The sequence below is a fragment of the Paracoccus fistulariae genome, assembly GCF_028553785.1.
GTDB classification, from domain to species: Bacteria; Pseudomonadota; Alphaproteobacteria; order Rhodobacterales; family Rhodobacteraceae; genus Paracoccus; species Paracoccus fistulariae.
Map to the genome: position 1 here is coordinate 1,135,714 of NZ_CP067136.1, position 57,415 is coordinate 1,193,128.

Genomic DNA, 57,415 nt, shown 5'->3' on the forward strand with positions numbered 1-57,415 from the left:
AGGATCATGCCGAGGATCTGCGCGCCTCTCTGGCGATGATCTGCGACACGGGCATGTATGCGGATGGGCGACCCGCGATCACGACGCAATTGCGCGGTCTGGTCGGGGAAGAGGTCGTCATTCACGGCGCCGACCGCGATCTGCATTCGGGCAGCTTTGGCGGGCTGGCGGCCAATCCCATCATGATCCTGTCGCGGGCGCTGGCGGCGCTGAAGGATGACAATGGCCGCGTGACGCTGGAGGGCTTTTATGACGGGGTCGAGGAATTGCCCGACGCCCTGCGCAAGGATTGGGAGGCGCTGAATTTCGATGCGGCGGATTTTCTGGGCCGGGTCGGGCTGAAAACGCCCATCGGGGAAAAGGGGCGCACGCCGCTGGAAATGGTGTGGAACCAGCCAACGGCCGAGATCAACGGCATCGCAGGCGGCTATGCGGGCGACGGGTTCAAGACCGTGCTGCCCGCACAGGCCCGCGCCAAGGTCAGTTTCCGCCTGACCGGCAAACAGGATCCCGAGCGGATCCGGCAGGCCTTCCGCGCCCATGTCGAAAGCTTCGTTCCGCAGGATTGCCGGGCAGAGTTCCACCCTCATGGCGGCAGCCGGGCCAGCGTAATGGACACCTCGGATCAGGCCTTCGGCGCGGCCAAAGAGGCGCTGACCAGCGAATGGGGCCGCGACGCCGCCTATATCGGCGCGGGCGGGTCGATCCCGATTGCCGGTGATTTCAAGGAAATTCTGGGCATGGATTCGATGCTGATCGGCTTTGGCCGCGACGACGACCGCATTCATTCCCCGAATGAGAAATATAACGTCGAAAGCTTTGCCAAGGGCGCGCGCTCCTGGGCGCGCATCCTGACGGCGCTGCGCTGAACGAAAGAAGGCGGGGTGCTTTGCCCCGCCTTTCCGCCCCTCGTTGACCTGTGGCTCAGCCCTCTTTCGGCTGGCAATAGCTTTGGCTGCTGGTCCATGCCGCGATATCGGCACGCTTTTTGGGGTTGCGCATGGGCGCCCAGTCGCGGGCGACGCCGCGCCAGTGCCCGTCGCTGCGGGCCACGGCATTGTCGCGCCCGACCTGCCGCGACATGATCTTGACCGCGCAGGCCATATTGTCGCCGCCGTTCTTGATATTCCCGTCACAGCCATAGTTGCGCCAGGTCGCCGGCGCGATCTGCATCAGGCCCAGCCAGCGCCCACCGCCGCCGCTGGCCTTGGGATTATAGGTGCTTTCATGCTTGGCCAAAGCCGACAAAAGGCCCGCCCAGAACGCCCGGCGTCCGGTCTGTGTCAGCTGCGGATAATTGGGGCAATAGGCGTCGATATCGGATGGCACGCGCGACATGATCGCCACCCCTTCCCGGTCCAGTGCCGTCAGGGTCGCCTTCGTCCATGCATCCGCGCCATTGCGCTGTGACCATCTCATCGGCGGGTTCTGGGCCAGGGCCATCTGCCGTGCCTGCGCCTCGGGTTGGGGGGCAGGCGCTTGGGTGGATGTCGTCTCGCAAGCGGCCAGCATCGCCAGAGCGGCCAGGGGCATCAGCGCAGCGCGCATCGTCGCCTCATCATGTTGTTGCACTTGGCCATTGGCTGTAGCCGGGTTGAAAAATCTTGCAAGCGTGGCGATTTCAATCGGCAATTTCACGCCAAGCCCCAAGGTCAGGGCAACGGAAACCCGCCGATGATGCGCGACATGCAGGCGCGACACCGGCCGGCGCACAAAATCTTGTGTTGATTTGTGGCGAAACCGGCGATCGGGCGGCGGCGCGGACAGGATTTGCCACGACATCGCGGCAAGGCGTGACATCGCCCGCGCGCTGGCCTAAAAGACCCGCCAACGCCGATTTGCATGCCGAGGACGCAGATGCTTGACCACCTTTCCTTTACCGCCCCGCAACCCAAGACCATTGCTGGTGCAAAAGGTGACTGGGAACTGGTCATCGGGCTGGAGGTCCATGCGCAGGTCTCCTCGAACGCCAAGCTGTTTTCGGGCGCCTCGACCACCTTCGGGGCGGAACCGAACAGCAATGTGGCCTTCGTGGATGCAGCCATGCCCGGCATGCTGCCGGTGATCAATGAATTCTGCGTCGCACAGGCGGTCAAGACCGGTCTGGGCATCAGCGCCGCGATCAACCTGCGCAGCGCCTTCGACCGCAAGAACTATTTCTATCCCGATCTGCCGCAGGGCTATCAGATCAGCCAGCTTTATCATCCCATCGTCGGCGAAGGCGAAGTGCTGGTCGATATGGGTCCGGGCGTGGCCCGCAAGGTCCGGATCGAACGAATCCACCTGGAACAGGATGCCGGCAAGTCGATCCACGACATGGATCCGAACATGTCCTTCGTGGACCTGAACCGCACCGGCGTCGCGCTGATGGAGATCGTCAGCCGCCCCGATATCCGTGGCCCCGAGGAGGCCGCCGCCTATGTCAGCAAGCTGCGCCAGATCATGCGCTATCTGGGCACCTGCGACGGCAATATGCAAAACGGCAATCTGCGCGCCGATGTGAATGTCAGCGTCTGCCCGCCCGGCGCCTATGAGAAATATCAGGAAACCGGCGATTTCGGCCATCTGGGTACGCGTTGCGAGATCAAGAACATGAACTCTCTGCGTTTCATCCAGCAGGCCATCGATTACGAGGCGCGCCGCCAGATCGCGATTATCGAAGATGGCGGCAGCGTGACGCAGGAAACCCGGCTTTACGATCCGGACAAAGGCGAAACCCGGTCCATGCGCAGCAAGGAAGAGGCGCATGATTACCGCTATTTCCCCGATCCCGACCTGATGCCGCTGGAAATCGAGCAGGCCTGGGTGGATGGGATTGCGGCCACGATGCCCGAACTGCCCGACGCCAAGAAAGCCCGCTTCGTCAAGGATCTGGGCCTGTCGGAATATGATGCAGGCGTGCTGACCGCCGAGGTCGAGAATGCCGATTACTTCGAAGCCGTGGCGGCAGGCCGCGACGGCAAGATGGCCGCGAACTGGGTCATCAACGAATTGTTCGGTCGTCTGAACAAAGAGGATCTGACGGTCGAGACCTCGCCCATCAGCGCCGCGCAGCTGGGCGGCATCATCGACCTGATCGCCAAGGGCGACATTTCCGGCAAGATCGCCAAGGACCTGTTCGAGATCGTCTGGACCGAAGGCGGCGACCCGGCGGAAATCGTCGAGGCGCGCGGCATGAAGCAGGTCACGGATCTGGGCGCCATCGAGGCGGCTGTGGACAAGATCATTGCCGAAAACCCGGCTCAGGTCGAGAAGGCCAAGCAGAACCCGAAACTGGCGGGCTGGTTTGTCGGTCAGGTTTTGAAGGCCACCGGCGGCAAGGCCAACCCGGCGGCTGTGAACGATCTGGTCGCGAAAAAGCTGGGCAGCTAAGGCGAAACGGCGCGATCCGCCGGGGTCGCGCCTGCCCGGCAACGCGCCGGAATGCCGCGCGAAGTTCCTGGGCCTGCCACTTTCATCGTCACGGCAAAGGCTTTACAGATTACCTGACCCCAAATCAGGACCCAGGCGATGCATTACGAATATTCGGTTATCCCGGCCCCCAGTCGCAGCGAAAAGGACAAGGACGCCAAGACGCCCGCCGATCGCTATGCAACCACCCTGACGGCAGAGCTGAACCGGATGGCCGGCGATGGGTGGGAATATGTCCGCGCCGATGTGCTGCCCAGCGAGGAACGCTCGGGCCTGACGGGCCGCAGCACGGTCTATCACAATCTGCTGGTCTTTCGGCGCCCTGCCCCGGCGGCGGTGCAGACGGATGCCAAGACCGAATATCCCTTCAAGGCCGCAGACAGCGCCCGCGACGCCGCGCCCGCCAATAGCAGCCCCGACAGCGCGGAAAAACCGGCGGCAAGCTGACCCTATGCCGCGCGGGTCATTGCGGCCGGGCGAAAATCCTCGATCGTGACGCGGTCCTGATCAAAGATGCAGAAGCTGCCCGAGGGAAGCTCCTGCCAATCGTCCTGATCATCTTCCAGCGGCTCTGACACCACGGCGCGGCCATTCCGGCTGGCCGACCAGCGGTGATACAGGCTGGGCGCATGTTCATCGCTGGCGTGACGGATCGCATAAAGCCGCCGCCCGTCCGAAAAGGCACAGGCGATGCGGACATGCGGCGCGCTGCCGCGACGCTCGGACAGATCGCTCATCCGTGCGACGGCGCGTTCCATCGCCCCCTTGGGATCGCAGTCCAGCCCCTCGCCCAGGGCGATCAGGAACAGCGCCTCGCTGTCGGTCGCGCCCTTGCGATGGGCGTAAAGATCATCAGGGATCATCAGATCCGCATCGCGGCGGAATTCGTCATAGCCGCCGAACTGGCCGTTATGCATGAAGCTCCACTTGCCGACGGCGAAGGGATGGCAATTGTTGCGGCTGGTGGCGGTCCCGGTCGAGGCGCGGACATGCGCCATGAACAGGCCCGACCGGACCTGCTGAACCAAACAGCGCAGATTGGGGTCGGACCAGGCGGGCATGACGTCACGATAAAGTCCGGGCTCTTCCCGTTCGCCGTACCAGGCGATGCCGAAGCCATCAGCATTGACCGGGGTAAGGCAGCGCTGTGCGCTTTGGCTTTGGCGGATCAGGGAATGCGCCGGTCGCGAAACAATATCTTCCAGAAAAATAGGCTGGCCCACATAGGCGGCCCAACGACACATAACCTGCCCCTTTTCAACAACGGCTTATTGCGCCGAAGATAGCATGAAAGTTTTAAGAAAACAGCCTATTCAGAGGGCGGTGTTTCCTCGACAATCACCAGATCCCGGTCAGAGGCGCCTTTGGCGAATTCCAGCGCGGCCTGATATTCCGCACTGTTATAGCAGGCCACGGCGTCGTCGAAACTGGGGAAACGGGCCACGACATTGCGGGGCCGGTCCTTCCCTTCCATCTGCTGATATCGCCCGCCGCGCGCCAGAAACACGCCACCATGGGCGGCAATGGCGGGACCGGCGGCCTTGGCATATTTGCCATAGGCATCGGCATCATGGACATCGACATGGGCAATCCAAAGCGCGGTCATGCGGTTTCTCCGATCAGTTTTTCGACCTCGGCAAAGGCGGTATCGGCTGCGGCAAGGCTGGGCGCCCCGCCCTGGGCACGGTCGGGACGTCCGCCGCCACCCTTGCCGCCAAGCGCCACCGTCGCGGCCTGAACCAACGTCACCGCGCTGATGCGCGAGGTCAGATCGCCGGTCACGCCCGCCGCGACGGTCGCCTTGCCATCGGCCTCGGCCAGCAGCAGCACGGCACCGCTGCCAAGCTGCGCCTTCATCTCATCGACCAGCGCGCCCAGTTCCTTGCCGGACACGCCATCGACCTTGCGGGCGATGAACTTCACGCCGCCGATCTCTTTCGCCTCGGCACCGCCGCCGCTGCCCATGGCCAATTGCCGCTTCAGCTGCGCGACCTCATTGGCCAGCGCCTTGCGCTCATCGGCCAGCGCGCGAACCTTGTTGACCACATCGCCCGCCTGCGCCTTCAGCAGGCCCGCGATTTCCGCAAGCTGGCTGTCGGATTGGCGCAGATGATCCAGCGCCGCCTGCCCGGTCAGCGCCTCGATCCGGCGCACCCCGGCCGAGGACGCCCCGTCGCCCAGCAATGCAAAAGCCCCGATATCGCCCGTTCGCGCAACATGGGTGCCCCCGCACAGTTCCAGCGAATAGGTCTGGCCATCGGCGCCCTTGCCCGAATTGGCCTGACGACCCATCGACACGACGCGCACCTCATCGCCATATTTTTCGCCGAACAGCGCCTGCGCGCCCAGACCGCGCGCGTCGTCGGGCGTCATGATCCGGGTTTCCACTGGCGCGTTCTGGCGGATGAAATCATTCACCTCGGCCTCGATCCGGGCCAGTTCATCGGCCTTGACGGCGTGGTTATGGCTGAAATCGAAACGCAGCCGGTCGGGCGCGTTCAGGCTGCCCCGCTGCGCGACATGTTCGCCCAGCGTGCGGCGCAGCGCCTCGTGCAGCAGATGCGTGGCCGAGTGGTTGGCGCGGATCATGCCGCGACGCTCGTGATCGACCGAGAGCTGCGCCCCCTGCCCGCGGCTGATCGTCCCCAGCGTGACCTCGGCCAGATGCACGAAGACGCCCGCGATCTTCTTGGTATCCGTCACCCGTGCCGCGCCGGTTTCGGTCTTGATCAGGCCGGTATCGCCCACCTGACCACCCGATTCCGCATAGAAGGGCGACTGGTTCACGACGATCTGGATCTGATCGCCTTCCTTGGCCTCGTTCAGTTCGGCGCCGTCCTTGACCAGCGACATGATCTGGCCCTCGGCCTCTTCGGTGTCATAGCCCAGAAACTCGGTCACGCCGTGCTTTTCGGCCAGATCGTACCAGATGGTCGCGTCCTGCGTTTCGCCGCTGCCCGCCCATGCGGCGCGGGCCTTGGCCTTCTGTTCGGCCATGGCGGTGTCGAAGCCGCCGACATCGACGGCGCGGCCCTTTTCGCGCAGGGCATCCTGCGTCAGGTCCAGCGGGAAACCATAGGTGTCATAGAGTTTGAAGGCGGCCTCGCCCGGCAGGTTTGCCCCTTCGGGCAGTTTGCCCAGTTCGTCGTCCAGCAGGCGCAAGCCGCGATCCAGCGTCTGGCGGAAACGGGTTTCTTCGCTGCGAAGCGTCTCTTCGATCATCGGCTGCGCCCGGCCCAGTTCCGGATAGGCGGCGCCCATTTCATGGACCAGCGAAGGCACCAGCTTGTACATCACCGGATCCTGCGCGCCCAGCATATGGGCATGGCGCATGGCCCGGCGCATGATCCGGCGCAGCACATAGCCGCGGCCTTCATTCGAGGGCATCACCCCATCCGCGATCAGGAAGCTGGTCGAACGCAGGTGATCCGCGATCACGCGGTGATGGACCTTGCCCGGGCCGTCCGGATCGCTGCTGGTGGCATGGGCGCTGGCTTCGATCAGCGCCCGCATCAGATCGGTGTCGTAATTGTCGTGCTTGCCCTGCAGCAGCGCGGCGATCCGTTCCAGGCCCATGCCGGTATCGATGGACTGCGCGGCTAGATCCCGCATGCTGCCATCTTCGAATTGCTCGAACTGCATGAAGACCAGATTCCAGATCTCGATGAAGCGGTCGCCATCCTCTTCGGCGCTGCCCGGAGGGCCGCCCCAGATGTGATCGCCGTGATCATAGAAGATCTCGGTGCAGGGACCGCAGGGACCGGTCGGGCCCATGCGCCAGAAATTGTCGTCGCTGGCAATGCGGATGATGCGGTCATCGGGCAGGCCCGCGACCTTTTTCCAGATATTCGCCGCCTCGTCATCCGTGTGATAGACGGTGACCAGCAGCTTGTCCTTGGGGATGCCGAAATCGCGGGTCAGCAATTCCCAGGCATAGGGGATCGCCTGTTCCTTGAAGTAATCGCCAAAGCTGAAATTGCCCAGCATTTCAAAGAAGGTATGGTGCCGCGCGGTATAGCCGACATTGTCCAGATCGTTATGCTTGCCACCCGCGCGCACGCATTTCTGCGCCGTGGTCGCACGGTTATAGTCGCGCGTTTCGACCCCGGTGAACAGGTTCTTGAACTGCACCATGCCTGAATTGGCGAACATCAGCGTCGGATCGTTGCGCGGAACCAGCGGGCTGGATTCGACGATGCGATGACCGTTCTTTTCGTAATAGTTCAGAAATGTGGACCGGATATCGTTTACGCTCGGCATGGTGGTTCCTTCGCTGCGGCGAGGGTGACAGTTACCGCCCCGACGCCAGCACGTAAAGGCGATTTCGCGGATAACCGGCCGCACCGGATACCCGCAATGCTGCGCTATTCCGCTGTGGTCAGCGCGGCGGTGATGGCGTCGAACATGACAAGCGGATCGACAGGTTCCTTTCCAAGCGGCTTCGGCTGGGCCGCCGTCATCGCGATCACCACGTTCTTGGCCGGGTTGATATAGATGTTCTGCCCCTGAATCCCAATGGCCAGATAGGCCTTGTCCTCTTTCGAGGGCGCGGTCCAGCCCGGCCACCACATCAGCCCGTATTCGACCGTTTCGCCATCGCCAAGCGTGACCGGCCGCCCGGCCATTTCGGTCCAGCCATCGGGCAGGACCGGTTCACCGTCGATCACGCCGCCATCCAGAAAGAACTGACCGAAACGCGCGAAATCGCGCAGCGTTGCCGACAAGCCGCTGCCGCCGATCTCATTGCCATCGGGCGCGTCCAGCCACCAGGCCGCGTCCGCCTCCATGCCATAGGGTTGCCAGATCTTCTCGGCCAGATAATCCGACAGGTTCTTGCCGGTGGCGCCGATCACGATCTCACTCGCGACCGAGGTTTCGCCGGTCGAATAGTTGTGCTGCATCCCCGGCTCATGCGCGCGGGGCAAGGCGGCCATTACCTCCATCAGCGCGCCGGGCTGCTGCGCGATCTGCGCCGCCAGAAGCGCGCGGCGGTCAGAGTCCGGGTTGGTATAGGTCTCATCCCAACGGACGCCAGAGGACATCTCCAATATCTGGCCCACGGTCACGCCGTCATAGGCGCTGCCCTTCAGCGCGGGCACGTAATCGACCACCTGATCGTCCAGCCCGCCGATGCTGCCATCCTTGATCGCGGCACCGACCAGCGTCGAGGTGATCGACTTTGCCACCGACATCGACATCCAGCGCGTATCGGGACCATTGCCGCGCTGATAGATCTCGTACGCGACCTTGCCATCCTTCAGCACGATCAGCCCGGTGACGTTATCCAGCGCCAGAAAGTCGTTCATGTCATAGCCGGCGTCGCCGATCTCTGCGCGGATCGGCCCAAGCTGGACCTCTGCAACCTCCAGCGGGCGGGGCTGGTCCGAGGCCGCGACCCGCCGCGCGGGAAACAGCCTGTCGATATTGCGGAAGGTGCTGACCGCGAGATCCGGCACCAGATCGCCGTTATAGACCTGCTCGACAGTGCCGATCGGCTCTTCGGCATGACGATAGCCGTCCTGCGCCGCCACGGGTGTCGCCGCCAGCGCGGTCAGCGCCAGACCTATATGCAATCGCTGCATGTCCTCTCCTCCTGTCATGGCACGCAGCTTGCGCGCATTCGCGGGGTAAGCCAAGAGTGCATGGCAGCTTTCGCGCAGGTCTTTTTCGCCCCCTGGACTGTCGCGAACAGGCCATCATCCCATCCAATGCCCGCTACCTTTGGTATGTGCATATAGGGCCATGGCAAGAGGCGCCCGCGCCCGGTCATTCAGGAGGGGAAGATCGCATGTCCAGTAACAGAGGTGTTGTCTATATCGGACCCGGCAAGGTCGAGGTGCAGACGATCGAGGATGCAAAGCTGCAGGCCCCCGATGGCCGCAAGATCGGGCATGGCGTGATCCTCAAGGTGATTTCGACGAATATCTGCGGCTCTGACCAGCATATGGTGCGCGGTCGCACCACTGCCGAACCGGGGCTGGTTCTGGGTCACGAGATTACCGGCGAGGTCATCGAGAAGGGCGACGATGTCGAAATGCTGGAGATCGGCGATATCGTCTCGGTCCCCTTCAACGTCGCCTGCGGACGCTGCCGCTGCTGCCGCGAACAGGATACCGGGGTCTGCCTGACGGTGAACCCCTCGCGCGCGGGTGGCGCCTATGGCTATGTCGATATGGGCGGCTGGATCGGCGGTCAGGCACGCTATGTCATGGTGCCCTATGCCGATTTCAACCTGCTGAAATTTCCGGATCGTGACCGCGCGCTGTCGAAGATCCGCGATCTGACCATGCTGTCCGACATCCTGCCCACCGGCTTTCATGGCGCGGTCAAGGCCGGGGCGGGTGTCGGCTCTGTCGTCTATGTGGCGGGGGCGGGGCCGGTGGGGCTTGCGGCGGCGGCCTCGGCCCGGATCCTGGGCGCGGCCGTGGTGATGATCGGCGATTTCAACAAGGAACGTCTGGATCACGCCGCCCGCGTCGGGTTCGAGCCGGTGGATCTGACCAAGGGCGACAACCTGCCCGAAATGATCGCCCAGATCACCGGATCGCCCGAGGTCGATGCCGCCATCGACGCCGTGGGCTTCGAGGCGCGCGGCCATGCGGGCGGGGAACAGCCCGCGATCGTGCTGAACCAGATGATGCAGATCACCCGCGCGGCCGGTTCGGTCGGCATCCCCGGCCTTTACGTGACCGAGGATCCGGGTGCGGTGGATGACGCGGCCAAATTCGGCAGCCTGTCGATGCGCTTCGGGCTTGGCTGGGCCAAGGCGCAAAGCTTCCATACCGGGCAGACGCCCGTCCTGCGCTATAATCGGCAGCTGATGCAGGCGATCCTGCATGAACGCCTGCCCATCGCCGATATCGTCAATGCGACGATCATTCCGCTGGATGAGGCTGCTGCGGGATATGAAAGCTTCGACAGCGGCGTGGCGCGGAAATACGTGCTGGACCCGCATGGAGAGCTGGCTGCCTGATCGGGTCGCAGCGCCCGGAAACGACAAAGCGCGAGGGATTTCCCTCGCGCTTTTTTATTTTGCCATCTGGCGTGGGGATCACTCTTCGGTCAGTGCCTCATCTTCGGCGCCGATGTCGAATTCCAACCCATGGCTGGCCCGGATCTTGTCCTCGATCGCCATGGCGATCTGGGGATTGTCGCGCAGATATTGCTTGGCATTTTCACGCCCCTGCCCGATCCGCTCATCGCCATAGGAATACCAGGCGCCCGATTTCTCGACCACGCCGGCCTTGACGCCCAGATCGATCAATTCGCCGACCTTGCTGATGCCTTCGCCATACATGATGTCGAATTCCACCTGACGGAAGGGCGGCGCGACCTTGTTCTTGACCACCTTCACCCGCGTGGTGTTGCCCGTCACTTCGTCCCGATCCTTGATCGAGCCGGTGCGGCGGATATCCAGACGGACCGAGGCATAGAATTTCAGCGCATTGCCGCCGGTCGTGGTTTCGGGGTTGCCGAACATCACGCCGATCTTCATGCGGATCTGGTTGATGAAGATCACCATGCAATTGCTGCGCCCGATACTGGCGGTCAGCTTGCGCATCGCCTGGCTCATCAGGCGGGCCTGGCTGCCCATCTGCATATCGCCCATATCGCCTTCGATTTCCGATTTCGGCGTCAGCGCCGCAACCGAATCGACGACCACGATATTCACAGCGCCCGAGCGCACCAGCGTATCAACGATCTCAAGCGCCTGTTCGCCGGTATCGGGCTGCGAGATCAGCAGCTCCTCCAGATTGACGCCCAGACGCTTGGCATATTGCGGATCCAGCGCATGTTCGGCATCGACAAAGGCGCAAACGCCGCCTTTCTTCTGTTCTTCCGCCACCGCATGCAGGGTCAGCGTGGTCTTGCCCGAGCTTTCCGGACCGAATATCTCGATGATGCGCCCTTTCGGCAGACCGCCGATTCCAAGCGCGATATCCAGCCCCAGGGATCCGGTCGAGGTCGCCTCGATCTCGGCTACCGGATTGTCGGCGCCCAGTTTCATGATCGAGCCCTTGCCGAACTGCCGCTCAATCTGTGCCAATGCGCTGTCCAAAGCCTTTTGCTTATCCGCGCTTCGCTTGTCATTCATATCGAAGATGCTCGCCTGTGCCATGTCGTCCTCACTGTTATTTCACAGCCCTTCGACCGGGGCAATCTGCCAGGGCCGACGAGATGTTCACATCTTGTTCTCGTACTCAGATGCGCGATTCCGCAGCGGATTTCAAGGAAGAACTGCAAGATTGTCGCGATTCCTCCGCCAATTCTGCGGCAATCTTCCTTAATAGAGATTTAAGAACCGCGTTTCGGCCGCCCGTCCGGGGTCCGACGATCTAATGCAAGGGCGGCTTTTCCGGCGCTTCCAGCTGCTGCGACACGATCTGAGTCAGCTCTGCCAGCGTGAAGGGCTTGGCCAGGAAGGCGGAATTCGGCACGGGCGAATGTCCCTCGCCAAAGATGTCATCGGTATAGCCGGACATAAAGACCACGCGCGTGTCGGGACGATCCTTCAGCGCGCTGCGGACCCAGGTCGGCCCGTCCATACCGGGCATCACCACATCGGTCACGAAGACATCGACATGCAGCCGGTTATCCGCCAGCAATTCCAGCGCGGTTTCGGCGCTGTCGGCCTCGTGCACCTCATAGCCCTTCAACTGCAGCGCGCGGCTGGCAAAGGCGCGGACCGGGGCCTCATCCTCGACCAGCAGGACGGTGGCGCGCTGTTCGTTGCGCATGTCGCTTGCAACCTCTGGCGCGCTGACCGGTTGCGGCGCCAGATCGGCATAGGCATGGGCGGGGAAATACAGCGAAAAATTGCTGCCCTTGCCCGGTTCACTGTCGCAAAAGATGTAACCGCCGGTCTGCTTGACGATGCCATAGGCCGTCGACAGGCCCAGACCCGTCCCTTCGCCCGTGCGTTTCGTCGTGAAGAAGGGTTCGAAGATCTTGTCCAGCATATCCGGCGCGATCCCGCCGCCCTGATCGCGTACCTCGATGCGGACATAATCGCCCTGAGGCAAGGAGACGCGGTCCCGCAGCAACGGCTCTTCCAGGTGGATATTATCCGAGCGGACGGTGATTTCGCCGCCATCGGGCATCGCGTCGCGGGCATTGACGACCAGGTTCATGATCACCTGTTCCAGCTGCCTCTTATCCGCCCGGATGGGCCGCAACTTGCGATCATGGCTGATATCCAGCGTGATCCGCTCACCCACCAGCCGGTTGAGGAGATGCGTCAGATCGGCCAGCGTGTCGCGCGGGTCCAGCAATTCCAGCTTCAGGTTCTGCTTGCGCGAAAAGGCCAGCAACTGCCCCACCAGTGCCGCCGCGCGATTGGTATTCTGGCTGATCTGGTCCAGATCGGCGTAATCGGGGTCGCGCTTGTCATGGCGCAGCATCAGCAGGTCGCAATGGCCGCGGATTGCGGTCAGCAGATTGTTGAAATCATGCGCCACACCGCCGGCCAGCTGACCAATGGCCTGCATCTTCTGGCTTTGCACGAATTGCGCCTCGAGCGTTTTCAACGCGCTGGCATCGCTGAGAACGGCAATGACGCCCGGCCGGTCGGTCGGGTCCGGCGCCAGCGAGACCTGAAAATACCGTTCGACACTGTCGCGGCCCTCACCCATCCGAAGGCGCAGGATTTCGGATCGCATGTCCATCTCATTGGCCAGGACATCCGCGATCCATTGCCCGACCGGACGGCCCGGCCCTTCCAGCAAAGCGCCGATATGAACCGTCCGATCGTCATCCCCGGGAATAGCGCCATCCAGCAACCGCCGGGCGGCGGCATTGGCGCGCCGGATCGTGCCGTCAGGGGCGATTTTCAGCAGCGCGACGGGCATGGCTTCGAAATCGTCCACATCGTCGCCATCGTCCAGATAAAGCGCCCGCAGCCCGTGTCCGTTATCGTGATAGGACCAGATCTGCAGCAACCCATCGGGCGAGGAACTGAGCGCCAGAACATCGCCCGAGGCCAGCGGCATCTCGACATATTTGGAATAGAGCGCGCGGCGCGTCAGCTGCGTCAGCTCTGATTCGGCATCGGCGCGCAGGCGGATCAGCAGAGACAGGATGCCACGTCCGGTGATATCGCCGAATTCATCCCGCGCGGCCTGATTCTGGAAGATCACCTGACCTTCGCCATCGCAGATCCAGATCGGTTCGGGCGCGGCGGTCGCTTCGGCCCGGACCATGGCCAGCGCACGCCTGCTGGCCACACGTCGCCGCGCATGCGCGACCGAGATCGCACCGCCCAGAAGATACCAGCCCACCGCAACCGAAGACAGCACGATCGCCGCCGTGCCCGTCGCCATATGCGGCCAGATCAGCAGCCCCGCCGCCCCGATCACCATGGGTAGCAACAGCAGCGGCACCGCCGTCAGCGCCGAATGAGGAATTCCAATTCGATCATCCAAATGAGCCATTCGCCCCGCCTTTCTGCGGATATCCGAAGACCTGAATAGCGAGCGATCATTTAAGATTGTATTAATGCGCCGCAATTGACGCACCATCAGGCGTCACGCTGCATCAGCGACAGGAAAAAACCGTCGCTGGCGTCAAGCGGGCTCCACCGGTGGCGGGCCAGTTCGGTGAAGGGCGCATCGGCAAGAAAGGCGTCGACCTGATCGGCGTTCTCTTCCTCCAGCAATGAGCAGGTCATATAGGCCAGAGAGCCGCCGGACGCGACAAGATCCGAGGCGTTTTCAAGAATGCTCTTTTGCGCTTTCAGGACCGTTTCCAGCATCTCTCGTGTCGATCGCCATTTTGCATCCGGCGTCCTGCGCCAGGTGCCGGAACCAGAGCATGGCACATCCGTGATGACCAGATCAAATGTCCCGGCAGGGGTGTCGCATATGGTGATCCGCGCCCCGGCCCGACCGGCACGCGCGGGCAGATCTGCCATCCGGGCCGGATCGGCGTCATGGGCGGTGACCTCCGCCCCGTCGGCCATCCCCGCCACGGCCAGCGCCTTGCCGCCACCGCCCGCGCAGTAATCCAGCACGCGCAGGCCGGGCGTGACCGGCAGCGCGGCACAGGCAAGCTGAGGCGACAGGTCCTGAAGCTCGACCAGACCTTCGCGATAGGCGCGCGATTGCGCCAGCTTGCGTTCGTTGCCAAGTACCATCAGCGCGGTGGGCAGGCGCGTGTCGGTGCGCACCTCGATACCATCCCGGGCCAGGGCGGCGATGGCATCGGCGGGACTGGCGCGCAGCGGATTGACCCGCAGCCAGACCGGCGCGCGCTGGCGCATGGCCTCCGCAACGGCCTCTGCCCGTTCATCCAAAGCGCGCTGCCAGTAAGGCAGTACCCAATCGGGCAGATCCACGGCATCGCCGCCTTCCGACACCATCTCGCTGTCCAGAAGAGGCGCAGGCGCGTAGCCCTGCCCGGTAAAGATCGCTGCCGGATCGCGGCCCTCGGCGCGCAGGGCGCCGATCATCAGCCCCCGCCCGGTCAGCGCACCGCCCTGCGCCGCCAGACTGTTGCGCCGACGCAGCGCGTCAAAGACCAGATCGCGCACCGCGGCCCGGTCGCCGGATCCGGCAAAGCGGCTGGCACGGGACCAGCGCAGCAAGCTCTGCTCTGCCGGCTGTCCGTCCAATATCCGGTCCAGAACCTCGATAGCGGCGGCGATCCGGGCAGAGGGCGTCATGGATCAGGTATCGCGCTGCAGCAGATCGCGGGTAAACACCCGGTCGGCCACATCTTCGATATCCGCATTCAGGCGATTGGCGATGATGACATCCGATTGCGCCTTGAACTGGTCCAGATCGCGAATGACCGGAGAGCGGAAGAAATCTTCGGCCTCAAGCGCCGGTTCATAGACCACGCATTCGATGCCCTTGGCCTTGATCCGCTTCATGATGCCCTGAATGGCGCTGTCGCGGAAATTATCCGAGCCTTCCTTCATCACCAGACGATAGACGCCCACCGTCTTGGGCCGCCGCGCGATGATCTGCTCCGAAATGAAATCCTTGCGCGTGCGGTTCGATTCCACGATTGCCGCGATCAGGTTCTGCGGCACCGAGGAGTAATTCGCCAGCAATTGCTTGGTATCCTTGGGCAGGCAATAGCCGCCATATCCGAAGGAAGGGTTGTTATAGAAATCGCCGATACGCGGATCGTGGCTGACGCCTTCGATGATCGCGCGCGGATCAAGATCGTTGGTCAGCGCATAACTGTCCAACTCGTTGAAATAGGCGACGCGCATGGCCAGAAAGGTATTGGCGAACAGCTTGATCGCCTCGGCCTCGGTCGGGCGGGTAAAGAGGACCGGCACATCCTTGTCCTCGGCCCCCTGCTGCAGCATCTGGGCAAAGCGGTGGGCCTTTTCGCCGGTATCCCCGACGATGATCCGGCTGGGATGCAGGTTGTCGTAAAGCGCCTTCCCCTCGCGCAGGAATTCGGGGGAAAAGACAATGCCCTCATAGCCGAACCGGTCGCGCATCCGGGCGGTAAACCCGACCGGCACCGTCGATTTGACGATGATCATGGCCTCGGGCGCATACATGCGGGCGCTTTCGATCACCGCCTCGACCGAGGTCGTGTCAAAGCCATTGGTCTTCGGGTCATAATTCGTCGGCGTGGCCACGATGACATAATCGGCGCCCGACAGCGCCTCTTGCGGATCGGTGGTGGCGGTCAGGTTCAGTTCACGCTCGGCAAAGAAACGAGAAATATCCTCATCCTCGATCGGACTGCGGCGCGCATTCACCGCATCGCTGCGCGACTGGTCTATATCCAGCGCGACCACGGGCCAGTGCTGCGCCAGCAGAACGGCGTTTGACAGACCAACATAACCCAAACCAACAACTGCAATCTTCATGCCCGGCACTCCATAGCGATGCCCGCTATGTAGTCAGAGTGAAGACCAAAGTCCACGCAGCCCGCGTCCGGCAGCCAATGGGTAGAGCATGTACCTTTTCGGATATTTGGCCACACAATTTTAACGATCCGCCCTCACAGGTAATTGCGCGCCACCGCAAGCGCCACGGCCTGAGTCCGGGTTTTCGCGCCCAGCTTGCTGCAGGCCTTGATCGCGCGCTGCTTCACGGTGGATTCCGAAACCTGCAATGCATCGGCGGTTTCCGCCTGCCCCATGCCGTCGCGGAAACAGCGCAGCACATCCAGCTCTGCCAATGTCAGAGAGGCCCGGTTCAGCACCAGATCCGTCCACAGATTGAACTTTGTCTGGACCGTCGCGATCTCCTGATCGGTGAATTCGCGATCCGGATGCGACAAAGTCAGAAAAGAGCGTTTCCCGACGACTTTTCGTGAAAAGGCAACGCCGTAGTTCAACTTATAGCGACGGGCATGTTCCATAACCCCGCGCAGATCGGGGATGCGCACCTCGGACCAGCGGATCGCGCCGTCATTGGTGATCGTCCAGACCGCAATCGGGTCGCCGAAGAAATAATTCCGCTCTTCATAAACCGCGCGCCAGGCATCGGGATAGGCATTGAACAAATGTTCCGGCCCACGATAGGTCAGATTAAAGCCCATAATCCAGCCCGATGGCGCCAGTTTATGCAGCTCGGCTATCTCATCGTCGAAATTTGGAATCAGGTCCTTCACCACATCACCGCCCTTGGCATCCTTCACTTAACCGTCAACTTATGTCTTTTCGGACATGCCAGAAAGGCAGTTTATCGATTTTTTGCAAGACAAGCACCCCATTCGTCCATTTATTGGGGGTTATCCGAGAAAGGGAGCATCTCAATGGTAAGTGGAATACGGGAACCGCGCTTGGCAACGGCCGAGTTCAGCCGCGACATGGTCGAAACAATGCTGACCTACTTCGATCAATATGCCGAGGATGGCGTCTTGACGATCGAAGTCACGCAATGGGGCCTCTGGCTACCCAACCCAGAGACTGCAGGACGACAATTTCTGGGGCTGGCCCGGCTGCCAGAATATATTAAACAGTAGGATACTCAAAAGATGAATTCAGTACAGATTGACGACGTTACGGTCGAGGTTGTGGTCTTGCCGCGGGATATGCACCGCTTTGACCTGATCACCTCTTTCCTCCGCTTCAGAAAGCAGATCTTCGTCGACCGCATGGCATGGCCCTTGCACCATGCCGAAGGGATCGAATTCGAACAATATGACACATTCGATACCGCCTATGTCATCGCCCATCGTGACGGTGAAATCGTCGGAGGGGCGCGGCTGAAGCGGACCGACAAGGAATATGGCAACGGCTCGATCGTCTATTCCTACATGATCCGCGATGCCTATCTGGGGCTTTTGCCGGGCATGCCGCATAATCTGTGCACGGCCGCACCGCCGGTCGATGCCAGAAGCTGGGAACTGACGCGTTTTGCCGCGCAACCGATCACCGGTCTGGCAGAGCGTATCCTGGAATCCGCGAACGCCTATCTGTTCACGCTTGGCGCCTGCCAATGCCTGTTCCTTGGCCCGCCCGCCTTCCTGCGGATGGCGACCAAGCTGGGCTGGCAACCCGAGCCGATGGGCGAGATCGTGAAAAACGATGACGGTCGCTTCCTGGCATTTTCCTGCGCCGTTCTGGCACCTGAAAGCCGTCACAGCCCGGCGCTCTATTCGTCGGCACAACGAAAGGCAGCCGCAGTTTACGCAAATTGATTTGAACTTCTGATTTCACACGAAGCTCGGCCAGTCCATTGGCGATGGCCGCACTTCGCTGATCACACGAACTGCTCGCGCAGAAGCCTTTCTTCCAGACCATGCCCGCTATCGAACAGCAGGCGGTGGCGGATCTCTTGTGCGCTGCTGATCTCGACCTTGGTGACATGCCTGACCGACCGCGAATCCGCGTCGGCCATGACCGGCCGCCTTTGTGGGTTCAGCACCTCGATCACGACATTGGCGGATTTGGGCAAAAGCGCCCCCCGCCACCGGCGTGGCCGAAAGGGGGCAATCGCGGTCAGGGCCAGCACTTCAGAGCGGATCGGCAAGATCGGCCCATGCGCGGAATAGTTATAGGCCGTCGATCCTGCGGGCGTGGACACCAGCACGCCGTCGCAGACCAGTTCCTCCATCCGCATCTTGCCATCGACATGGATGCGCAACTTGGCCGCCTGCGGACCTTCGCGCAGCAGACTGACTTCATTGATGGCCAGCGCCCCCTGCACCGTGCCATCGGCCCGCGTCGCCCGCATCTGCAGCGGGTTGATCACGGTTTCCTCGGCCATGGCCAGACGGTCGTGCAGCCCGTCTTCGGCATAGGCATTCATCAGAAAGCCGACCGTGCCGCGATTCATGCCATAGACCGGCAGATCGCGCCCCTGCCCCTGCATCGCATGCAGGGTCTGCAGCATGAAACCGTCGCCGCCAAGCGCCACCACCGCCTGCGCCTCGGGCAGGGGGACATGGCCATATCTTTTCACCATATCCGACAGCGCCTGCTGGGCATGATCCGCCTGACTTGCGGTGAAGTGAATCCGTGTGCTCATTACCAAACCGGTCCGTTCTGACCGGGGCAGCATCGGCTGCGAACCGCGTGAAGGCAAGTCCCGTCGCGCGCAACGCCTTCGCCGTCGCTTTTGACACTTTCCGCGTTTCCGCCATTGGGTTAAGAGAACGCAACGAAACCGCCCCTTGGCCTGACGAAAGGACGCGAGACCGATGACCTCTTCCACCACTACCGGCTTTTTCACCGAAGATATTGACAGCCGTGACCCCGAGATTGCCCGCGCCATCACGCAAGAGCTTGGCCGCCAGCGCGACGAGATCGAACTGATCGCATCCGAGAACATCGTCTCCAAGGCCATTCTGGATGCGCAGGGCTCGGTCCTGACGAACAAATATGCCGAGGGGTATCCGGGCAAGCGCTATTACGGCGGCTGCCAGTACGTGGATGTGGTGGAAAACCTGGCGATCGATCGCGCCAAGGAACTGTTCGGCTGCGAATTCGCCAATGTGCAGCCGAATTCGGGCAGCCAGATGAACCAGGCCGTCTTTCTGGCGCTGCTGAAGCCGGGCGACACCTTCATGGGTCTTGATCTGAATTCGGGCGGTCACCTGACCCATGGCTCTCCGGTCAACATGTCGGGCAAGTGGTTCAATGTCGTCAGCTATGGCGTGCGCCAGCAGGACCAGTTGCTGGACATGGAAGACATCCGCGCCAAGGCGCTGGAGCATAAGCCGAAGCTGATCGTGGCCGGCGGCACCGCCTATAGCCGTGTCTGGGACTGGGCCGAATTCCGCAAGATCGCGGATGAGGTCGGCGCCTATCTGATGGTGGACATGGCCCATATTGCCGGTCTGGTGGCCGGGGGGCAGCATCCCTCGCCCCTGCCCCATGCCGATGTCGTCACCACGACCACCCATAAATCACTGCGCGGCCCGCGCGGCGGTCTGGTTCTGACGAACAACGCCGAGATCGCGAAAAAGATCAACAGCGCCGTGTTCCCCGGCCTGCAGGGCGGTCCGCTGATGCATGTCATCGCCGCCAAGGCCGTCGCCTTCAAAGAGGCGCTGGATCCGTCCTTCAAGGATTATGCCGCTCAGGTCGTCGCCAATGCCCGCGCCATGGCGGATGAGCTGATGAAGGGTGGCATCGACATCGTCTCGGGCGGCACCGACAACCACCTGTGCCTGGCCGATCTGCGTCCCAAGGGCGTGACCGGCAAGGCGACCGAGGCTGCGCTTGGCCGCGCCCATATCACCTGCAACAAGAACGGCGTGCCCTTCGATCCGGAAAAGCCCTTCGTCACCTCGGGCATCCGCCTGGGCGCCCCGGCCGGCACGACGCGCGGCTTCAAGGAAGAGGAATTCCGTCAGATCGCCCGCTGGATCGTCGAAGTCGTCGACGGGCTGGCCAAGAGTGGCGAAGAGGGCAATGCCGAGGTCGAAGAGAAGGTCAAGGCCGAGGTGTCGCAGCTTTGCGCCCGCTTCCCGCTCTATCCCGATCTGTAAGACCGGCTGACTGTGACAGAAAAAGGCCCGTCATCGCGACGGGCCTTTTTTCGTTCTTTGGTCGTGGCGCGGCTGGATCATGTCTGCCAGTCAGGCTTGCGCTTTTCAAAGAAGGCGCGGATGCCTTCGGTCGCCTCGGGATCCTCCCAGACGGCGACCAGCCGGTCGATGCTGTCCTCGATCACCGACTGATCGATCTGCGGTCCCAGAAAGCGGCATTGCGCCTTGGCCGCCGCAATCGCGCGCGGGGCGCCGTTCAGGAAGGGCGCGACCTCGGCCTCAATGGCGGCATCCAGGTCATCGGCGGGAACCACGCGGGCGGCAAGGTTCAGTGCCACCGCCTCGGCCGCGCCAAAGAGCCGTGCCGAGAAAAACACCCGCCGCGCCTTATCCTCGCCCATTCGGGCCAGCACATAGGGACCAATCGTGGCCGGGATCAGGCCCAGCTTGACCTCGGTCAGGCCGAATTTCGCGCCCTCGGCCGCGATGGCGATGTCGCAGACCGACATCATCCCGATGCCGCCGCCAAAAGCGTTGCCATGCACGCGCGCGATCAACGGCTTGGGCAGCGTGTTCAGTGCAAACAGCATCTGCGCCAGCACCCGTGCCCCCGCTCGCCGTGTCTGTGCATCCGCGTCGATCTGCGACTTCATCCAGCCCAGATCGCCGCCTGCACAGAAGCTGCCGCCTTCGGCTGCCAGAACCACGACGCGGATATCGGGATCCTGACCCAACTGCGCGGCGGCAGCGGTCAGCTCCTCCATCATCTGCTGGGACAGGGCATTATGCTTCTCCGCTCTGGCCAGCCACAGGGTGGCGACGCCACGGTCATCTGTCTCGATCCGGATCGTCTCAAACATCGCATGTCCTACTCAACGGTGAATTGCCACAAGGGCGAAAGGCTGCAAGAGGCCGCGCCCGCGCGCTGACCCGAAAACCGGCCCGACCACAGGCGATACTGTCCGGCGGGCAGCGGCGAGGATTGGCCCAATTGCTGCGCAATGTCCGTCGCCGCCACCCCGCCCGAGGCCGACAGCGATGCCGAGGCCGCGCCGCCTGCCGCCTGCAGCGGCAGATCCTGCCAGCCCGCACCGGTCCGGCGCTGCAATCGCGCCGCGCCAGCGGGCAGCGCGACACGGATGCCACCGCCCGCGCGATAGGCCGATGCCCGCAGATAGATCTTCCCCTGCGACTGCGATGCGGCGGTCAGCCGCGCGGGCGCATAGACATCCAGCCGGTAGCCATTGCAATCGCGCAGACCAATATGGGTCAGGCTGCGCCGTTCCGCCGCCAGCCCCGCCGCCGCGGCGCCGGTGCTTATCACGGTGCCGCTGCCCGGCAAGGGCTGCTGCGGCATCTCTGCCGCGCAACCGGCCAGCAGCATCAGCGTCAGCAGGGCCGCGCGGCGCAGGCTCATGCGCCCACCCGCATCGCGCGGGCCATATCGGCGGCCTTGTCGATCACCGCCATGTCCAGCCCGGTCTGATACCCCTGCGAGGCCAGATAGGCGGCGACAGCCTCGGTGGCGACATTCCCCTTGGCGCCCGGCGCATAGGGACAGCCCCCCAGACCCCCGACCGCCGCATCGAAGACACGCAGACCGCGCGCCAGACTGGCCTCGATATTCTGCAACGCGCGGCCGCTGGTGTCGTGGTAGTGGCCGGCCAGTTGTCCGGCGGGCAGTTCCTGCAACACCGCCGACAGCATCGCATCGATGGTGTCCGGGCGGCCCTGCCCGATCGTATCGCCCAGACTGATTTCATAGCACCCCATATCGCGCAGCGCCGCCGCGACGCGGGCGACATTTTCGGGCGGCGTCGGGCCGTCGAAGGGGCAATCCGTCACCACGCTGACATAGCCGCGCACCGGGATGCCATCGGCCCGCGCGGCCTCGGCCACAGGGGCCAGACGCTGCAGGCTTTCGGCGATGGTGGCGTTCAGATTGGCCTTGCTGAACCCTTCCGAGGCGCTGGCGAAGATCGCCACCTCATCCGCAGCGGCCTGTTTCGCGCCGTCATAGCCCTTCATATTCGGCGTCAGCACGGCATAGCTGATGCCCGGCACCCGCCGGATCCCGGCCATGACCTGCGCCGCATCCGCCATCTGCGGCACCCATTTCGGGCTGACAAAGCTGGTCACCTCGATCCGCCGGAACCCCGCCGTGGACAGCAGATCGACCAGAGCGATCTTTTCCCCGGCCGGGATCAGCCGCTTTTCATTCTGCAGACCGTCGCGCGGTCCCATCTCGAAGATTTCAACCGTCTCAGCCATCGGGAAGCTCGTAGAAATCGCGGGCATACATGCTGGCCCCGCCCCGCTCCATCGCGCGTTGATAGGCCGGTCGGGCCGTCATCCGGTCGCGATAGGCGGCAAAGGCGGGATAATCCGCAGCCGACAGAAAGCGGAACACGGCGTCGATATTGAAGCCCAGCATGCAATCGGCAGCGGAAAATTCCGACAGCAGCGTGTCAGAGGAGACCAGATGCCGGTCCAGTGCGCGGGCCGTCACCCCAAGCCGCTTGGTGTCCAGCTTCATCAGCGGCACCGAGCGGGCGCTTTCGGGACGCAGAAAGATATGCTGAATATTCAGCGCCTGCAGGATATTGCCCTGAGTTTCGGCAAAGCTGATCCATTCCAGAAAATCCGCGCGTTCGCCATTGCCCAAGGGCGGCGCCAGACGGCCTTCGCGTTCGGTCAGATATTGCACGATGGCCGCGGATTCGAAAATCGCCCGGCCGTCGATTTCCAGGGCGGGAATCCGACCCGCTGGCGACATCGCGATGAAATCGGCGCTGCGCAGCGAACCATCGGTCAGTGACCATTCCCGGATGTCATATTCCAGACCCAGCTCCTCCAGCAGCCACAGGACTCGCACGGAACGCGAGCCGGGAACGTGATGCAGACGGATCATTCCTCGACCTCCTCAAGCCGGATCAGCGGGGCGCCAGCCTCGACCTGATCTCCGGGACCGGCCAGAATTTCGGCGACGACACCGTCGCGGGCGGCGGTCAGGCTATGTTCCATTTTCATCGCCTCAAGCACGGCCAGCCTGTCGCCCGCCTTGACCTCCTGACCGGCCTTCACGTGAACCGCCTTGACCAGGCCGGGCATGGGCGACAGCGTCAGCGCATCGCCCCCCGCGGCCGAGGCATCCCGATCCAGCGGATCGCGCGGCACCAGATGCACGGTGCGACCGCCAAAGACGCTGACACCCGCGTCATGGCTGACGATGCGGTTGCGGCGCAGCGCGCCATCGACCCACCAGCGATCGCCCTGCCAGCGCACCTCATGGCTTTCATCCTCCATGGTGACCCGCGCCGCGCCCGGTCCCAGCACTTCCAGCACCGCCTCGCCGCCGTCCCAGGCGATGGTGCGGCGAAGCGGCTGCCACAGCGTCGCCCCGCCCTTCACATCGGGATCCGCCAATCCGGCCAACCCGATCACGGCCAGCGCGCGCGCGGCGCCTTCGGCTTCGGATGAGGCGATGAGATCGTCCAGATCGCGTTCGATCAGGCCGGTATCGACCTCGCCTTTGCGAAAGCCCTCATGCCGGGTCAGCGCGATCAGGAAGTCCAGATTGGTCACGGATCCGGCGACCTCGGTATCGACCAGCGCGGTTTCCAGCGCGCGCAGGGCGATGGCACGGGTCGGGCCGTGGGTCACAACCTTGGCGATCATCGGGTCATACCAGGGGCTGATCACGTCGCCCTGCCGGACACCGGTTTCGATCCGCGCGCCCTCTGGGAAATGCAGGTGCGCCAGCGTTCCGGTGGCGGGCAAAAACCCTGCGGGCACATCCTCGGCATAAAGCCGGGCCTCAAAGGAGTGGCCGTTGATCTGAAGGTCTTCCTGGCGCGCGGGCAGTGGCTCTCCGCTGGCGACACGAAGCTGCCATTCGACCAGATCGACACCGGTAATGGCCTCGGTCACCGGATGTTCGACCTGCAACCGGGTGTTCATCTCCATGAACCAGAAGCCGTCGGGACGCAGTCCGTCAGATCCATCGACGATGAATTCGATGGTGCCCGCGCCCTTGTAGCCGATCGCCTCGGCTGCGCGCACGGCGGCGGCGCCCATGATCTTGCGCATCTCTTCGGTCATGCCGGGGGCCGGGGCTTCCTCGATCACCTTCTGATGGCGGCGCTGCAGCGAACAGTCGCGTTCGAACAGATAGACGGCGCGGCTGCCATCGCCAAAGACCTGAACTTCGATATGACGCGGCTGCAGGATATATTTCTCGATCAGCACGGCAGGATTGCCGAATGCGTTCCGCGCCTCGGATTGCGCCGAGGCCAGCGCATCGGCGAAATCCTTTGGATCGTCGACCCGCCGCATCCCCTTGCCGCCGCCCCCCGCAACAGCCTTGATCAGAACCGGATAGCCGATGCTGTCAGCCTGACGGGAAAGATGATCGGGATCCTGATCCTCGCCATGATAGCCGGGTACCACGGGGACGCCCGCCTCTTCCATCAGCGCCTTGGCCGCATCTTTCAGCCCCATGGCGCGGATCGCACTGGCCGAGGGGCCGATAAAGGTTAACCCGGCCGCCTCGACCGCATCGACGAAATCGGGATTTTCCGAAAGGAAGCCATAGCCGGGATGGATCGCCTGAGCACCCGTGTCCAAGGCCGCCTGTATAATCGCATCGCCGCGCAGATAGCTGTCAGCCGGGGCAGGCCCGCCCAGATGCACGGCCTGATCGGCCATGGCCACATGTCGCGCGCCGCGATCGGCATCTGAGTAGACGGCAACCGTCGCCACCCCCATGCGGCGGCAGCTGTCAATGACACGGCAGGCGATCTCGCCCCGGTTGGCGATCAGGATCTTGGAGAACATGGCAAGTCCTTGGCTTTGAGGCAGGCGCCGGGGGCTTTGCGCCCCCGGACCCCCGCAGGATATTTATGCACAAAAGAGAGGATCATCCGAGCGCCTCTGTCAGACATCCTGCCGTTTCCGGGTCAAACGCGACGAGGGTGACGTGCAGCGGTCCCTGATGCTCGCGAATGGTGTCGACGGCGATTCTTGCCGCGCGGTCAGGTGGAAACCCGTAGACGCCGGTTGAAATGGCAGGAAAGGCGATGGTGTATAGGCCGTATTCGCGGGCGAGTGACAGGCTGTTTCGGTAGGCAGATGCCAGCAGGTCTTCTTCGCTGTGATCGCCGCCTTTCCACACCGGCCCAACCGCATGGATGACATGGCGCGCGGCAAGTCGGTGGCCGCCGGTGATCTTTGCCTTGCCGGTCTGACAGCCGCCGAGGGCACGGCATTCTTCCAGCAGATCCGGACCCGCGGCACGATGAATCGCGCCGTCCACGCCGCCGCCACCAAGCAGAGATCTGTTCGCGGCGTTGACAATCGCATCGACATTCAGCGTCGTGATATCACCCTGCCAGACACGGATCACCGATAGTCCTCCACCATACGAAACCGCTCGCATACCAGCATCATATCGGGGCTGTAGCCGCCGTTGCGGGTGAAGAAAGCGATATGGGCGTCGCGCCAGGCACGGTAATCCCCCTGGCCTTCGGCTTCGGCAAATTCGGTCGACACGTCGTCGAAACGGCAGACCGTGACCTCTGTCGTCTCGATCATCAGCGCAGGTTTGCCATCCCAATCCAGAGCGATGTCCCGGCGCCCCACTTCTGGCAGCGGATCATCCTCTGCTTCATACTCACGCAATGCGCCGCAGCTTGCCGTCTTGCGCCCGTCGCGCACCAGCGCAAGAATCCGGTCACACAGCGCGCGGCTGTCACCGAAGGTGAAGCGAACCGGCCCTTTCTTCTTTGCCGAAATATCCCCGCCGGAGGCACCCGCCATATCCACCCTCACATCCGGAAGATGCCGAAGCGCGTCGGCTGGATGGGCGCGTTCAACGACGCGCGCAGTGACAGCGACAGAATCTCGCGGGTCTTGCGCGGGTCGATGATGCCATCGTCCCAAAGCCGCGCCGACGCATAAAGCGGATGCGACTGGCGCTCGAACATCTCGATGGTGGGGCGCTTGAACTCGGCCTCTTCCTCGGCCGACCAACTGCCGCCCGATCGCTCGATCCCGTCCCGGCGGACCGTGGCCAACACGCCCGCGGCCTGCTCTCCGCCCATGACCGAGATCCGGCTGTTGGGCCACGTCCACAGAAAGCGCGGGCTGTAGGCCCGGCCCGACATGCCGTAATTGCCCGCACCGAAGGATCCGCCGACCAGCATGGTGATCTTGGGCACATTGGTCGTCGCCACTGCCGTCACCATCTTGGCGCCGTGACGGGCGATGCCCTCATTCTCATATTTGCGCCCGACCATGAATCCCGTGACATTCTGCAGGAAAATCAGCGGGATGTTCCGCATGGAACACAGTTCGATGAAATGCGCGCCCTTCTGCGCGGCTTCCGAGAAGATCACGCCGTTATTGGCGACGATGCCAACCGGGCAGCCCTCGATATGGGCGAATCCTGTGACCAGCGTTTCGCCGAAGCGCGCCTTGAATTCGTCGAAGCGGCTGCCATCGACCACGCGGGCAATGATCTCGCGGATATCATAGGGGGTGCGCAGATCTGCGGGGACGACGCCCAGAATCTCGTCGGGATCGTAAAGCGGGGCCTCGGGCGTTTGCCATTCCACCGTGCCCGGCAGGCTTCGGTTCAGGTTGGCGACCGATTGCCGTGCCAGCGCCAATGCGTGGGCGTCATCCTCGGCCAGATAATCGGCCACGCCCGACAGCCGCGTGTGGACATCGCCGCCGCCCAGATCCTCGGCGGTGACGACCTCTCCTGTCGCGGCCTTGACCAGCGGCGGACCCGCCAGAAAGATCGTGCCCTGATCGCGGACGATGATCGTCACATCGGACATGGCGGGGACATAGGCCCCACCCGCCGTGCAGGACCCCATCACCACAGCAATCTGGGCGATCCCTTTCGAGGACATGCGCGCCTGATTATAGAAGATCCGCCCGAAATGATCGCGGTCGGGAAAGACCTCGTCCTGATTGGGCAGGTTGGCACCGCCGCTATCGACCAGATAGATGCAGGGCAGATGGCACTCTTCCGCGATCTCTTGCGCGCGAAGGTGCTTTTTCACCGTCATCGGGTAATAGGTGCCGCCCTTGACCGTCGCATCATTGGCGACGACCATGACATCCTGCCCATGCACGCGGCCGATCCCCGCGATGACGCCCGCGCCGGGCGCTGCGCCGTCATACATGCCATGGGCCGCCGTCGCGCCGATTTCCAGAAAGGCAGAGCCAGGATCCAGCAGGTTGGCGACGCGCTCTCTCGGGGGCATCTTGCCGCGACTGACGTGACGATCCATCGCCCTGGGACCGCCACCCGCAACGGCGGCCTCGGCCGCGTCGCGCGCGGTGGCCAGCAGGGCCAGATGCGCCTCTCGGTTGCTGCGGAACGCATCGGAATTGGTCAGGGCCTGCGATTTCAGCTTCATCTGGGTCTTCCCGCATGGTCAATGTTCAGGACGCGGGTCGCGCCCGCGACCGGCATCAGGTTGGAACAAGGGGATATGCTGGCCGCCATCGCCATCAGCCCCCCTGATCGTTCCGCGTATATTGCTGCAGCCAGAAGACCTGATCGGCCGTCAGGCGCAGCATGCAATTGGCCGAGGCCGGGCCGCCCCCCGTGCCGCCGCCCCAGCGGCTGCGTTCGAACTGGCAGGCAGCGTCGCGATAGGCGATCCAGTTTCGCTGCATCTCGCGCAGATAGGGCACCTGCTTTTCCGCCGCCGAGCCAAGGTCGGCCATCTCCTGATCCATCTTTTCGGCATCCGACAGGACGGACTGATAGGTCTGGTTCAGCCTGCGATCCCAGAACTGGTATTCGCTGTTGACGCATTCGGACATGCCGACCGTCGTATAGCCCCCCGGCAGATCCATGCAGGCATCCGAGGCCAGCCCGACGCAGCTTTGCCATTGCGGATCGTCGCCCTGATCCTGGCGCAGACCGGCATTCTCCAGACAGATGTCCGTGACCTCTGTATCGGCAACCATAGCGCCGTCCTGCGCAAAGGCAGGGGCGGCGGCGAAGATGATCATCAGGCAGGCGGCGCGGATCATGTGTCGTCCCCCGGAAGGCGGAAGCCGAACCGCTCGCCCGATTTGAAGGCGGTGCGGTCATTGCCCTGCGCGGGAATACCCGGCTTCAGCATCCGGGCCAGATGCATCAGGTTCCAGCACATGATCGTCGTGTTGCGGCGGGTGAAATCATTGTCAAAGCCGACCCGCCCGCCCTGCGGCAGAGGATCGCCAAAACTCGGCCCCGGCCCGGCCTCGCCAATCCAGCCGCAATCGGCCTGTGGCGGGATGGTATAGCCCAGATGGTTCAGCGCGAAACTCAGCGTCATTGCGGTATGCTTGATGCCGTCTTCATTGCCGGTGATCACGCAGCCGCCGACCTTGCCGTAATAGATCGACTGGCCCTTGTCGTTCAGCATCCCGGACATGGCATAAAGCCGTTCGATCAGGATTCGGCAGACGCTGCTTTCCTCGCCCAGCCACAGGGGCGTTCCGATCACCAGAATATCGGCCTCGCGCAACTTGGGCCACAGCAGGTCCGGCCAGTCGTCCCGATCCCAGCCATGTTCGCGCATGTCGGGATAGATGCCGGGGGGCACCTGATGGTCCAGAAGGTGCAGATGCTCCACCGCCACGCCCTGCCCCGCCATCAGATCACCCGCAGCCGTCAGCAGGACCTGCGTATGACTGTCATCGCTGCGCTTTTGCAGCGAGGTATTGATGAACAGGGCTGTCAGCGTATCGGTCATGCTGTCACCGTGCTCAGACCTTGGCCATCAATTCGCGGCCAATCAGCATGCGGCGGATCTCGCTGGTGCCGGCGCCGATCTCCATCAGCTTGGCATCGCGGAACAGACGGCTGACCACGCTGTCATTCAGGAAGCCCGCCCCACCAAGCGCCTGCACCGCCTGATGCGCCTGCACCATGGCCTGTTCGCTGGCGTAAAGCACCGCGCCGGCCGCATCCTGCCGCGTGACCTTGCCCGCGTCGCAGGCCTTGGCGACCTCATAGACATAGGCGCGGGCGGTGTTCAGCGCGACATACATATCGGCGATCTTGCCCTGCATCAGTTGGAAGGATCCGATGGGCTGGCCGAACTGCTTGCGTTCGGTCACATAGGGCATGACCTCATCCAGACAGGCGGCCATGATGCCGGTGCCGATGCCCGACAGGACAAGGCGTTCGTAATCCAGCCCCGACATCAGCACGCGCACGCCGCGGCCTTCCTCTCCCAGAACATTCTCGAACGGAATCTCGCAATTCTCGAAGATCAACTCGCCCGTGTTCGAGCCGCGCATCCCCAGCTTGTCGAAATGGGGCGAGGTCGAAAAACCGTCCATGCCACGTTCGACGATAAAGGCGGTGATGCCCTTGCTGCCCGCCTCGGGGTCGGTCTTGGCATAGACCACCAGAGTCTGTGCGTCGGGCGCATTGGTGATCCAGTATTTGTTGCCGTTCAGCACATAGCGGTCATTCTTCTTTTCCGCCCGCAGCTTCATGCTGACGACATCGCTGCCCGCCCCTTCCTCGGACATGGCCAGCGCGCCGACGGCCTGACCGCTGCACAGGCCCGGCAGGTATTTTTCCTTCTGCGCATCGCTGCCGTTCAGCTTGATCTGATTGACGCAGAGATTCGAATGCGCGCCATAGGACAGGCTGACGCTGGCGCTGGCGCGGGCCAGTTCCTCGGTCGCGATGACATGGGCCAGATAGCCCATGCCCGAGCCGCCATATTCCTCGGGGACAGTGATGCCCAGCAGGCCAAGCTCGCCCATCTCGGGCCACAGATCATTGGGGAATTCATTGCTTTGATCGACCTCTGCCGCGATCGGCTTGACGCGGTCCTGCGCCCAGCGATGCACCATATCGCGCAGAGCGTTGACGTCTTCGCCCAGATCGAACTCCATACCCTGCGTGAACATGAGCACCCTCCTCCAGATTTATTGAACGCTTGTTCATTTAATAGCCTTTTACGCCAAACCGGCCATTTGCGTCAAGCAAAGCCTGCGCGCGAAGTTCGATTTGGTCAACCACCCGCCGCTTGCCCTTGCCGAAGCGACAGGACATTCTGCGCCCGCGCCGATCCGGGCGCTGATCGAAGGAAGTCGCGATGCCCCGTCTTTTGCTGTTGCGCCATGCCACGCCGCTGACCGATGGGCGGCTGGCCGGACGCCGGGACGTCGCCGCAGATCTCAGCGACCGGGCGGCACTGGACCGGATGCGCGGGCGGATCGGCACCGTCGCGCGGATCATCAGCAGCCCGGCGCGGCGCTGCGTGATGACGGCGCAGGGCCTTGGCCTGTCGCCCGATGCGCTGGATGAGCGGCTGTGGGAACAGGATTACGGCGCGTGGGAGGGCCTGCCCTTCGCCGATCTGCCGGATCTTGGCCGCCTGCCCCTGTCCGATCTGGCCCGCCATCGCCCCGATCGCGGAGAGAGCTTTCGCGACATGGCCGCACGGGTCCTACCCGCGCTTCAGGCGCTGTCGCAGGATACGCTGATCATCGCCCATGCAGGCACGGTGCGCGCTGCCCTGTCGCGGGTGGTGGGCGATGCGGCCCTGTCCTTTGCGGTGGCGCCATTATCCCTGACCATCCTGCAATGCCATGAAGATTGGTCGGTCGAGGCCGTGAACATTACCGCCACATGACCCCCATCGTCGCCCTTGTCGCGCTGATCCTGGATGCGCTTTTGGGTTGGCCCGATGCGCTGTATCGACGCATCGGCCATCCGGTCACCTGGCTGGGCCGGGTGATCTCGGCGCTGGAGGCGCGCTGGAACCGGGGGCGGCATCGCTTTGCCAAAGGCGCGGCGGCCAGCCTTTGCGCCATCGCCCTTGCGGCGGGGATCGGGGCGGCGCTGCAATCGCTTCTTGGCCTGTGGATCGCGGGGGTGCTGGCCTGGCCGCTGGTCGCGGGACGCTCGCTTCACGATCACCTGCGCGCGGTCGCCGTGCCGCTGAGGGCGGGCGATCTGCCCGCCGCCCGCAAGGCCACGGCGATGATCGTCGGGCGCGATGTGTCACAGGCCGATACGCCCGCGCTTGCCCGTGCCAGCATCGAAAGCCTGGCCGAAAACGCCTCGGACGGGGTGATTGCGCCGCTGTTCTGGGCGGCGCTGGCCGGGCTGCCCGGGATCGCCGCCTATAAGGCGATCAATACGCTGGATTCGATGATCGGGCATCGCAATGACCGCTATGAGCAATTCGGAAAATTCGCCGCGCGGCTGGATGATGCCGCGAACTGGATCCCGGCCCGGCTGACGGCGATCCTGTTTGCGCTGGCGGCAGGTGCGAACCGGGCCAAGGCATGGCGAACCGCGCGGCGGGACGCGCGCGCGCACCGCTCGCCCAATGCCGGCTGGCCCGAAGCCTCGATGGCGGGCGCGCTGGATATCCGCCTGTCGGGGCCGCGCGTCTATGGCACGCGGATCGCGGATGAACCCTGGCTGAATGCAGGCGCGCCCGATCCGACCGCCGCCGATATCGACCGCGCGCTGGCGCTGTATCGTCGCGCGGTCATCCTGTGCGGTCTGACGCTTCTGCCGCTGGTGCTGCTGACCTAGCGCGGCGCCAGACGCCCAGCAGAGAGGTCAGGATCAGCAGAACCGTCGCCACCACGAACACGGCCGAGATCGGGCGTTCCAGAAACACCATCGGATCCCCGCGAGAGATCAGCATGGCGCGGCGCAGGTTCGTCTCGATCAGCGGCCCAAGGACAAAGCCCAGCAACAGCAGCGCCGGATTGAACCGCGCCAGCGCCAGCAGATAGCCCGCCGCCCCGATCACCGCCACGGCGGCGATATCGAAGGTCGATCCGCGCACGGAATAGACGCCCAGACAGACAAAGACGATGATCGCCGGATAAAGCCAGCGAAAGGGGATGCGCAGCAGGCTGACCCAGATCCCGATCAGCGGCAGGTTCAGGATCAGCAGCAGCAGATTGCCGATACCGAAGCTGACCACCAGCCCCCAGAACATGCCGGGATGCGCCTCCAGCATCATCGGGCCGGGCTGGATGCCGTGGATGACCAGCGCCCCCAGCATCAGCGCCATGATCGGGTCGCCCGGAATGCCCAGCGTCAGCGTGGGCACGAAGGCGGTGATGGCGGCGGCGTTATTGGCGGCCTCTGGCCCGGCGACGCCTTCGATCGCGCCCTGCCCGAAGCGCGACGGATCGCGGGCCACGCGACGCTCTGCCGCGTAGGACAGGAAGGACGAGATTGTCGAGCCGGTCCCCGGCAGCGCCCCGAAAAAGCAGCCAAGCGCACCGCCGCGCAGCACCGGCAGGCGCATCCGGCGCAGATCCTGCCGGGTCGGGATCAACTGGCGCAGGCGCACCCGCTCGGGAACGCCATTGCGCTCGGCCGTGCGGATATTGCCGATCACCTCGGCCACGCCGAACAGCCCCATGGCCAGCGCAACCAGGTTGATGCCGTCGAACAGCTCGGCCCGGCCAAAGGTCAGCCGCGCCACACCGCTGTTCACATCCGTGCCGACGCAGCCCAGGATCAGGCCCAGAATCACCATCGCAAAGGCCTTGGCCGGACGTTTGGACCCGATGGTAGAGGCCGCGACCAGCCCCAGCACCATCATCGCCGCATAATCCGCCGCGCCGAATTTCGTAGCCGCGCCGGCCAGCCACCCGGACAGCCAGACCAGCGCGACAATCCCGATCAGCGATCCGGCAAAAGAGGCCACCATGGACGCAAACAGCGCCACGCCAGCGCGCCCCTGCTGGGCCATGGGATAGCCGTCCAGCGTCGTCACCGCCGATTGCGGCGTGCCGGGAAGGCGCAGCAGGATCGAGGCCACCGCCCCCCCATATTGCGCCCCGTAATAGACCCCGCCCAGCATCACCAGCGCGGCCTCGGGGCTGATATAGAAGGTGATCGGCAACAGAAGCGAGATCGCGGCCATCGCCCCGATCCCCGGCAGCACGCCGATCACCGTGCCCAGCACGACGCCCAGCACGCAATAGATCAGCACCGAAGGATCCAGCGCGACGGCAAAGCCGCTGATCAGCCCGTCCCAGCCTGCCATCTCAGATCCCCGGCCAGAGGGGCACGGTCATCTGCAGCCCCTGCTTGAAGATCAGCCATGTCAGCGCGGTGACAACCACGGTCAGAACCACCCGCCACAGCCAGCCCGGACGCGGCGCGGCCAGGCTGGCGATCAGGGTCGCCCCGGCGGTCGACAGGATCAGCCCAAGCCTGCCCAGACCGAAGGCAAAGACCGCAATCGCCGCCAGCACCGCCAGCGCATCCAGCGCGGCAAAAGGCGCGGCCTTTCCCGCGCGGAACCAGGCAGGCAGCGCGATCAGCACGCCCAGCAGCGTCAGGATGACGCCCAGCACGACCGGAAAGAAGCCCGGCCCCATCTGGCGCAAGCTGCCGAAATCGTAATTGCCCAGACAGTACAGCGCCACCGCCGCACCGGTTGCGGCCAGAACGGCGCCGCCCCACAGATCGTGATAATCGCGCTGCATGATGCCCGTCCGGTCGCCGTGTTATCTGGCCTCGATCCGGTCGATCACCGCGCCCCAGACCTGGGTGTCATCGGCGATGCGCTGTTCCAGATCGGCGGGCGAGCCACCTTCGGCTTTCCAGCCGATGGCCAGCATTTTCTCTTGCACATCCGGTTCCGCCAGAATCTGGTTGATTTCGGCATTCAGCCGCTCGATCACCGCCGGATCCGTGCCTGCCGGAGCGATGAAGGCGTTCCACAGCTCGGCCCGGAAATCTTCGGGCAGCCCGGCATTTCCGGCCATGACCGGCACATCGGGCACCTGCGCGAAAGGCTGGGTCGAGGTGACGCCAAGGATCTTCATCTTCCCCGCCTCGACCTGCGGCATCGCGGCCGAGGGCGCCATGAAACCGGCATTGATCTCTCCTCCGATGATGGAGGTCGTCACCGCGGCATAGCTGGCAAAGGGGATATGCAGCATCTCGACATCGGCGGCGTCCGAAAACAGCTCTGCCGTCAGATGCGCGCCGGAACCCTGCCCGACCGACCCATAGGCAATCCCGCCCGGATCGGCCTTGGCGGCGGCGATGAAGCCCGCCAGATCCTGCGCCTCGAAATCCGCGGACACGGCCAGCACCAGCGGCGAGGTGGCCAGCAGCGCGACCGGCGCGATATCGGCGGCGACGTCATAGCTGATATCCTTCACCAGACGCGGCGAGGTCGTCAGCGGCCCGTTGATGGTCGATCCGAAAGCATAGTTTTCCGTGCCCGCCAGCATCTGCTGAACGCCGATGACGCCACCCGCGCCCGGCTTGTTTTCCACCACCACCGGCTGACCCAGCCGCTGCGACAGCGGCTCGGTCACCAGCCGCGCCAGCGTATCGGGCGAGGAGCCTGCCGGGAAACCGACAAATGTATGAACCGGCTGGCTGGGCCAATCCATAGCCTGCGCCATTGCGGTCAACGGGATCGCGGCCGTGATGGCGGCTGCGGCGGACAGGACCATTGCGGCCCGGCGGTGAAAGCTGATCATCGTGTTGCCCCCTGGTGATTTCGGGGGCGAGTTAGGACCGCCAGCGCCGCAAGGTCAAGACGGCGGCGCATCGGCAGGTCAACGCGTCACCCCGGCAATTCCACGGCCGAGACACTCTGCCGCTGCAATTCGGCAAAGCTGTTGGTGGTCATGAAGGCGATATCCACCGCATCCCGCCCGACCGCGATCAGGGCCATGTTGTCGGCCCGCGCCATGCCGGTCGGGTCGATCAGGTGCCAGGCGCCATCCAGAAACACCTCGACCACGGCGTGAAAATCGGGCGGCTCCACGCTGGGCGCAAAGACGCTGGCGATGCGAGCGGGGATCTGGGCGGCGCGGCACAGCGCGATCATCAGATGCGCATAATCGCGGCAGACGCCCTGACGAGACAGAAAGGTGTCACCCGCCGTGGTCAGCGCATCGCTGGTGCCTGCGACATAATCCAGCCGGTCCTCGCACCAGTCACGGATCGCCATAACCTTTGCCCCGCCCCGCAGATTGCCGAAACGCTGCGTGGCGAAGGGAACAAAGCGTTCCGCCTGACAATAGCGCGAGGGCAACAGATAGCGCAGCGCATCGCCGGGCATCTGGTCGATCTGAACCTCATTCAGCGCGCTGAAATCGGGCAGCGCGCGGGTGATCGTCACGTCGGATGAATAGCTGCAGGTGATCCGGTCGGCGGCACGGATCAGGATCTTTTCGCCGATGCCCTCTTCGGCCGGGACGCGGCCCACATGGCCGACATTGCCGAAATCAACCGTGGTCGAGGTCAGATTCTGCCCTTCCGCCCCCGCCGCCTCAAAGACAAGGATCGCGGGGCCGGGCTCTGCCAGGGTATAGTCAAGCTCGACGTCGATTTTCATTCGCATGGTGATACTCCGGCTCGGCCATCGGCTGACACATGGCCCGCCCGGTTCTGAAACGCGGCCCGCATTCGCACGGGTCCGCGCGGCATCATTTGTTTATGGCGCGATCACTTGCGCCGCATCGCCTCGGCCAGCGCGGCGCCAAAGGCGCCTTGCCCGCCGTCGCGCGTGGGTTTGGGCGCAGCGCCCCCCTTGCCACCCGCCTTGCCACCCGCCTTCACCGGCGGCTTGCCCCCGCGCGGGCGGTCCGCCGCGCGATCCTGCGCGCCGCCGCCATCCTTGCGCATGGTCAGCCCGATACGCTTGCGCGGGACGTCCACCTCGGTCACGCGGACCTTGACCACATCGCCGACCTTGACGACCTCATTCGGATCCTTGACGAAACGATCCGCCAATTGGCTGATATGCACCAGCCCGTCCTGATGCACGCCGATATCCACAAAGGCGCCGAAGGCCGCGACATTGGTCACCGTGCCTTCCAGCGACATGCCGGGTTTCAGATCCTTGATATCCTCGACCCCCTCGGCAAAGCTGGCGGTGACAAAGCCGGGGCGCGGATCGCGGCCGGGCTTTTCCAGCTCTGACAGGATATCGCGCACGGTCGGCAGGCCGAAATGCGCATCCACGAAATCCTCGGCCCGCAGCTGTTTCAGCGCAGCGGGCTGACCCATGATGGCACGGATATCGCGACCGCAGGCCTGCACGATCTTGCGCGCGACACCGTAAGCCTCGGGGTGGACAGCCGAGGCATCCAGCGGCTCTGCCCCGTCGCGGATGCGCAGGAACCCCGCCGCCTGCTCGAAGGCGCGCGGCCCAAGGCCCGTGACCTTCTTCAGCGCCGCACGCGAGGGGAACGCGCCCGAGGCATCGCGATGCGCGACGATGGCCTGCGCCAGCGACGGGCCAAGCCCGGCCACATGGGCCAGCAGCGGGGCCGAGGCGGTGTTCAGATCGACGCCCACGGCATTCACCGCATCCTCGACCACGGCCTCCAGCGCGCGGGTCAGTTGCCGCTGGTCCACGTCATGCTGATACTGCCCCACGCCGATGCTTTCAGGCGGCACCTTGACCAGTTCGGCCAGCGGATCCTGCAACCGCCGCGCGATCGAGACCGCGCCCCTCAGCGACACATCCAGATCGGGAAATTCCCGCGATGCCTGTTCCGAGGCGGAATAGACCGAGGCCCCGGCCTCGGACACCACGACCTTGGTGGGCAGCGGGGCGCCCTTGGGCAGGCGTTTCAGAACCTCGGCCACCAGACGCTCTGTCTCGCGGCTGGCGGTGCCATTGCCGATGGCGATCAGTTCCACGCCATGTTTCGCGATCAGCGCCCGCAGCGCGGCTTCGGACCCGGTCAGGTCATTCTTTGGCTGAAAGGGATAGATGGTGGTCGTGTCCACCAGCTTGCCGGTGGCGTCGATCACCGCGACCTTGACCCCGGTGCGAATGCCCGGATCCAGACCCAGCGTTGCCCTGGCCCCCGCCGGCGCGGCCAGCAGCAGGTCTTTCAGGTTGCGGCCAAAGACGCGGATCGCCTCGTCATGGGCGCGTTTGCGCAATTCGGTCAGCAGGTCGATATACATGGTGTTGGACAGGCGCACCCGCCATGTCCAGCCCGCCACCTGCCGCAGCCATTGATCGCCCGGCTGATCGCCCAGCGGCCCGATGGCCTGCGCCACGATCCCCTCGGCCCGCGCGGCCCCTGTATCGGGGTCGGGAGAGATGTCGATGGTCACCACCTCTTCCTTGGCTGCGCGCAGGATCGCAAGCGCGCGATGTGCAGGGATATCAGCCCATTTCTCGCGATGGTCAAAGTAGTCGCTGAATTTCGCGCCAGCCTCTTCCTTGCCCGCGATGACCTTGGCGGCGATGAATGCCTGATCGCGCATGAAATCCCGCAGCGCGCCCAGAAGGGTGGCGTTTTCCGACAGTTCTTCCACCAGAATATCGCGCGCACCGTCCAGTGCGGCTTTTGGATCCTTCACCGCCTCGGTCACATAGCCCGCCGCCAGCGCCTGCGGATCGGCGGCACGATCATCCTGAATGGCGCGCAGTAACGGCTCCAACCCATTTTCGCGGGCGATCATCGCCTTGGTGCGGCGCTTGGGCTTGAAGGGCAGATAGATATCTTCCAGCGCGGCCTTGGTCTCTGCAGCGGCCAGCGCGCGGGCCAGATCGTCGGTCAGCTTGCCCTGATCGCGGATCGAACCGATGATCGCCTCGCGCCGCGCCTCCATCTCGCGCAAATAGGTCAGGCGTTCGGACAGGTTGCGCAGCTGCGTATCGTCCAGCCCGCCCGTGACCTCTTTGCGGTAGCGCGCGACAAAGGGCACGGTCGCCCCACCATCCAGCAACTCCGTCGCCGCCGCGACCTGGGCGGGCGTTGCATTGATCTCGGTGGCGATGGTGCGGGCGATACGGGCTGCGACGGTCATGCGAGTCCTTTCTGGAAATCAGGGCACGGTGATAACCAGCCGGAGAGCCAAGGCCAAGAGCAAGCCGCGCGTCTGGCGGTTCACGCAGGCTGGGGCCAGCAGGATCACTCCAGCGCCAGTTCGGGCAGCTTCTGCAATTCTTCCGAATGCCGCTTGAAGGCCGGGCTTTCCCGCACGACATTGCGCAGCGAGGGCGATTTGCGCAGCAACCGGCGGAAGCCGCGTTCGTCCAGTTCCAGCAGGCTGGTGGGGGTCAGCGCGGTGACCTGCGCGCGGCGCGGTTTGCGGGTCAGAACGCCGATTTCGCCAAAGATATCCCCCCGGCCAAGACGCGTGACCTGCCCGGCGATATCCTGTTCCACCGCGCCCGAAGAGACAAAGAAGACGCTGCGCGCGGGCGTATCCTTGCGGGCGATCACCTTGCCCGCATTGACATATCGGGTCTTCAATTCCCGCCGCAGGCGGCGCAGCTCTGCCTCGTCCAGATCGGCGAAAAGCGGGAATTGCCGGACCAGCTGATCGCGGCGCAGGGCCAGATCCAAAAGCGGGCGTACCTCGGTCATCTGGCGACGCTCGGCAATGCCCTGCATCAGGGCGCTGTGGACCTCATCCCCGATCAACCCGTCATCGCGCATCACGTTATATTCCCGCTCTTCAAAGCGCAGGGCGGTGCGGCGGATGAAGCGGCGCTCCAGCTTTTCGGCATAGCCGGGATATTGCAGGCGCAGGGCCTCGATGGCGCCGGCCACGCTTTCCACGCGGCGCTCCACCAGTTCATGCAGCAACTCGGCCACGCGGCGACCGTGGATGCGCCGAATGCGGCTGTCGATAAAACCGCCAAGTTCGTTCAGGATCAAACGCTTGGCCAGCAACATCTCGAAACGGTCGGCAGTCATGCGGGCCAGCGGCGCCGCAATCCGCAGACGGTTGCGCAAGAAGGCCGCGACGCGGAAGGCCGTGCCATAGCGCAGATTGCGCCGCGCCGCCCGGCGATAGCCCGTGCGCCCGTCCGCCCGCGTGCTTTCGATCAGCCGGTCGGCATCGAACAGCATCTGTTCCGACAGCCGCGCGCCGATCACCCTTTCGCGAAACCTCTCAAGGATCTGCTCGCGCTCATAACCCGCAAGCGCGATCAGGCCCAGGGTAATACGGTCGCGGTCAAGGATCTGGGCGTTGTCCTCGGCCTCGGCGCGTTCGACGGCCTCATCCACACGCTCGGCGAATTTCTTGGCCTCGGAGCGGACGGTTTCGCGCGGCAGGCCGTAATTCTCGGTGGTTCTGGCGACATCCTCGCGCACCTCCTGCAGCGCCACGGCGATGACCTGGTTCGACAGGGCACGGTCCAGCGGCGACAGCCGGTCCAGCCCCAGCCTGCTGATCACCCATCGCAGCGTGGTCCCCTGCACCATCAGCGTCCACAGGGTAAAGCCGGTGGCCAGAATACCGACCTGACGCTTTGTCTCGACATCGATCAGGCGGCTTTCGGTCACGGCCAGCGCCAGTGCAAGCGTGACGGCCCCACGCAACCCGCCCCACAGGATCGCCACCCGGTAACGTGCATCGACCGCAGGCGACAGGCGCAACATGGTCAGCAGCGGCAGGAAACCGAACAGGATCACCGCCCGCGCCACCAGCGCCGCCGCCACGACCACCATGATCAGCGCGATGTCGCGCAGATCAATCGTGTCCAGCAGGCGCGGGATCAACAGCGCCGCCAGCACGAAGATCATCGCCCCGGCCCAATGCGCCAGCAGCCCCCAGACCGCGCGCAACCGTTCCCAATAGGTCGGCGACAGCCGCGCCGGCCCAAGGATATTCATGGTCAGACCGGCCACCACCACGCCGATCACGCCCGAAGCGCCAAGCGCATGTTCCGCCACCACATAGGCCAGATAGGGCACCGCGACCGAAATCGAGGTCTGGGCCAGCTCGAACCGGCTGAACATCGCCATGATCCAGATGGCAACGCGCGCCACCCCCCACCCGGCCAGCATGCCCCCCGCGAAAAGCACCGGGAAATCGCCGATGGCCTGTGCCACGCTGGGCGCCGGAAGGCCCGCGATCACATAGGTGATGAACAGCCCGAACAGCGCGATGGCGGCGGCGTCGTTCAGCAGGCTTTCGCCCTCGATGATGCGGGCCAGACGCTGCGGCGTGGTCAGCGACCGGAAGATGCTGACGACTGCCGACGGGTCCGTGGTCGATACGATCGAGCCGATCAGCAGGCACACCACCAAGGGCAGCGTGCTGACCCATGACAGCGCATAGCCGATGGTCAGCGTCGCCACGATCACCGCCACAACCGCCAGCGTCAGGATCGGCACCCAGTCATCCATCATCCGGCGGATGTTCATTTCCAGCGTGGATTGAAAAATCAGTGTCGGAAGAAAGATATAGAGGAAAACGTTCGAGCGGATCGGCAGGTTCAGGATGAAGATGGCCAGCGGATTGAAGGCATCTGTCAGCTCTGTCTGCAGCAGGAAAAGTGCGCCCGCGCCGATCAGGATCCCGATCATGGCCAGCAGCACGCTGAAGGGCACGGACAACCGCGCCGCCAAAGGCTCTGCCATGCCGATCAGCACAAACAATGCGGCGGTGACGGTCGTAAGAAGCGTAATGTCCATAGCTAGTCGATAGGTCTCTCGTTACCGTATCGAACACCATTCGTCCGGGAATGGCCACGGCTAATCGTCCATTCAATTCACCCGGCTAGCCGATTGTGAGCGGCAGGAACCCGCTGCGGTTGCGGCGCCTGTTGAAATGGCCCGATACCGCTCACAAGTGGATAGCAAAGAAGTGACCCGCGAGGATATCATGCCCGACCTTTTCGACCCGCTGCAGCTTGGCGCAGTCACGTTGAAGAACCGCATCGTCATGGCCCCGCTGACCCGCAGCCGTTCCGGGGCGGATCGCGTGCCGAATGATCTGATGGCGACCTATTACCGGCAGCGCGCCGGTGCCGGGCTGATCATCAGCGAAGCCACCTCGGTCATGCCGATGGGCGTGGGCTATGCCGATACGCCGGGCATCTGGAGCGACGCGCAGGTCGAGGGCTGGAAGAAGGTCACGAAGGCCGTGCATGACGCCGGGGGCACCATCTTTCTGCAGCTTTGGCATGTGGGCCGGATCTCTGCCCCGCTGTTTCTGAATGGCCGGACCCCGGTTGCGCCAAGCGCGATCAGGCCCGACGGTCATGTCAGTCTGGTCCGCCCGAAACAGGAATATGTCACGCCCTACGCGCTGACCATCGACGAGATTCAGGAGGTGGTCGAAGCCTATCGCACGGGCGCCGAAAACGCCCGGAAGGCTGGCTTCGATGGCGTCGAGATTCACGGCGCAAACGGTTATCTTATCGACCAATTCCTGCAGGATAGCACCAACAGGCGCGAGGACGAATATGGCGGCACTATCGCGAACCGGACGCGATTTCTGAACCAGATCGCCGATGCGGTGGTCGGGGTCTGGGGCGCGGATCGCGTGGGGCTGCATCTGTCGCCCCGCGCCGATGCGCATGACATGGGCGACAGCGATCCCCAAGCGCTGTTCACGCAGATCGCCCGCGACATGGCCGAACGGGGCATCGCCTTCCTGTGCCTGCGCGAATATGTCGCCGAAGACAGCCTGCTGCCGCAGATCCGCGATGCCTTTGGCGGTCCCGTGATCGCGAATGAGGGCATGACGCCAGAACTCGCCAAGAAGCTGATCGCCGAAGGCCGCGCCGATGCCGTGGCCTTTGGCCGCGATTTCATCGCGACGCCCGATCTGGTCAGCCGGATCAGGGACGGCCTGCCCCTGAACGCACATGAGCCAGAGACATTCTACAGGGGCGGTGCCGAAGGCTATACCGACTATCCTTTCGCGGCGGGTTAAGCCCGTCCCGCGATAAAACCACAGCCTGAACGACAGGCCGATCCCGATCCGATTGCACCCGGCAACCGGCGCTGTTAGGCGCGGTTCATACAATCGGGGCGGGAATCGGCATTGTCAGCCTTTGCCCCCTTTGCCCCGGTCACCCTGTCCGCGCGGATCGCGCGGCATTTGATAAAGAGGTGCGTTGTGGGACTTTTAGGAATTTTCTTATCGCTGGGCCTGCTGATGTATCTGGCCTATCGCGGGATCAACGTGCTGATCCTTGCACCGCTGCTGGCGCTGCTGGCCGTGCTGATGTCGGGCGATCTGCCGGTGCTTGCCACCTATACCCAGGTTTTCATGAAATCGCTGGGCGGTTACGTGATCACCTATTTCCCGCTGTTCCTGCTGGGCGCGATCTTTGGCAAGCTCATGGCAGATAGCGGCGCGGCGCGCACCATTGCGGAACAGATCGTCTCGACGCTGGGCACGAAACGCGCCATTCTGGCGGTGGTGCTGTCCTGCGGCGTGCTGACCTATGGCGGGGTGTCGCTGTTCGTGGTGGCCTTTGCCATCTATCCGATTGCGAACTCGCTGTTCCGCCGCGCCGATATCCCCAAGCGGCTGCTGCCCGCCGCCATCGCGCTTGGGTCCTTTACCTTCACCATGACCGCCTTTCCGGGCACGCCCGCGATTCAGAACGCCATTCCGATGCCCTTCTTTGGCACCAATGTCTTTGCCGCGCCGGTTCTGGGGACGCTGGCCGGGCTGGTGATGCTGTTCGGTGGCACCGCCTGGCTGAACCGCCGCGCCGCAGCCGCCGCTGCGCGGGACGAGGGCTATGGCCAGCATGCCCGCACCGCCGCCGACAGTTCGCTGGCCGAGGATGCCGACCTGCCCGGTTTCGGGCTGGCCATCCTGCCGGTGATTTCGGTGATCGCCCTGAATGCGATCTTTACCTATCTGGTGATCCCGAACATGGATGCCAGCTATCTGGCCCTGCCCGAATATGGCGCAACCGACCTGAAAAGCGTGGCCGGGATCTGGGCGATAATCGTGGCGCTGACGGCCTCGATCGCGCTGACGCTGTTGCTGAACTGGCGCCGCTTCACCGATGTGAAGGAAAGCGTCAATTCCGGCACGATGGGATCGCTGCTGCCGATCTTCAACACCGCGTCCGAGGTCGGTTACGGCGCCGTCATCGCCTCGCTTCCGGCCTTCATGGTGATCAAGGATGCGGTGCTGGGGCTGTTTCCCGACAATCCGGTCGCCTCGCTGGCCGTGGCCGTCAATGTGCTGGCGGGGATCACCGGCTCTGCCTCGGGCGGGATGTCCATCGCGCTGAATGCGTTGGGAGAGCAGTTCGCGACCATGGCGCAGGATCAGGGGATCAGCATGGGGCTGATGCACCGGGTGACGGCGCTGGCCTCGGGCGGGTTCGACGCCCTGCCCCATAATGGCGCGGTCATCACGCTGCTGGCGATTACCGGGATGACGCATAAGAAAAGCTACGCCGATATCTTTGTCGTCGCCGTGGCGATTCCGGTTCTGGCCACCATCGGGGTGATCATTCTGGGATCCTTCGGCCTCTGACACGCTCGCCGCAGGTACAGCAAAAAGCCGCCCCCGACAGGGCGGCTTTTTCTGTTTTCAGATCCGCAAGGCGGGATCAGCAGCTGTAATACATCTGATATTCGACCGGATGGGGGGTGTGCTCATAGGCATAAACCTCTTCCCATTTCAGGGCGATATAGCCCTCAAGCTGGTCGCGGGTGAAGACATCGCCCGCCAGCAGGAAGTCCATGTCCTTCTCCAGCTCTTCCAGCGCCTCGCGCAGGCTGCCGCAGACGGTCGGGATTTCGGCCAGTTCTTCGGGCGGCAGATCATACAGATCCTTGTCCGATGCCGGGCCCGGATCGATCTTGTTCTTGATGCCGTCCAGACCCGCCATCAGCAGTGCCGCAAAGCACAGATAGGGGTTGGCCGAGGGATCGGGGAAGCGGGCTTCGACGCGCTTGGCCTTGGGGCTTTCGGTCCACGGGATCCGCACGCAGCCCGAGCGGTTGCGGGCCGAATAGGCGCGCAGCACCGGGGCCTCGAAACCGGGGATCAGGCGCTTGTAGCTGTTGGTCGAGGGGTTGGTCAGCGCGTTCAGCGCCTTGGCGTGCTTCAGGATACCGCCGATGAACCACAGCGCCTCTTGCGACAGGTCGGCATATTTGTCGCCCGCGAACAGCGGCTTGCCGTCCTTCCAGATCGACATGTTCACATGCATCCCCGAGCCGTTATCGCCCTTCATCGGCTTCGGCATGAAGGTCGCCGATTTGCCATAGGCATCGGCCACGTTGTGGATCACGTATTTGTATTTCTGGATATTGTCGGCCTGTTCGGTCAGCCCGCCAAAGATCAGGCCAAGCTCGTGCTGACCGCTGGCAACCTCGTGGTGGTGCTTGTCCACCTTCATGCCCATGCGCTTCATCGTGGACAGCATTTCGCCGCGGATATCCTGACCGGCATCGATGGGATTGACCGGGAAATAGCCGCCCTTGTGGCCGGCGCGGTGGCCCTGGTTGCCCATTTCGTATTCGGTATCGGTATTCCAAGCCGCATCGACCGCGTCGATCTGATAGGCCACCTTCTGCGGCGTCACCGAATAGCGCACATCGTCGAACAGGAAGAATTCAGCCTCGGGGCCGAAATAAGAGACATCGCCGATGCCGGTCGATCTCAGATAGGCTTCGGCCTTGTCGGCGGTGCCGCGCGGGTCACGGCTATAGGCCTCGCCGGTATCGGGTTCGACCACGTTGCAGTGAACGCAAAGCGTCTTTTCGGCGTAGAACGGATCGATATAGACCGACGCCGGGTCGAGGATCAGTTTCATGTCCGACTGGTCGATCGACTTCCAGCCCGCGATCGAGCTGCCGTCGAACATGAAGCCTTCTTCAAAGAAGTCCTCATCGACCAGATCGACATCCAGCGTCACATGCTGAAGCTTGCCCTTGGGGTCGGTGAAACGAACGTCGACATAGGCGACTTCTTCGTCCTTCAGCAATTGCAAGACATCTGTAACTTTCATCTCTTCCCTTTCTTCAATTTTACGCCGCGCACCATTCGGGCCGGGGCGTCAAGGTTCCTGTCTCCGACCGCCCGCACCTGCGGACAGCCGGGAAATCTCAGACCGCGTCGTCGCCGGTTTCGCCGGTGCGGATGCGGATGGCCTGTTCAACCGGCGAGACGAAGATCTTGCCATCGCCGATCTTTTCGGTGCGGGCGGCATCGACGATGGCATCGACCGCAGCTTCGACCTGATCATCGGGCAGCACCATCTCGATCTTCACCTTCGGCAGGAAATCGACCACATATTCAGCGCCGCGATACAGTTCGGTGTGACCCTTCTGACGACCGAAGCCTTTGACCTCGGTAACGGAAAGGCCCTGGACGCCGACCTCTTGCAGCGCCTCTTTCACATCGTCCAGCTTGAACGGCTTGATGATCGCTTCGATCTTTTTCATCGCAATTGACCCTTCCTCGCGGCTTGTCTGCTGACTGATTGGCGGGTTTCATGGCCCGGGTAAATGCAGCAGGCGGCGGATCATGGTTGGAATGAAGGCAACCGGGTGTGTTTGCGCAAAAATTATGCAGCAAGATTAAAAGTCAGGCAATCGTGATGTTGGACGGCACTGAAATTCTGACCTCTGCCCAAATGCGCGCCCTCGAATCCCGCGCGATGGCCAGTGGCACGGTCACCGGTCTGCAGTTGATGGAGCGTGCGGGCAGCGCCGTGGCAGGGCAGATCCGGCTGCGCTGGCCCGTGCCGGGGCGCGTCACCGTGTTATGCGGTCCGGGCAATAACGGCGGCGACGGTTATGTCATTGCCCGGCTGCTGCACGAGGCGGGATGGCGCGTGCGGGTTCTGGGCCTGCCGGCCCCCCCCGGCCCGGATGCCGCGCAGATGAAGGACCGCTGGCAGAGGATCGGACCGATCCTGCCGCTGACGCGGGCAGAATTGCAGCAGGGCGGCGGTCCCCACCTTCATGTCGACGCAATTTTCGGCACCGGCCTGACGCGCCCGCCGACGGGTGAGATCGCCCAGCTGTTGCGCCATCTGGCGGGCTTTGGCGGCGATCTTGTCGCCGTGGATTGCCCAAGCGGGCTGTGCATGGATAGCGGCGCGATGCTGGGCCAAAGCCGCGAGGATGCGCAATACCTGCTGCGCGCCGGGCTGACCGTCGCCTTTGACAGCCCAAAGCCCGGGCATCTGCTGGGGCTTGGGCCGGAATGCTGCGGCAGGCTGGTGATCGCCGATATCGGGCTGCATGACTGGCGCGTGACAGGCGCGGATGATCCACCCGCCGCCCCCCGCCCGTTGACCGAGGCGATATGGCCCGAGTTCGATATCCCCGACAGCCGCCGCCCGGCGCTCTCAGCCCAGAAACAGGCACAATGGCTGAGCAGACGAGGCTCTGGCCGGGGCCATAAATTCAGCCACGGTCACGCGCTGGTCATTGCCCGAGGCATCGGCCACGGCGGCGCCGCGCGTCTGGCGGCCCGCGCCGCCCTGCGGATCGGCGCGGGTCTGGTCACCATCTGCCCCACGGGTTCCGCGCTGATCGAGCATTCGGCCCCGCCCGACGCGCTGATGCGCAAGCAGGTGAATGATGCCGAGGATTTGGCGAAGATGCTGGCCGACAGGCGGATCACATCGGTTTGCCTTGGCCCTGGCTGCGGGATCGACCGCGCCTCGGACCTGCTGCCTGTTCTGCTGGCATCGGCGCGCGCCGCCGTGCTTGATGCCGATGCGCTGACCGCCCTGGCAATGGACGACACCCCGTTCAGGGGTCTGCATGGCAACATCGTCCTGACCCCGCATCTGGGCGAATTTGCCCGTCTTTTCCCGGATCTGGCCCGGCGGCTGACCGAAACGCCCGACAGCGGCCCCGCCTATTCCAAGCTTGACGCCGCGCGCGACGCTGCCGCGCGCAGCAAGGCGGTGGTCCTGCTGAAAGGGCCGGATAGCGTGATCGCCGCGCCGGATGGGCACGCGGCGATCCATTCGGCCTTCGACATTCCCTGGCTTGCCACGGCCGGCGCGGGCGATGTTCTGGCGGGCATCATCACCGGGCTTCTGGCGCGTGGCCTGCCTGCCCTTGACGCGGCATCGCTTGGGACACGTGTCCATGCCAAGGCCGCGCGTCTTTTCGGTCCCGGCCTGATCGCGGATGACCTGCCCGATCTGATCCCGCAGGTCTTGCGCGACATATCCGGCTAGCAGCAAATGGAAAACGGCCCGCGGGACATGCGGGCCGTCTGAAGAAAAGGCAGCGGATCAGTTGCTGCCGTTTGTCTCTCCGGTGGCGGCATCGTGGCTTTCCGACGCGCTGGTCGGCGCATCCGGGTCCATCTTGTCACCATCATTGGCGGTTTCCGCCTCGGATCCGTCCGTCATGGCCTCACCGGCCTCGGCACCGTCAGCCATATCGGCGCTTGTGTCAGCATCCATGCCCGCCGCAGACGCATCGCCCGCCGTGATCGCCTTATACATGACGTGGAAGATCAGGTTCTGCTCGATCACGCCGCCGAACAGATGCGCCCAGGGCCCTTGCGCCATCACCGCCACATCGACGGCGGAATGCGTCTCGGACGGCAGAGGCAGCAGCGCCTGTTGCAGGAAATCGGGATCCGTCGCCTGTTCCTGGGTCAGCACCTCGCGGGTCCCGGTATAATCGTTGCTGCCTTCCTCCTGATGCAGGATGGAACCCGCGCCGTTCAGATAGCTGGCCACGCTATAGGGCTTGCCGTCCAGCGCCATGGCCAGATCTTCCGAATGCTCCGGCCCTTCATCATCGACATTATAGCACAGGCCGGTGATCGGCGTGCCGCGTCCGCAATAGCCGTTGAATTCCAGCACATGCCCGTGATCAGCAGTCACCACGATCAGCGTCTCTTCCTGATCCACCATCGAAACGGCCTTTTCGATCGCCTCGGCAAAGGCCGCGCCATCGGTCACCGCACGATGCAGGTTGCCGTCGTGATTGGCGTGATCGACCCGGCCGGCCTCGACCATCAGGTAATAGCCATCACCGTTCTGCGACAGGCTGGTGATCGCCTTTTCGGTCATCTCGGCCAAAGAGGGCTCATCCGTGCGGTCCTCTTCGTACTGCATATGACTGCCTTCAAACAGGCCCAGAATCGGCTGCGCCGGATCGGCATCGGCAAAGGTCTGGTCGTTCCAGACATATTGCCAGCCCTTGGCAGTGATCTCATCCACCAGATTGCGGTTATCGACGCGGCGGCCCTCGGTCCCCTCATCATCGGTGATCCCCGCCGGCAGGAAATTCGCCCGCCCGCCACCAAGGGCCAGATCCACGGTCCCGGCCTCGATCGCATCGACCATCTGCGCGGCGATATCCTTCTGGGCACAGCCCTCGGGCAGCTTGGTGTCATCCTCCCAATCGCGATTCGCGGTGCGGGCATAGACGGCAGCCGGGGTGGCATGGGTCAGCCGCGCCGTGCTGACGATCCCCACCGATTTCCCCATATCCGAGACGATCTCGGCAAAGGTGGTCAACCCCGCCGTCGCCGCCGCATCGCAGCTGTCATAGGCGCCGGCATCGTCGATATTGATGGTGCCGTTGCGCGACTTGATCCCGGTGTTCAGGGCGCTGGCCGTGGGTGCCGAATCCGGGGTCTGGCCGTTCGTGGTATAGGTCTTGACCAGCGCCGAATACGGGAATTTCTCCTGCGGCAGCACATGATCGTCGCCAAGCCCGCCGGCCTTCTGGCCGACCCACAGCCGCGTCGCATATTGCGTGCCGATGCTGTTGCCATCGGCGACGAACAGGATCACGTTCCTGGCGCGATTGGTGTTGTTTGTGACCGCCTCACGCGCGGTCAGGGCCGCCTGCGCATCGGTAAACCACGTGCTGTCCTTCTGCGCGATATCCACCTCTGCGACAGCCGGTATCGCCGCCAGCAGCGACAATGTACTCGCCATACGAATAATCATGTTTGATCTTCTCCCCTAATCACGCGCCTTGGCAGATGTCAGGACAGGTCAGCCAGAAATATCCGGGCTCAGGTGATCGAGGCCCGGATTCCTGCACCGGCGCAGTCCCGATAGTGAACCAGATAGCCGCGTCAGGGAAAGATTTTATGACAGTCAAAAAGGAGAATTCTTCTGGCCCTGATCCCGCTCTGCAAGAATTCGGGCCAGATCGGGCCTGCGGAAAGATGGCCCTTTCAGGACCTTCCCATCCTCGCGCAGGACCGGCCGACCATCAGCCCCCAGCTTCGACATGTTCGAGTCATGAACCTCGGCCATGGCGCGATCCTTCAGCTTGTGCAGGCCGAATTCCAGAAACGTCCCGTCCAGCACATATTGGATATCGCACAGCGCATCCAGAACCTCGACCAGATCCCCGGCCTGGGCGGCGGCCCGTAACTCGGCCACCTCCTCTTCCAGAAGCGCCAGCCGCATCTGAACGCGCGCCTCGGGAATGACCGGCGACTCTTCCACCGGCACATCGAAGGCCTCGTGCCACTCCTGCACAATGGCCAGCGTGTCAGCCATCAGAAATCCCAGTCCTCATCCTCGGTCGCAACCGCCTTGCCAATGACATAAGAGGATCCCGAACCGCTGAAGAAGTCGTGGTTTTCGCTGTCGGGCGACAGCGCGGCCAGAATCGCCGGATTGACCTCGCAGGCCTGCGGCGGGAACAGCGCCTCATAGCCCAGATTCTGCAGCGCCTTGTTGGCATTGTAATGCAGGAAAGCCTTCACATCCTCGGTCAGACCGATGCCATCATACAGCTCTGCCGTGTATTTCTGTTCGATATCATACAGATCGAAGATCAGCGAGAAGGCGAAATCCTTCAATTCCTGCCGCCGTGCTTCGCCAAGCTTCTCCAGACCGCGCTGATATTTGTAACCGATGTAATAGCCGTGCACGGCCTCATCACGGATGATCAGGCGGATCAGATCGGCGGTATTGGTCAGCTTGGCGCGGCTGGACCAGTACATCGGCAGATAAAAGCCCGAATAGAACAGGAAACTCTCCAGAAACACGCTGGCAATCTTGCGCTTCAGCGGATCATCACCGGCCCTGTATTCATCAAGGATCAACCGCGCCTTGGCCTGCAGATGCGCGTTTTCTTCGGACCAGCGGAAGGCCTCATCCACCTCCTTGGTCGAGCACAGCGTCGAAAAAATCGAGCTATAGGACCGCGCGTGGACCGCTTCCATGAAAGAGATATTCGACAGCACCGCCTCTTCATGGGGCGTGATCGCATCAGGCATCAGCGCGGGCGCGCCCACCGTGTTCTGGATCGTGTCCAGCAAGGTCAGCCCGGTAAAAACCCGGATCGTCAGCTGCCGCTCTTCCGGGCGCAGCGTTCCCCAGCTCGGCACGTCATTCGACAGCGGCACCTTTTCCGGCAACCAGAAATTCACCGTCAGCCGGTTCCAGACCTCCAGATCCTTCTCATCGTCCAGCCGGTTCCAGTTGATCGCCTTCAGCGCGCTGCGCTGCATCACCTGATCCTTCATCGCCGACCGCCCCTCTTCTTCTTTGTCAAAATATCCTCGGGGGTCCGGGGGCAGACAGCCCCCGGCCACCAGATGCCTACAGGGTGCAGGACACGCAGCCCTGAACTTCGGTTCCCTCCAGCGCAGCCTGCCGCAACCGGATGTAATAGATGGTCTTGATGCCCTTCTTCCAGGCATAGATCTGGGCGCGGTTGATGTCGCGCGTCGTCGCTTCGGCCGGGAAGAACAGCGTCAGCGACAGGCCCTGATCCACATGTTCGGTCGCCGCGGCATAGACATCAATGATCGCTTCCGGCCCGATCTCATAGGCGTCGCGATAATAGTCCAGATTGTCATTGGTCATGAAGGCGGCCGGGTAATAGACACGGCCGATCTTGCCTTCCTTGCGGATCTCGATCTTCGACACGATCGGATGAATCGAGCTTGTGGAATTATTGATATAGCTGATCGACCCGGTCGGCGGCACCGCCTGCAGATTGCGGTTATACAGCCCGTGCTCCATCACATCGGCCTTCAGCTTCGCCCAATCTTCCCGCGTGGGCAGCGTGATGCCTTCGAAGACGCGGGCGACATCGCCGTGAACCGGCAACCAGTCGCGCTCGGTATATTTGTCGAAGAAACTGCCATCGGCATAGGCGGATTTGTCGAAATCGCGGAAACTGCGGCCCTTTTCCTGCGCCAGCAGATTCGAGGCGCGGATCGCGTGATAGGCGACGGCGGCGAAATAGACGCTGGTGAATTCGACCGATTCCGGGCTGCCGTAATGGATATGCTCACGCGCCAGAAAGCCGTGCAGGTTCATCTGGCCCAGACCCACGGCATGCGCCTCATCATTGCCGCGCCGGATCGAGGGCACGGCGTCGATGGCCGACATCTCGGACACGGCGGTCAGCGCCCGGATCGCGGTTTCGATCGTCGCGCCGAAATCCGGGCCATCCATCGTCGCCGCGATATTCAGCGAGCCCAGATTGCAGGAGATATCGGTGCCCAGATGCTGATAGCCCAGATCCTCATTGAAGGTGCTGGCCTCATTGACCTGCAGGATCTCGCTGCACAGGTTCGACATGGTGATGCGCCCATGCACCGGATTGGCCGCGTTCACCGTGTCTTCGAACATGATATAGGGATAGCCGGATTCGAACTGGATCTCGGCAATGGTCTGGAAGAACTCGCGCGCATTGATCTTTTTCTTGCGGATGCGCTTGTCGTCCACCATCTCGGCATATTTCTCGGTCACCGAGATTTCCGAGAAGGGCACCCCATAGACCTTTTCAATGTCATGGGGCGAGAACAGATACATATCCTCGTTCTTCTTGGCCAGTTCGAAGGTGATATCGGGGATCACCACACCCAGGCTCAGCGTCTTGATGCGGATCTTCTCATCCGCATTCTCGCGCTTGGTATCCAGAAAACGCAGGATATCGGGGTGATGCGCATTCAGATAGACCGCACCCGCGCCCTGACGCGCGCCCAGCTGATTGGCATAGCTGAAACTATCTTCCAGCAGCTTCATCACCGGAATGACGCCCGAGGACTGGTTCTCGATGCCTTTGATCGGCGCGCCGGATTCGCGGATATTGGTCAGCATCAGCGCCACGCCGCCGCCCCGCTTGGACAGTTGCAGCGAGGAATTGATCGCCCGGCCGATGGATTCCATATTATCCTCGACCCGCAGCAGGAAACACGAGATCAGCTCGCCCCGTGACTTCTTGCCGGCGTTCAGAAAGGTCGGCGTGGCCGGCTGAAAGCGGCCCGACAGGATCTCATCCATGAAGCGCATCGCCAGCGCCTCATCCCCGCGCGCCAGTGCCAGCGACACCATCACCACGCGATCCTCATAGCGTTCAAGGAAACGCTGCCCGTCACGGGTCTTCAGCGTATAGCTGGTGTAATATTTGAACGCGCCAAGGAAGGTCGGGAAACGGAACTTCTTGGCATAGGCCGCATCCCAGATCGCGCGCTGGAAATTCTTGGAATACTGATCCAGCACCTCTGGCTCGTAATAGCCCTCATCCACCAGATAGCGCAGCTTTTCGTCCAGATTGTGGAAAAACACCGTGTTCTGGTTCACATGCTGCAGAAAATACTGACGCGCCGCCATGCGATCCGCATCAAAACGGATATGCCCTTCACTGTCGTAAAGGTTCAGCATCGCGTTCAGCGCGTGGTAATCCATATCTGGCTTTACACTGTCAAGCATTCCAACCCCCGGAATTTTTCCAGCCCCGCCCGCACGCGAAGCACATCAGTTTCAGTTCCGGCCAGCTCGAAGCGATACAGAACCGGGATCTTGCATTTCTCGGCGATTACCCGGGCCGCCAGGGCAAAGGTCGCGCCGAAATTGCGGTTTCCCGCCCCGATCACGCCACGCAACAGCGCGCGATGGGCGGGATCGTTCAGAAAACGGATAACCTGCTTGGGGACCGCGCCCCGTCCCTCTCCATCCGCGAAGGTCGGGCTGACCAGCACGAAGGGGCGACGGGGCTGCGGCATGGCATCCTTGGGCGAGACCGGAATCCTCATGGCGGGCTGCGCCAGCGCGGTGATGAACCGCGCCGTGTTGCCAGATGCCGATGAGAAATAGACCAGATCCGCCATTATCCTGCCTCAGGACAGGCGGCCGATCATATCGGGACGGAAGCCGGCCCAATGGTCTTCGCCGGCAATGACCACGGGCGCCTGACGATATCCCAACGAAGTCACATGCTGCATGGCCGCATCGTCTTCGGTCAGGTCGATCACGCTATAGGAAATGCCGCGGGCATCCAGCGCACGGGTCGTCGCGGTGCATTGTACGCAGGCGGGCTTCGAATAAACGGTGATGGTCATGGCTGTCCTCTGCTCTGTCTTTTTTCGGCGCGGCGGTCAGAGAGGAAAGATCGGGGCCATCTGCCGCCCCGCGCTCCCCTTACCGGCCCCGTCGCCCGGTTGGTCACTGCGCCACAGCGGTGCTTTGCCCCCTGCCATCAGCCCCCGTCGCTGTCCCCGGTTGGTCCCGGCGATCATTCGCATCCAAGGGGCTGTGCCGGACAGACAGAAACGACGGCGGTTTGCCACCGTTTTTCATCCTGACCATCCACTGAAACAAATGCCCTGCAGCCACATCATATAGACACAAAGCCGAAAGCGGCGTCAATATATAGTCTGCACGGGATTTTGATTTTTCTGCCGGACGCGCGTTGCGCCCTGTGGTCACGGCATCGCATAGCGGCGTTTCGCCCTGCTTTCTTGCCGTCTGGGCGGCCGCAGATCAACCCCGAATGTGGCGCGTCGGGCACAGCCATTGCCCCGTCCGAATCGAAGATCGCAGATATGGTTGACCTGTCTTCGAACCACAACTGCTTGTGGCATGACCAAGACGCGCAAGGCACGCGGCCCACCACCGCGCGAAAGGCCCTGACCGGGCCACCTTCGCCGAGGCGGTCGGCCACATATGTCTGAAACGACTTACGGCATGTCGCAAATTTGCCTTATCGAAATCATTGCAGGTTTAACGTGGACGGCAACGCAGCTGCTATCTTCGATGGATTCGCCATGACGCAGACCACCACAGCCGACATGATCGCCGCCCGCATACCGGGCTTCGCGCTAAGCCGCGATCTTTATTGCAGCGATCAGACCTACCAGGACGATCTGGAAAACATCTTCTACCGCGAATGGCTTTATGCGATTCCGGCCTGCGAAGTGCCCAAGACCGGCAGCTTTGCGACGCTGCAGGTCGGCACCTATCCGGTCATTATCGTGCGCGGTGCCGATGGCCGCATCCGCGCCTTCCACAATGTCTGCCGCCACCGGGGACAGCGCCTGTGCCCCAAGGAGAACGGCACCAATCCGAAACTGGTCTGCCCCTATCACCAGTGGACCTATGATCTGGACGGCAAGCTGATCTATGCCCGCGATATGGGCGAAGGCTTCGATGCCGCGAAATATGGGCTGAAGCCGGTGCATTGCCTGGATATCGGCGGCATGGTCTTTATCTGCATGGCGCAGGTACCGCCGCCGGTGAACGAGCTGGCGCCGCTGATGATGAAATATCTGGCTCCCTCGGGGCTGGCGGATACGAAGATCGCCTTCACCTCGACCATCATCGAGAAGGGCAACTGGAAGCTGGTGATGGAAAACAACCGCGAATGCTATCATTGCGGTGGCTCTCATCCGTCGCTGTGCCGCACCTATTCCGACAATCCCAACATGACCTCGATGCAGGGGCCCCACAGCGCCAGCCGGGAAATCCTGGACCATTGGGACCGTTGCGATGATGCGGGTCTGCCCTGTCGCTTCGTGCACCACCCGCAGATGCAGTGGCGGCTGGCGCGGCTTCCGCTGCTGAACGGCACCGAAAGCTTTACCCTCAGCGGCAAGGCGGCGGTGAAGAAGCGCATGGGCCAGATCCCCTTCGACACCGCGGGCAGCCTGATGTTCTATCACTACCCCAATACCTGGAACCATTTCCTGGGCGATCATGCCATCGTTTTCCGGATCCTGCCGATCAGCCCGACCGAAACCCAGGTCACGACCAACTGGCTGGTCCACAAGGATGCGGTGGAAGGGGTCGATTACGATCTGGACAATCTGACCCATGTCTGGCTGCACACCAATGACGAGGACCGTCAGGTGGTCGAGGAAAACCAGTATGGCATCCTGTCCCCCGCCTATGAGCCCGGTCCCTATTCCCCCACCCAGGAAGAGGGTGTCATCCAGTTCGTCGACTGGTATTGCGGTGTCATGGCAGAGCGTCTGTCGCCCAAGCCCATCGCCGCGGAGTAAGCATGAATAAACGGCAGTTGAACTGGTCCGCCGAGCCGTGGTCGGATTCCGAACTTCTTGAGGTCGCGATGGTGGTGCCCGAGGTTGCGGGCTGTGCCACCTTCACCTTCCGCGCACCTTCGGGGGCCTGGTTCGACTATCAGCCGGGCCAGTTCATCACGCTGGATCTGCCGGTTCCGGGCGGCAATGTGCAGCGCACCTATACGATCTCTTCCTCGCCATCGCGGCCACTGTCGATCTCGGTCACGGTCAAGGCGCAGGCGGATTCCATCGGCACGCGCTGGATGCTGGATCACCTGCGGCCGGGGATGAAGATCAAGGCCTATGGTCCCTCGGGCATCTTTTCGTCCCACAGGCATCCGGCCAGGAAATACCTGTTCATTTCGGCCGGGTCGGGCATCACGCCGATGATGTCCATGACGACATGGCAATGGGATTCGGGCGAGATGCCCGATATCGTCTTTGTCCATGCCGCGCGTCAGCCCAGCGATATCATCTTCTATAACCGGCTGGTGCAATTCGCGGGCCGCGTCCCGGGGCTGCAACTGCGCTTTACCGTGGAAGAAACCGCCCCGCATGACGTCTGGACCGGCTATCAGGGCCGCCTGTCGCAGATCATGCTGGGCCTGATGGCCCCCGATTACCTTGAACGAGAGGTGTTTTGCTGCGGGCCGGAACCCTTCATGCAGGCCGTGCGCGACATGCTGATCGCGCTTGGCTATGACATGGATCACTACCATCAGGAAAGCTTCGGCGCCCCGGTCAAGACCGAGGCGGATGCACCCGAACTGGACGACGTGATCCCCGATGAAGATGCGCGGTCCGAGATTACCTTTGCGACCTCTGGCATCTCTGCGCCGTGCACAGAAACCGATACCGTTCTGGCCGTGGCCAAGCGCGCCGGGCTGAACATCCCCTCTGGCTGCACCTTCGGGCTGTGCGGCACCTGCAAGATCCGCAAACTGTCGGGCGAGGTGCATATGGTCCATAACGGCGGCATCAGCGATGAGGATATCGAAGAGGGTTATATCCTCGCCTGCTGTTCCAACCCGATGGGCAAGATTTCGGTGGATGTCTGACGGCAGATGCCGAAGCGCGTGGACGGGCTTGCCGCATGGCCATGCGACGTGACAAGGTAAGGCGACCCGACTTACCGGACCGTCTGCAATGCCCCGCCTTCCCGTCCTGACCGCACTTGCCCTGAGCTTCGCCACCATGGCCGTTGCGGATGCGCCGCTGATCATCCTTGATCGGGCGCAACTGCCCTTTGATCTTGGGCCGGGACATCCGGCGAACAGCCCCGCGCGGACCTCGAACTCGCCCAATTCGGCGTGGAATTCGGCTTCGAATTCGGCCAATTCCTCGGCCGCCTGGGAAAACCGCCCCTCGAACCCGGATAATGAAAAGCGGCTGATCTTTACCGCCGATGGCAGCGTGCTGGGCTATTACGCGACGAATGCGGGCGGGGTGATGAACCTGTTTGACGTGAACGGCAAGCGGGTCGCCTATCGGCCCGCGCGCGGCACCCGCAGCCTGTTCACGACCTCGGGCGAATGGTGCGGCACGGTGGACCGCAATCGCGGCGGAATGGTGCTGGCGGTGACGCGTAGCTGCGCGGCGCGGTTCTGAAACATCGCCTCGGCGGAAACCCCGCCTGACATAATGCAGTTACAGTGCGGGCATAGACGGGTGCCAGCTTTGCGGAGTGGATGATGAAAGACGAACCAAAGGACTGGCTGGAAGCCGAGCTTCAGGACACGCTGGACGAGGATATCGAGATCGAGCTGGAAGACGCCGTGCTGTCCTCCGAGATCCGGCGCATCTATCGCGACAACCACCCCGAACAGATGTCGCGCAAGACCTATTTCGAGGAATTGCTGCGCCTTCAGGCCGAGCTGATCAACCTTCAGGACTGGGTCAGCTATCACGGCGAAAAGGTCGTTGTCCTGTTCGAGGGGCGCGATTCTGCGGGCAAGGGCGGCGCGATCAAGCGCATCACCCAGCGGCTGAACCCGCGCGTGGCCCGCGTGGTCGCCCTGCCCGCACCCTCGGATCGTGAAAAGACGCAATGGTATTTTCAGCGCTATGTGCCGCATCTGCCGGCAGGCGGCGAAATCGTCCTGT

52 protein-coding genes (2 of these 52 running past the window's edge) are annotated in these 57,415 nt (G+C 63.2%); 16 read left to right on the forward strand and 36 right to left on the reverse strand.

The features are described from left to right. Positions 1–869: the 3' portion of a M20/M25/M40 family metallo-hydrolase gene (locus tag JHX87_RS05640; protein ID WP_271883062.1), read on the forward strand. Its footprint begins 517 nt before the window's first position; the window shows 869 of its 1,386 coding nt (coding positions 518–1,386); the start codon falls outside the window, past its left edge; it ends in the stop codon at positions 867–869. A 55-nt stretch (positions 870–924) separates the two neighbouring features. Here the strand turns inward: JHX87_RS05640 and JHX87_RS05645 are convergent, their stop codons facing one another. Further along, positions 925–1,548, reverse strand: a complete 624-nt coding sequence (locus JHX87_RS05645; protein ID WP_271883064.1) for a transglycosylase SLT domain-containing protein — start codon at positions 1,546–1,548, stop codon at positions 925–927. A 309-nt stretch (positions 1,549–1,857) separates the two neighbouring features. On the opposite strand from JHX87_RS05645, the gene gatB reads away from it, so the two are divergent. Further along, positions 1,858–3,372, forward strand: coding sequence for an Asp-tRNA(Asn)/Glu-tRNA(Gln) amidotransferase subunit GatB (gene gatB / locus JHX87_RS05650; protein WP_271883066.1), 1,515 nt, complete (start codon positions 1,858–1,860; stop codon positions 3,370–3,372). Between the two features lie 138 nt (positions 3,373–3,510). Further along, positions 3,511–3,858 carry a DUF4177 domain-containing protein gene (locus tag JHX87_RS05655; RefSeq protein WP_271883068.1) on the forward strand — a complete coding sequence of 116 codons (348 nt, stop codon included), beginning with the start codon at positions 3,511–3,513 and terminating at the stop codon, positions 3,856–3,858. Positions 3,859–3,860: 2 nt separating this feature from the next. Here the strand turns inward: JHX87_RS05655 and JHX87_RS05660 are convergent, their stop codons facing one another. From JHX87_RS05660 to JHX87_RS05675, 4 genes are all read right to left on the reverse strand, one after another. Continuing rightward, entirely contained in the window at positions 3,861–4,655 is a 795-nt protein-coding gene (locus JHX87_RS05660; RefSeq protein WP_271883070.1) for a class II glutamine amidotransferase, read from the reverse strand. A 65-nt stretch (positions 4,656–4,720) separates the two neighbouring features. Beyond that, positions 4,721–5,017: a DUF1330 domain-containing protein gene (locus tag JHX87_RS05665; protein ID WP_271883072.1), complete on the reverse strand. Its 297-nt coding sequence runs from the start codon at positions 5,015–5,017 to the stop codon at positions 4,721–4,723. Further along, the gene (alaS, locus tag JHX87_RS05670; RefSeq protein WP_271883074.1) at positions 5,014–7,671 is read right to left on the reverse strand and encodes an alanine--tRNA ligase; all 2,658 of its coding nucleotides are present in this window, start codon (positions 7,669–7,671) and stop codon (positions 5,014–5,016) included. Before alaS ends, JHX87_RS05665 begins: the two co-directional genes overlap by 4 nt. Before the next feature lie 104 nt (positions 7,672–7,775). After that, positions 7,776–8,993, reverse strand: a complete 1,218-nt coding sequence (locus JHX87_RS05675) for a serine hydrolase domain-containing protein (RefSeq protein ID WP_271883076.1) — start codon at positions 8,991–8,993, stop codon at positions 7,776–7,778. A 206-nt stretch (positions 8,994–9,199) separates the two neighbouring features. On the opposite strand from JHX87_RS05675, the gene fdhA reads away from it, so the two are divergent. Continuing rightward, positions 9,200–10,384, forward strand: coding sequence for a formaldehyde dehydrogenase, glutathione-independent (gene fdhA, locus JHX87_RS05680; RefSeq protein ID WP_271883078.1), 1,185 nt, complete (start codon positions 9,200–9,202; stop codon positions 10,382–10,384). A gap of 78 nt (positions 10,385–10,462) precedes the next feature. Here the strand turns inward: fdhA and recA are convergent, their stop codons facing one another. The 5 genes from recA to JHX87_RS05705 form a co-directional block, all read right to left on the reverse strand. After that, complete coding sequence (gene recA, locus JHX87_RS05685; protein ID WP_271883080.1) at positions 10,463–11,530, reverse strand: recombinase RecA; 1,068 nt, start codon at positions 11,528–11,530, stop codon at positions 10,463–10,465. Positions 11,531–11,747: 217 nt separating this feature from the next. Continuing rightward, the gene (locus JHX87_RS05690; protein ID WP_271883082.1) at positions 11,748–13,841 is read right to left on the reverse strand and encodes a hybrid sensor histidine kinase/response regulator; all 2,094 of its coding nucleotides are present in this window, start codon (positions 13,839–13,841) and stop codon (positions 11,748–11,750) included. An 86-nt stretch (positions 13,842–13,927) separates the two neighbouring features. After that, positions 13,928–15,070, reverse strand: coding sequence for an RsmB/NOP family class I SAM-dependent RNA methyltransferase (locus JHX87_RS05695; protein ID WP_271883084.1), 1,143 nt, complete (start codon positions 15,068–15,070; stop codon positions 13,928–13,930). Between the two features lie 3 nt (positions 15,071–15,073). After that, a complete protein-coding gene (locus JHX87_RS05700; protein ID WP_271883086.1) occupies positions 15,074–16,243 on the reverse strand; it encodes a nucleotide sugar dehydrogenase in 1,170 nt (389 codons plus the stop codon). Between the two features lie 134 nt (positions 16,244–16,377). Beyond that, complete coding sequence (locus JHX87_RS05705) at positions 16,378–16,920, reverse strand: helix-turn-helix transcriptional regulator (RefSeq protein ID WP_271883088.1); 543 nt, start codon at positions 16,918–16,920, stop codon at positions 16,378–16,380. 24 nt (positions 16,921–16,944) lie between these two features. Between JHX87_RS05705 and JHX87_RS05710 the strand changes: the two genes are divergently transcribed. Further along, positions 16,945–17,346, forward strand: coding sequence for a hypothetical protein (locus JHX87_RS05710; RefSeq protein ID WP_271883090.1), 402 nt, complete (start codon positions 16,945–16,947; stop codon positions 17,344–17,346). A gap of 12 nt (positions 17,347–17,358) precedes the next feature. After that, positions 17,359–18,024, forward strand: coding sequence for an acyl-homoserine-lactone synthase (locus JHX87_RS05715; RefSeq protein ID WP_271883092.1), 666 nt, complete (start codon positions 17,359–17,361; stop codon positions 18,022–18,024). Positions 18,025–18,086: 62 nt separating this feature from the next. Here the strand turns inward: JHX87_RS05715 and JHX87_RS05720 are convergent, their stop codons facing one another. Further along, complete coding sequence (locus JHX87_RS05720; protein ID WP_271883094.1) at positions 18,087–18,854, reverse strand: NAD kinase; 768 nt, start codon at positions 18,852–18,854, stop codon at positions 18,087–18,089. Positions 18,855–19,026: 172 nt separating this feature from the next. On the opposite strand from JHX87_RS05720, the gene glyA reads away from it, so the two are divergent. Beyond that, the gene (gene glyA, locus JHX87_RS05725; RefSeq protein ID WP_271883096.1) at positions 19,027–20,319 is read left to right on the forward strand and encodes a serine hydroxymethyltransferase; all 1,293 of its coding nucleotides are present in this window, start codon (positions 19,027–19,029) and stop codon (positions 20,317–20,319) included. A gap of 77 nt (positions 20,320–20,396) precedes the next feature. Here the strand turns inward: glyA and JHX87_RS05730 are convergent, their stop codons facing one another. From JHX87_RS05730 to JHX87_RS05780, 11 genes are all read right to left on the reverse strand, one after another. Then, entirely contained in the window at positions 20,397–21,179 is a 783-nt protein-coding gene (locus tag JHX87_RS05730; protein ID WP_271883098.1) for a crotonase/enoyl-CoA hydratase family protein, read from the reverse strand. Positions 21,180–21,187: 8 nt separating this feature from the next. Then, positions 21,188–21,736 (reverse strand): hypothetical protein, encoded by a 549-nt coding sequence (locus tag JHX87_RS05735; RefSeq protein WP_271883100.1) that lies wholly within the window; start codon positions 21,734–21,736, stop codon positions 21,188–21,190. After that, positions 21,733–22,590, reverse strand: a complete 858-nt coding sequence (locus tag JHX87_RS05740; RefSeq protein WP_271883102.1) for a hydroxymethylglutaryl-CoA lyase — start codon at positions 22,588–22,590, stop codon at positions 21,733–21,735. Before JHX87_RS05740 ends, JHX87_RS05735 begins: the two co-directional genes overlap by 4 nt. Continuing rightward, positions 22,583–23,230, reverse strand: a complete 648-nt coding sequence (locus tag JHX87_RS05745) for a glutathione S-transferase family protein (RefSeq protein WP_271883104.1) — start codon at positions 23,228–23,230, stop codon at positions 22,583–22,585. The genes JHX87_RS05740 and JHX87_RS05745 overlap by 8 nt, the downstream gene beginning before the upstream one ends. After that, a complete protein-coding gene (locus JHX87_RS05750; RefSeq protein ID WP_271883106.1) occupies positions 23,227–25,155 on the reverse strand; it encodes an acetyl-CoA carboxylase biotin carboxylase subunit in 1,929 nt (642 codons plus the stop codon). Before JHX87_RS05750 ends, JHX87_RS05745 begins: the two co-directional genes overlap by 4 nt. 82 nt (positions 25,156–25,237) lie before the next feature. Then, a complete protein-coding gene (locus tag JHX87_RS05755) occupies positions 25,238–25,723 on the reverse strand; it encodes an O-acetyl-ADP-ribose deacetylase (RefSeq protein ID WP_334220871.1) in 486 nt (161 codons plus the stop codon). Further along, positions 25,720–26,136, reverse strand: coding sequence for an ASCH domain-containing protein (locus JHX87_RS05760; RefSeq protein WP_271883470.1), 417 nt, complete (start codon positions 26,134–26,136; stop codon positions 25,720–25,722). The genes JHX87_RS05755 and JHX87_RS05760 overlap by 4 nt, the downstream gene beginning before the upstream one ends. 8 nt (positions 26,137–26,144) lie before the next feature. Next, positions 26,145–27,749, reverse strand: coding sequence for a carboxyl transferase domain-containing protein (locus tag JHX87_RS05765; RefSeq protein WP_271883110.1), 1,605 nt, complete (start codon positions 27,747–27,749; stop codon positions 26,145–26,147). Between the two features lie 94 nt (positions 27,750–27,843). Further along, complete coding sequence (locus JHX87_RS05770) at positions 27,844–28,374, reverse strand: lysozyme inhibitor LprI family protein (protein WP_271883112.1); 531 nt, start codon at positions 28,372–28,374, stop codon at positions 27,844–27,846. Beyond that, on the reverse strand, positions 28,371–29,081 hold the full coding sequence (locus tag JHX87_RS05775) for a flavodoxin family protein (protein WP_271883114.1): 711 nt from the start codon (positions 29,079–29,081) through the stop codon (positions 28,371–28,373). Before JHX87_RS05775 ends, JHX87_RS05770 begins: the two co-directional genes overlap by 4 nt. Before the next feature lie 13 nt (positions 29,082–29,094). After that, positions 29,095–30,255: an isovaleryl-CoA dehydrogenase gene (locus JHX87_RS05780; RefSeq protein WP_271883116.1), complete on the reverse strand. Its 1,161-nt coding sequence runs from the start codon at positions 30,253–30,255 to the stop codon at positions 29,095–29,097. 188 nt (positions 30,256–30,443) lie between these two features. Between JHX87_RS05780 and JHX87_RS05785 the strand changes: the two genes are divergently transcribed. Both JHX87_RS05785 and cbiB read left to right on the forward strand, forming a co-directional pair. Beyond that, entirely contained in the window at positions 30,444–30,983 is a 540-nt protein-coding gene (locus JHX87_RS05785) for a histidine phosphatase family protein (protein ID WP_271883118.1), read from the forward strand. After that, on the forward strand, positions 30,980–31,897 hold the full coding sequence (cbiB, locus tag JHX87_RS05790; protein WP_271883119.1) for an adenosylcobinamide-phosphate synthase CbiB: 918 nt from the start codon (positions 30,980–30,982) through the stop codon (positions 31,895–31,897). Before JHX87_RS05785 ends, cbiB begins: the two co-directional genes overlap by 4 nt. Here the strand turns inward: cbiB and JHX87_RS05795 are convergent. From JHX87_RS05795 to JHX87_RS05820, 6 genes are all read right to left on the reverse strand, one after another. Beyond that, entirely contained in the window at positions 31,851–33,374 is a 1,524-nt protein-coding gene (locus JHX87_RS05795) for a tripartite tricarboxylate transporter permease (protein WP_271883121.1), read from the reverse strand. The genes cbiB and JHX87_RS05795 overlap by 47 nt on opposite strands. 1 nt (position 33,375) lies before the next feature. Continuing rightward, positions 33,376–33,819, reverse strand: coding sequence for a tripartite tricarboxylate transporter TctB family protein (locus tag JHX87_RS05800; protein ID WP_271883122.1), 444 nt, complete (start codon positions 33,817–33,819; stop codon positions 33,376–33,378). Between the two features lie 21 nt (positions 33,820–33,840). Further along, the gene (locus tag JHX87_RS05805; RefSeq protein WP_271883124.1) at positions 33,841–34,830 is read right to left on the reverse strand and encodes a Bug family tripartite tricarboxylate transporter substrate binding protein; all 990 of its coding nucleotides are present in this window, start codon (positions 34,828–34,830) and stop codon (positions 33,841–33,843) included. A gap of 86 nt (positions 34,831–34,916) precedes the next feature. Next, positions 34,917–35,699, reverse strand: coding sequence for a transglutaminase-like domain-containing protein (locus JHX87_RS05810; protein ID WP_271883126.1), 783 nt, complete (start codon positions 35,697–35,699; stop codon positions 34,917–34,919). A gap of 104 nt (positions 35,700–35,803) precedes the next feature. Beyond that, on the reverse strand, positions 35,804–38,131 hold the full coding sequence (locus tag JHX87_RS05815) for a Tex family protein (RefSeq protein WP_271883128.1): 2,328 nt from the start codon (positions 38,129–38,131) through the stop codon (positions 35,804–35,806). 104 nt (positions 38,132–38,235) lie between these two features. Further along, a complete protein-coding gene (locus JHX87_RS05820; protein ID WP_271883130.1) occupies positions 38,236–40,755 on the reverse strand; it encodes a cation:proton antiporter in 2,520 nt (839 codons plus the stop codon). Between the two features lie 190 nt (positions 40,756–40,945). Here JHX87_RS05820 and JHX87_RS05825 point away from each other — a divergent pair, with 190 nt between their 5' ends. Continuing rightward, entirely contained in the window at positions 40,946–42,001 is a 1,056-nt protein-coding gene (locus JHX87_RS05825) for an alkene reductase (RefSeq protein WP_334220872.1), read from the forward strand. 186 nt (positions 42,002–42,187) lie between these two features. Next, a complete protein-coding gene (locus JHX87_RS05830; RefSeq protein ID WP_271883132.1) occupies positions 42,188–43,573 on the forward strand; it encodes a GntP family permease in 1,386 nt (461 codons plus the stop codon). Between the two features lie 76 nt (positions 43,574–43,649). On the opposite strand, the gene glnA is transcribed toward JHX87_RS05830, so the two are convergent. Together glnA and JHX87_RS05840 are read right to left on the reverse strand one after the other, a co-directional pair. Further along, a complete protein-coding gene (glnA, locus tag JHX87_RS05835; RefSeq protein ID WP_271883134.1) occupies positions 43,650–45,056 on the reverse strand; it encodes a type I glutamate--ammonia ligase in 1,407 nt (468 codons plus the stop codon). 97 nt (positions 45,057–45,153) lie between these two features. Further along, entirely contained in the window at positions 45,154–45,492 is a 339-nt protein-coding gene (locus tag JHX87_RS05840) for a P-II family nitrogen regulator (RefSeq protein ID WP_271883136.1), read from the reverse strand. Positions 45,493–45,647: 155 nt separating this feature from the next. Between JHX87_RS05840 and JHX87_RS05845 the strand changes: the two genes are divergently transcribed. Then, positions 45,648–47,249: an NAD(P)H-hydrate dehydratase gene (locus JHX87_RS05845; RefSeq protein ID WP_271883137.1), complete on the forward strand. Its 1,602-nt coding sequence runs from the start codon at positions 45,648–45,650 to the stop codon at positions 47,247–47,249. Positions 47,250–47,306: 57 nt separating this feature from the next. On the opposite strand, the gene JHX87_RS05850 is transcribed toward JHX87_RS05845, so the two are convergent. The 6 genes from JHX87_RS05850 to nrdH form a co-directional block, all read right to left on the reverse strand. After that, entirely contained in the window at positions 47,307–48,974 is a 1,668-nt protein-coding gene (locus tag JHX87_RS05850; protein WP_271883138.1) for an alkaline phosphatase, read from the reverse strand. A 165-nt stretch (positions 48,975–49,139) separates the two neighbouring features. Further along, entirely contained in the window at positions 49,140–49,550 is a 411-nt protein-coding gene (locus tag JHX87_RS05855; RefSeq protein WP_271883140.1) for a nucleoside triphosphate pyrophosphohydrolase family protein, read from the reverse strand. Next, positions 49,550–50,524: a class 1b ribonucleoside-diphosphate reductase subunit beta gene (nrdF, locus tag JHX87_RS05860; RefSeq protein ID WP_271883142.1), complete on the reverse strand. Its 975-nt coding sequence runs from the start codon at positions 50,522–50,524 to the stop codon at positions 49,550–49,552. Before nrdF ends, JHX87_RS05855 begins: the two co-directional genes overlap by 1 nt. 76 nt (positions 50,525–50,600) lie before the next feature. After that, complete coding sequence (nrdE, locus tag JHX87_RS05865) at positions 50,601–52,724, reverse strand: class 1b ribonucleoside-diphosphate reductase subunit alpha (protein WP_271883144.1); 2,124 nt, start codon at positions 52,722–52,724, stop codon at positions 50,601–50,603. Beyond that, positions 52,709–53,122, reverse strand: coding sequence for a class Ib ribonucleoside-diphosphate reductase assembly flavoprotein NrdI (nrdI, locus tag JHX87_RS05870; protein ID WP_271883146.1), 414 nt, complete (start codon positions 53,120–53,122; stop codon positions 52,709–52,711). Before nrdI ends, nrdE begins: the two co-directional genes overlap by 16 nt. Positions 53,123–53,131: 9 nt before the next feature. After that, positions 53,132–53,353, reverse strand: a complete 222-nt coding sequence (nrdH, locus tag JHX87_RS05875; RefSeq protein WP_271883148.1) for a glutaredoxin-like protein NrdH — start codon at positions 53,351–53,353, stop codon at positions 53,132–53,134. 705 nt (positions 53,354–54,058) lie between these two features. Here nrdH and JHX87_RS05880 point away from each other — a divergent pair. From JHX87_RS05880 to ppk2, 4 genes are all read left to right on the forward strand, one after another. Continuing rightward, positions 54,059–55,291, forward strand: coding sequence for an aromatic ring-hydroxylating oxygenase subunit alpha (locus tag JHX87_RS05880; RefSeq protein WP_271883149.1), 1,233 nt, complete (start codon positions 54,059–54,061; stop codon positions 55,289–55,291). Between the two features lie 2 nt (positions 55,292–55,293). Further along, positions 55,294–56,370, forward strand: a complete 1,077-nt coding sequence (locus tag JHX87_RS05885) for an FAD-binding oxidoreductase (protein WP_271883150.1) — start codon at positions 55,294–55,296, stop codon at positions 56,368–56,370. Positions 56,371–56,458: 88 nt separating this feature from the next. Next, on the forward strand, positions 56,459–56,920 hold the full coding sequence (locus JHX87_RS05890; RefSeq protein WP_271883152.1) for a hypothetical protein: 462 nt from the start codon (positions 56,459–56,461) through the stop codon (positions 56,918–56,920). An 80-nt stretch (positions 56,921–57,000) separates the two neighbouring features. Further along, positions 57,001–57,415: the start of a polyphosphate kinase 2 gene (gene ppk2, locus JHX87_RS05895; RefSeq protein WP_271883153.1), read on the forward strand. 494 nt of this gene lie beyond the right edge of the window; the window shows 415 of its 909 coding nt (coding positions 1–415); it begins with the start codon at positions 57,001–57,003; its stop codon lies off the right edge, out of view.

Bases quoted from the DNA above. Each gene is read 5' to 3' on its own strand.
- JHX87_RS05645 (WP_271883064.1), bottom strand. From the start codon at position 1,548: ATGCGCGCTGCGCTGATGCCCCTGGCCGCTCTGGCGATGCTGGCCGCT.
- gatB (WP_271883066.1), top strand. From the start codon at position 1,858: ATGCTTGACCACCTTTCCTTTACCGCCCCGCAACCCAAGACCATTGCT.
- JHX87_RS05655 (WP_271883068.1), top strand. From the start codon at position 3,511: ATGCATTACGAATATTCGGTTATCCCGGCCCCCAGTCGCAGCGAAAAG.
- JHX87_RS05660 (WP_271883070.1), bottom strand. From the start codon at position 4,655: ATGTGTCGTTGGGCCGCCTATGTGGGCCAGCCTATTTTTCTGGAAGAT.
- JHX87_RS05665 (WP_271883072.1), bottom strand. From the start codon at position 5,017: ATGACCGCGCTTTGGATTGCCCATGTCGATGTCCATGATGCCGATGCC.
- alaS (WP_271883074.1), bottom strand. From the start codon at position 7,671: ATGCCGAGCGTAAACGATATCCGGTCCACATTTCTGAACTATTACGAA.
- JHX87_RS05675 (WP_271883076.1), bottom strand. From the start codon at position 8,993: ATGCAGCGATTGCATATAGGTCTGGCGCTGACCGCGCTGGCGGCGACA.
- fdhA (WP_271883078.1), top strand. From the start codon at position 9,200: ATGTCCAGTAACAGAGGTGTTGTCTATATCGGACCCGGCAAGGTCGAG.
- recA (WP_271883080.1), bottom strand. From the start codon at position 11,530: ATGGCACAGGCGAGCATCTTCGATATGAATGACAAGCGAAGCGCGGAT.
- JHX87_RS05690 (WP_271883082.1), bottom strand. From the start codon at position 13,841: ATGGCTCATTTGGATGATCGAATTGGAATTCCTCATTCGGCGCTGACG.
- JHX87_RS05695 (WP_271883084.1), bottom strand. From the start codon at position 15,070: ATGACGCCCTCTGCCCGGATCGCCGCCGCTATCGAGGTTCTGGACCGG.
- JHX87_RS05700 (WP_271883086.1), bottom strand. From the start codon at position 16,243: ATGAAGATTGCAGTTGTTGGTTTGGGTTATGTTGGTCTGTCAAACGCC.
- JHX87_RS05705 (WP_271883088.1), bottom strand. From the start codon at position 16,920: ATGGGCTTTAATCTGACCTATCGTGGGCCGGAACATTTGTTCAATGCC.
- JHX87_RS05710 (WP_271883090.1), top strand. From the start codon at position 16,945: ATGCAGCTCGGCTATCTCATCGTCGAAATTTGGAATCAGGTCCTTCAC.
- JHX87_RS05715 (WP_271883092.1), top strand. From the start codon at position 17,359: ATGAATTCAGTACAGATTGACGACGTTACGGTCGAGGTTGTGGTCTTG.
- JHX87_RS05720 (WP_271883094.1), bottom strand. From the start codon at position 18,854: ATGAGCACACGGATTCACTTCACCGCAAGTCAGGCGGATCATGCCCAG.
- glyA (WP_271883096.1), top strand. From the start codon at position 19,027: ATGACCTCTTCCACCACTACCGGCTTTTTCACCGAAGATATTGACAGC.
- JHX87_RS05730 (WP_271883098.1), bottom strand. From the start codon at position 21,179: ATGTTTGAGACGATCCGGATCGAGACAGATGACCGTGGCGTCGCCACC.
- JHX87_RS05735 (WP_271883100.1), bottom strand. From the start codon at position 21,736: ATGAGCCTGCGCCGCGCGGCCCTGCTGACGCTGATGCTGCTGGCCGGT.
- JHX87_RS05740 (WP_271883102.1), bottom strand. From the start codon at position 22,590: ATGGCTGAGACGGTTGAAATCTTCGAGATGGGACCGCGCGACGGTCTG.
- JHX87_RS05745 (WP_271883104.1), bottom strand. From the start codon at position 23,230: ATGATCCGTCTGCATCACGTTCCCGGCTCGCGTTCCGTGCGAGTCCTG.
- JHX87_RS05750 (WP_271883106.1), bottom strand. From the start codon at position 25,155: ATGTTCTCCAAGATCCTGATCGCCAACCGGGGCGAGATCGCCTGCCGT.
- JHX87_RS05760 (WP_271883470.1), bottom strand. From the start codon at position 26,136: ATGGCGGGTGCCTCCGGCGGGGATATTTCGGCAAAGAAGAAAGGGCCG.
- JHX87_RS05765 (WP_271883110.1), bottom strand. From the start codon at position 27,749: ATGAAGCTGAAATCGCAGGCCCTGACCAATTCCGATGCGTTCCGCAGC.
- JHX87_RS05770 (WP_271883112.1), bottom strand. From the start codon at position 28,374: ATGATCCGCGCCGCCTGCCTGATGATCATCTTCGCCGCCGCCCCTGCC.
- JHX87_RS05775 (WP_271883114.1), bottom strand. From the start codon at position 29,081: ATGACCGATACGCTGACAGCCCTGTTCATCAATACCTCGCTGCAAAAG.
- JHX87_RS05780 (WP_271883116.1), bottom strand. From the start codon at position 30,255: ATGTTCACGCAGGGTATGGAGTTCGATCTGGGCGAAGACGTCAACGCT.
- JHX87_RS05785 (WP_271883118.1), top strand. From the start codon at position 30,444: ATGCCCCGTCTTTTGCTGTTGCGCCATGCCACGCCGCTGACCGATGGG.
- cbiB (WP_271883119.1), top strand. From the start codon at position 30,980: ATGACCCCCATCGTCGCCCTTGTCGCGCTGATCCTGGATGCGCTTTTG.
- JHX87_RS05795 (WP_271883121.1), bottom strand. From the start codon at position 33,374: ATGGCAGGCTGGGACGGGCTGATCAGCGGCTTTGCCGTCGCGCTGGAT.
- JHX87_RS05800 (WP_271883122.1), bottom strand. From the start codon at position 33,819: ATGCAGCGCGATTATCACGATCTGTGGGGCGGCGCCGTTCTGGCCGCA.
- JHX87_RS05805 (WP_271883124.1), bottom strand. From the start codon at position 34,830: ATGATCAGCTTTCACCGCCGGGCCGCAATGGTCCTGTCCGCCGCAGCC.
- JHX87_RS05810 (WP_271883126.1), bottom strand. From the start codon at position 35,699: ATGCGAATGAAAATCGACGTCGAGCTTGACTATACCCTGGCAGAGCCC.
- JHX87_RS05815 (WP_271883128.1), bottom strand. From the start codon at position 38,131: ATGACCGTCGCAGCCCGTATCGCCCGCACCATCGCCACCGAGATCAAT.
- JHX87_RS05820 (WP_271883130.1), bottom strand. From the start codon at position 40,755: ATGGACATTACGCTTCTTACGACCGTCACCGCCGCATTGTTTGTGCTG.
- JHX87_RS05825 (WP_334220872.1), top strand. From the start codon at position 40,946: ATGCCCGACCTTTTCGACCCGCTGCAGCTTGGCGCAGTCACGTTGAAG.
- glnA (WP_271883134.1), bottom strand. From the start codon at position 45,056: ATGAAAGTTACAGATGTCTTGCAATTGCTGAAGGACGAAGAAGTCGCC.
- JHX87_RS05840 (WP_271883136.1), bottom strand. From the start codon at position 45,492: ATGAAAAAGATCGAAGCGATCATCAAGCCGTTCAAGCTGGACGATGTG.
- JHX87_RS05845 (WP_271883137.1), top strand. From the start codon at position 45,648: ATGTTGGACGGCACTGAAATTCTGACCTCTGCCCAAATGCGCGCCCTC.
- JHX87_RS05850 (WP_271883138.1), bottom strand. From the start codon at position 48,974: ATGGCGAGTACATTGTCGCTGCTGGCGGCGATACCGGCTGTCGCAGAG.
- JHX87_RS05855 (WP_271883140.1), bottom strand. From the start codon at position 49,550: ATGGCTGACACGCTGGCCATTGTGCAGGAGTGGCACGAGGCCTTCGAT.
- nrdF (WP_271883142.1), bottom strand. From the start codon at position 50,524: ATGAAGGATCAGGTGATGCAGCGCAGCGCGCTGAAGGCGATCAACTGG.
- nrdE (WP_271883144.1), bottom strand. From the start codon at position 52,724: ATGCTTGACAGTGTAAAGCCAGATATGGATTACCACGCGCTGAACGCG.
- nrdI (WP_271883146.1), bottom strand. From the start codon at position 53,122: ATGGCGGATCTGGTCTATTTCTCATCGGCATCTGGCAACACGGCGCGG.
- nrdH (WP_271883148.1), bottom strand. From the start codon at position 53,353: ATGACCATCACCGTTTATTCGAAGCCCGCCTGCGTACAATGCACCGCG.
- JHX87_RS05880 (WP_271883149.1), top strand. From the start codon at position 54,059: ATGACGCAGACCACCACAGCCGACATGATCGCCGCCCGCATACCGGGC.
- JHX87_RS05885 (WP_271883150.1), top strand. From the start codon at position 55,294: ATGAATAAACGGCAGTTGAACTGGTCCGCCGAGCCGTGGTCGGATTCC.
- JHX87_RS05890 (WP_271883152.1), top strand. From the start codon at position 56,459: ATGCCCCGCCTTCCCGTCCTGACCGCACTTGCCCTGAGCTTCGCCACC.